The sequence below is a fragment of the Streptococcus sp. SO4 genome, from assembly GCF_030440055.1.
Classification (GTDB): domain Bacteria; phylum Bacillota; class Bacilli; order Lactobacillales; family Streptococcaceae; genus Streptococcus; species Streptococcus nidrosiense.
The window spans coordinates 55,787-106,436 of the sequence record NZ_JAQFJI010000009.1; the positions used below are offsets into that span (position 1 = coordinate 55,787).

General features: G+C 37.0%; 40 protein-coding genes and 1 pseudogene (1 of these 41 only partly in view). 33 read left to right on the plus strand and 8 right to left on the minus strand.

The window, feature by feature from the left end; all coding sequences use genetic code 11:
• Positions 1-1,179, plus strand: the 3' portion of a protein-coding gene (locus tag PCY08_RS06745) for a hypothetical protein (RefSeq protein WP_301559866.1). Its footprint begins 141 nt before the window's first position; 1,179 of the gene's 1,320 nt are visible here — the last part of the coding sequence; its start codon lies beyond the left edge, outside the window; the stop codon is at positions 1,177-1,179.
• Positions 1,180-1,315: 136 nt separating this feature from the next.
• On the opposite strand, the gene PCY08_RS06750 is transcribed toward PCY08_RS06745, so the two are convergent.
• The gene (locus tag PCY08_RS06750; protein WP_025169343.1) at positions 1,316-1,654 is read right to left on the minus strand and encodes a helix-turn-helix domain-containing protein; all 339 of its coding nucleotides are present in this window, start codon (positions 1,652-1,654) and stop codon (positions 1,316-1,318) included.
• 132 nt (positions 1,655-1,786) lie between these two features.
• On the opposite strand from PCY08_RS06750, the gene PCY08_RS06755 reads away from it, so the two are divergent.
• The 4 genes from PCY08_RS06755 (at position 1,787) to PCY08_RS06770 (ending at position 11,663) form a co-directional block, all read left to right on the plus strand.
• Positions 1,787-4,399, plus strand: coding sequence for an SEC10/PgrA surface exclusion domain-containing protein (locus tag PCY08_RS06755; protein WP_301559867.1), 2,613 nt, complete (start codon positions 1,787-1,789; stop codon positions 4,397-4,399).
• A gap of 299 nt (positions 4,400-4,698) precedes the next feature.
• Positions 4,699-7,263, plus strand: coding sequence for a type I restriction-modification system subunit M (locus PCY08_RS06760; RefSeq protein ID WP_301559868.1), 2,565 nt, complete (start codon positions 4,699-4,701; stop codon positions 7,261-7,263).
• On the plus strand, positions 7,263-8,504 hold the full coding sequence (locus PCY08_RS06765; RefSeq protein ID WP_301559869.1) for a restriction endonuclease subunit S: 1,242 nt from the start codon (positions 7,263-7,265) through the stop codon (positions 8,502-8,504). The genes PCY08_RS06760 and PCY08_RS06765 overlap by 1 nt, the downstream gene beginning before the upstream one ends.
• Positions 8,505-8,537: 33 nt before the next feature.
• The gene (locus tag PCY08_RS06770) at positions 8,538-11,663 is read left to right on the plus strand and encodes a type I restriction endonuclease subunit R (RefSeq protein WP_301559870.1); all 3,126 of its coding nucleotides are present in this window, start codon (positions 8,538-8,540) and stop codon (positions 11,661-11,663) included.
• A gap of 83 nt (positions 11,664-11,746) precedes the next feature.
• Here the strand turns inward: PCY08_RS06770 and PCY08_RS06775 are convergent, their stop codons facing one another.
• Complete coding sequence (locus PCY08_RS06775; RefSeq protein ID WP_301559871.1) at positions 11,747-12,838, minus strand: FRG domain-containing protein; 1,092 nt, start codon at positions 12,836-12,838, stop codon at positions 11,747-11,749.
• A gap of 275 nt (positions 12,839-13,113) precedes the next feature.
• On the opposite strand from PCY08_RS06775, the gene PCY08_RS06780 reads away from it, so the two are divergent.
• Genes PCY08_RS06780 through PCY08_RS06790 form a run of 3 tightly spaced genes read left to right on the plus strand, consistent with a single transcriptional unit; the run spans position 13,114 to position 16,319 of the window.
• Positions 13,114-13,791 (plus strand): hypothetical protein, encoded by a 678-nt coding sequence (locus tag PCY08_RS06780; protein WP_301559872.1) that lies wholly within the window; start codon positions 13,114-13,116, stop codon positions 13,789-13,791.
• Position 13,792: 1 nt separating this feature from the next.
• Positions 13,793-15,400 (plus strand): AAA family ATPase, encoded by a 1,608-nt coding sequence (locus tag PCY08_RS06785; RefSeq protein ID WP_301559873.1) that lies wholly within the window; start codon positions 13,793-13,795, stop codon positions 15,398-15,400.
• Positions 15,384-16,319, plus strand: a complete 936-nt coding sequence (locus PCY08_RS06790) for a hypothetical protein (protein WP_301559874.1) — start codon at positions 15,384-15,386, stop codon at positions 16,317-16,319. Before PCY08_RS06785 ends, PCY08_RS06790 begins: the two co-directional genes overlap by 17 nt.
• Positions 16,320-16,454: 135 nt before the next feature.
• Here PCY08_RS06790 and PCY08_RS06795 read toward each other — a convergent pair whose 3' ends face one another.
• Positions 16,455-16,886 carry a sigma-70 family RNA polymerase sigma factor gene (locus tag PCY08_RS06795; RefSeq protein WP_301559875.1) on the minus strand — a complete coding sequence of 144 codons (432 nt, stop codon included), beginning with the start codon at positions 16,884-16,886 and terminating at the stop codon, positions 16,455-16,457.
• A gap of 890 nt (positions 16,887-17,776) precedes the next feature.
• Between PCY08_RS06795 and PCY08_RS06800 the strand changes: the two genes are divergently transcribed.
• The 6 genes from PCY08_RS06800 to PCY08_RS06825 all read left to right on the plus strand — a co-directional run bounded on the left by PCY08_RS06800 (position 17,777) and on the right by PCY08_RS06825 (position 22,142).
• A complete protein-coding gene (locus tag PCY08_RS06800; RefSeq protein ID WP_153225144.1) occupies positions 17,777-18,091 on the plus strand; it encodes a hypothetical protein in 315 nt (104 codons plus the stop codon).
• Positions 18,091-19,167, plus strand: a complete 1,077-nt coding sequence (locus PCY08_RS06805; RefSeq protein ID WP_301559876.1) for a cell division protein FtsK — start codon at positions 18,091-18,093, stop codon at positions 19,165-19,167. The genes PCY08_RS06800 and PCY08_RS06805 overlap by 1 nt, the downstream gene beginning before the upstream one ends.
• A 110-nt stretch (positions 19,168-19,277) precedes the next feature.
• Complete coding sequence (locus PCY08_RS06810; protein ID WP_367316846.1) at positions 19,278-19,787, plus strand: hypothetical protein; 510 nt, start codon at positions 19,278-19,280, stop codon at positions 19,785-19,787.
• Between the two features lie 161 nt (positions 19,788-19,948).
• Positions 19,949-20,530: a replication protein gene (locus PCY08_RS06815; RefSeq protein ID WP_301559878.1), complete on the plus strand. Its 582-nt coding sequence runs from the start codon at positions 19,949-19,951 to the stop codon at positions 20,528-20,530.
• Positions 20,527-20,787 (plus strand): MerR family transcriptional regulator, encoded by a 261-nt coding sequence (locus PCY08_RS06820; protein ID WP_301559879.1) that lies wholly within the window; start codon positions 20,527-20,529, stop codon positions 20,785-20,787. Before PCY08_RS06815 ends, PCY08_RS06820 begins: the two co-directional genes overlap by 4 nt.
• An 89-nt stretch (positions 20,788-20,876) precedes the next feature.
• On the plus strand, positions 20,877-22,142 hold the full coding sequence (locus PCY08_RS06825; RefSeq protein ID WP_301559880.1) for a site-specific integrase: 1,266 nt from the start codon (positions 20,877-20,879) through the stop codon (positions 22,140-22,142).
• 190 nt (positions 22,143-22,332) lie between these two features.
• Here the strand turns inward: PCY08_RS06825 and PCY08_RS06830 are convergent, their stop codons facing one another.
• Positions 22,333-22,506: a FanG protein gene (locus tag PCY08_RS06830; RefSeq protein WP_083936654.1), complete on the minus strand. Its 174-nt coding sequence runs from the start codon at positions 22,504-22,506 to the stop codon at positions 22,333-22,335.
• Between the two features lie 28 nt (positions 22,507-22,534).
• On the opposite strand from PCY08_RS06830, the gene PCY08_RS06835 reads away from it, so the two are divergent.
• From PCY08_RS06835 to nrdI, 7 genes are all read left to right on the plus strand, one after another.
• Positions 22,535-23,149, plus strand: coding sequence for a CadD family cadmium resistance transporter (locus PCY08_RS06835; RefSeq protein WP_275896208.1), 615 nt, complete (start codon positions 22,535-22,537; stop codon positions 23,147-23,149).
• Positions 23,150-23,160: 11 nt separating this feature from the next.
• Complete coding sequence (gene cadX / locus PCY08_RS06840) at positions 23,161-23,499, plus strand: Cd(II)/Zn(II)-sensing metalloregulatory transcriptional regulator CadX (RefSeq protein WP_301559881.1); 339 nt, start codon at positions 23,161-23,163, stop codon at positions 23,497-23,499.
• An 880-nt stretch (positions 23,500-24,379) separates the two neighbouring features.
• Positions 24,380-24,994 (plus strand): YesL family protein, encoded by a 615-nt coding sequence (locus tag PCY08_RS06845; RefSeq protein WP_049510098.1) that lies wholly within the window; start codon positions 24,380-24,382, stop codon positions 24,992-24,994.
• Positions 24,972-26,645 (plus strand): sensor histidine kinase, encoded by a 1,674-nt coding sequence (locus PCY08_RS06850; protein ID WP_301559882.1) that lies wholly within the window; start codon positions 24,972-24,974, stop codon positions 26,643-26,645. The genes PCY08_RS06845 and PCY08_RS06850 overlap by 23 nt, the downstream gene beginning before the upstream one ends.
• Positions 26,646-26,647: 2 nt before the next feature.
• The gene (locus PCY08_RS06855; RefSeq protein ID WP_301559883.1) at positions 26,648-27,934 is read left to right on the plus strand and encodes a response regulator transcription factor; all 1,287 of its coding nucleotides are present in this window, start codon (positions 26,648-26,650) and stop codon (positions 27,932-27,934) included.
• A gap of 61 nt (positions 27,935-27,995) precedes the next feature.
• Entirely contained in the window at positions 27,996-28,529 is a 534-nt protein-coding gene (locus PCY08_RS06860; RefSeq protein ID WP_301559884.1) for an ABC transporter permease, read from the plus strand.
• 75 nt (positions 28,530-28,604) lie between these two features.
• Positions 28,605-29,072, plus strand: coding sequence for a class Ib ribonucleoside-diphosphate reductase assembly flavoprotein NrdI (gene nrdI / locus PCY08_RS06865; protein ID WP_301559885.1), 468 nt, complete (start codon positions 28,605-28,607; stop codon positions 29,070-29,072).
• Between the two features lie 316 nt (positions 29,073-29,388).
• Here nrdI and PCY08_RS06870 read toward each other — a convergent pair whose 3' ends face one another.
• Complete coding sequence (locus PCY08_RS06870; RefSeq protein WP_000084856.1) at positions 29,389-29,637, minus strand: hypothetical protein; 249 nt, start codon at positions 29,635-29,637, stop codon at positions 29,389-29,391.
• A 412-nt stretch (positions 29,638-30,049) separates the two neighbouring features.
• Complete coding sequence (gene argS / locus PCY08_RS06875) at positions 30,050-31,741, minus strand: arginine--tRNA ligase (RefSeq protein ID WP_301559886.1); 1,692 nt, start codon at positions 31,739-31,741, stop codon at positions 30,050-30,052.
• 141 nt (positions 31,742-31,882) lie between these two features.
• Here argS and argR point away from each other — a divergent pair, with 141 nt between their 5' ends.
• Both argR and mutS read left to right on the plus strand, forming a co-directional pair.
• Complete coding sequence (gene argR, locus PCY08_RS06880) at positions 31,883-32,329, plus strand: arginine repressor (protein WP_001231485.1); 447 nt, start codon at positions 31,883-31,885, stop codon at positions 32,327-32,329.
• 47 nt (positions 32,330-32,376) lie between these two features.
• Positions 32,377-34,911 (plus strand): DNA mismatch repair protein MutS, encoded by a 2,535-nt coding sequence (gene mutS, locus PCY08_RS06885; protein WP_301559887.1) that lies wholly within the window; start codon positions 32,377-32,379, stop codon positions 34,909-34,911.
• A gap of 40 nt (positions 34,912-34,951) precedes the next feature.
• Here mutS and PCY08_RS06890 read toward each other — a convergent pair whose 3' ends face one another.
• Both PCY08_RS06890 and PCY08_RS06895 read right to left on the minus strand, forming a co-directional pair.
• Positions 34,952-35,410: a DUF3021 domain-containing protein gene (locus PCY08_RS06890; protein ID WP_301559888.1), complete on the minus strand. Its 459-nt coding sequence runs from the start codon at positions 35,408-35,410 to the stop codon at positions 34,952-34,954.
• Positions 35,407-35,847: a LytTR family DNA-binding domain-containing protein gene (locus PCY08_RS06895; protein ID WP_060955207.1), complete on the minus strand. Its 441-nt coding sequence runs from the start codon at positions 35,845-35,847 to the stop codon at positions 35,407-35,409. Before PCY08_RS06895 ends, PCY08_RS06890 begins: the two co-directional genes overlap by 4 nt.
• A 343-nt stretch (positions 35,848-36,190) precedes the next feature.
• Here PCY08_RS06895 and rpsL point away from each other — a divergent pair, with 343 nt between their 5' ends.
• From rpsL to PCY08_RS06945, 10 genes and pseudogenes are all read left to right on the plus strand, one after another.
• Entirely contained in the window at positions 36,191-36,607 is a 417-nt protein-coding gene (gene rpsL / locus PCY08_RS06900; RefSeq protein ID WP_001142333.1) for a 30S ribosomal protein S12, read from the plus strand.
• 19 nt (positions 36,608-36,626) lie between these two features.
• Positions 36,627-37,097: a 30S ribosomal protein S7 gene (gene rpsG, locus PCY08_RS06905; RefSeq protein ID WP_000087876.1), complete on the plus strand. Its 471-nt coding sequence runs from the start codon at positions 36,627-36,629 to the stop codon at positions 37,095-37,097.
• A gap of 305 nt (positions 37,098-37,402) precedes the next feature.
• A complete protein-coding gene (fusA, locus tag PCY08_RS06910; RefSeq protein WP_045763095.1) occupies positions 37,403-39,484 on the plus strand; it encodes an elongation factor G in 2,082 nt (693 codons plus the stop codon).
• A 113-nt stretch (positions 39,485-39,597) separates the two neighbouring features.
• Positions 39,598-43,992: a PolC-type DNA polymerase III gene (locus PCY08_RS06915; protein ID WP_301559889.1), complete on the plus strand. Its 4,395-nt coding sequence runs from the start codon at positions 39,598-39,600 to the stop codon at positions 43,990-43,992.
• Positions 43,993-44,069: 77 nt separating this feature from the next.
• Positions 44,070-44,543: pseudogene (locus tag PCY08_RS06920) on the plus strand (DnaA/Hda family protein); the annotation flags it as partial.
• Positions 44,544-44,582: 39 nt separating this feature from the next.
• Complete coding sequence (locus tag PCY08_RS06925; protein ID WP_301559895.1) at positions 44,583-45,533, plus strand: YafY family protein; 951 nt, start codon at positions 44,583-44,585, stop codon at positions 45,531-45,533.
• Positions 45,534-45,540: 7 nt separating this feature from the next.
• Positions 45,541-46,863: a DUF262 domain-containing protein gene (locus PCY08_RS06930; protein ID WP_301559890.1), complete on the plus strand. Its 1,323-nt coding sequence runs from the start codon at positions 45,541-45,543 to the stop codon at positions 46,861-46,863.
• Positions 46,857-48,716 (plus strand): DUF262 domain-containing HNH endonuclease family protein, encoded by a 1,860-nt coding sequence (locus PCY08_RS06935; protein WP_301559891.1) that lies wholly within the window; start codon positions 46,857-46,859, stop codon positions 48,714-48,716. Before PCY08_RS06930 ends, PCY08_RS06935 begins: the two co-directional genes overlap by 7 nt.
• Before the next feature lie 127 nt (positions 48,717-48,843).
• A complete protein-coding gene (locus PCY08_RS06940) occupies positions 48,844-50,085 on the plus strand; it encodes an aminopeptidase (RefSeq protein ID WP_301559892.1) in 1,242 nt (413 codons plus the stop codon).
• Between the two features lie 9 nt (positions 50,086-50,094).
• Entirely contained in the window at positions 50,095-50,325 is a 231-nt protein-coding gene (locus PCY08_RS06945; RefSeq protein WP_045763100.1) for a GlsB/YeaQ/YmgE family stress response membrane protein, read from the plus strand.
• The last annotated feature ends 325 nt before the right edge of the window (positions 50,326-50,650 follow it).

Genomic DNA, 50,650 nt, shown 5'->3' on the forward strand with positions numbered 1-50,650 from the left:
CTCTGGCATCAAGCAAAAGGACAGGAGTTAATTAATACATTTGTAAATAAAGTCAAAAAATCTAATACTACTGCTGATTTTTCTTGGTTGGATATTTTAAATGAAGATATGAAGTGGAATCAATTTATAAGAGAAAATCCTAAGTGGAAACTCGTAGATAAAACCAAGTATTTAAATATGCGTTATCAAATTCCTACTCATTTTCATGGAGATATTGATAATGCTATAATTTTTCACTGTCTGGAAAATCCTAGAGGTTATTTAGGTGATTATAAAGATAGTGATATTGATAAAGGCTTTGGCAATACAAATCTAAGGGAATATTATAAAAAAAGTAAAATACTCCTCGAAAACAAGTATAAAAATGAAGATAAATCTAATTTAACTGGATATATTAAAAATACCATAAGAGAAAAAAGCCCTACACATCATATAAATCTTGCATCAGTTATCCAGGAAAGATATCAATTAAATGATATAGAGAATGTCAGTTCCATTATTCATAGTAAGAAGAGCAGCTTAATGAGTGAAATGGAGCAGCTTTATAGTGCTGGATCAGTTTTTAAAGATCAAAGTGGAAAAAGAAAAAAAACATTATTGAAAGATTATTATTATTTTAAAGAATATTACTCTCAATTGATTCAAACAGATACAAAGTTAGATTTTGAAAAATTACAGAATAAAGAGACTGATGTAAAAATTATCGCTAGCAAACTATGTAATTTAGAAATTTATCCTTTCGCATGTGCCCAACCAGCTTTAGGTAAAAATGGTATCGGCAAAAATATTTTGAAAAATTCGGAGTTATCTCGTTTAAGTGCATATATTGTATTAAGAAGAATCTACAAATATTTAAATAGTGAATATGAGAAAGAAAAACCTATTTTTGTTTTTCGTAAATATGATAGAGCTTGGAACAAACTATTTAAACAAATTTTTTTGGAAGTTAAAGAAAAAAATACAACATTTGAAGTTGATGAGGTGATGGAAAAACTAGAGGAGAATTTCTTTTATTGTCAGCTAGCAAATACAGGTGGAGGAATAACAGATGGGAATGTGATTTCAGTTCCAAATTATAAGTTGTTTTTAAAAATGAAAAAAGAAGCTTTTACAGAAATATCTGAATTATTACCTCGTATTGATATTAAAAATGTTAGTTCACAGAAAGCAGGCGATTGATGATTAAAATTGGATATTAGAATGAAAGTAAAATTTTTAATTCATAATAGACTCGTAAATGATATAATTTATGATTTATTAAGTTATATAAAGGAGTACAACCATAAAACCCAACCAAAATTTATTTTGGCTGGGTTTATTTGATATTCTTTACAATCTCATTAAATGAAGATATAATTTTTCCTTGCTTATCTTTGGGTAATTTTGTTAAGTTTTCAAAAAGTACTTCTGAAGAATCTTCTCGATCTGATTCAAATGATTGTAGGTTGAAGAACTCCTCGACCGTTAGATTTAGGGCTTTGATTACGGATTCAAGAGTTTTTATCTTAAAATCATACTTCATGTTCTCTATATTTTGAATCGCTTTAACACCTAGGCCAGCGATTTCAGATAATTTTTCTTGACTTAATCCCTGTGCTTTTCTACACTCACGTATGCGAAATGCGATATGCTTTTGTAATTTATTATATTCCATGTTATCTACCATTTTACTATCTGTTTTCTCTAAAAATAAGTATAATAAACTATCCAAAAACGATAAAAGTATGGTAAAATAGTACTATAGTTTAATAAAATGCATAGGGCATTGTACAAAAGGAGTTTATAAATGTCAAAAGCTACGGAAAATAGTTATAGTACTGCTAAAAAATTGTATACGGGTACGGTTATTTCTGCCATCGCAGCAACTGCAAGTCTTGTCGGCACAATCGGAACTGCTCACGCAGACACAGTAGAGGTTCCATTGCCTACAACTGCTCAAACCGAACCAGCCTTGGTAGAGAAAGAAGCGCCTAAGAAAACTGAAGTGGAAGTTCCTACTAAGGAAGTCACTAAAGGACAAGTTGACGTGGCCAAGGATAAACTTGATAAATCTACCCAAGCAGTAGAAGATGCCCAAGCTAAGAAAAGCCAAGCGCAGACTGCAAAAGACCAAGCGCAGACTGAAGTAGATAATGCTCAATCTGAAGTAGGTAATGCTCAACAAGCCAAGGATAAAGCGACTCCAGAAAACATTGAAAAGCAAAAGCAATCAGTTGCTAGTGCTGAAAAAGGTAAAAATGACGCAGAAAAACAAAAGAATAATGCTGAAAATGACCTTACCAAAGCAAAAGAAGTTGTCGCAGACCAAGAAATTGTAGTTCATAAGTCTGAGAAAAAAGTAGCGGATGCTTTAAATGAGGTTAAAGATGCTCGGAACGATGTAGATAATGCCCAAGCTATTTTGGACGGTACAGGTCAAGCGAAAGTTGTCGAAGAAAAGGAAAACGCTGAGACTGCTCAAAAACAAGCACAGAAACAGGTGACGAATGCAGAGGAGGTATTGGAACAAGCTAAGTCAGACGACAAGAATCTTGAAGATGCGATTTCAAGCGTCCAAAACGAGTTGACAGAAGCTAGTAAGGTAGTAGAAAGCACAGAGTCTACACTGACTGATGCTACTAAAAAAGCTGACCAGACACAAACTGCTCTTGAAAAAGCACAGGATACCTTTACTGTGGCTGAAGCTAGCTATAAGTCTATTAACACTTTCCAAGTTACTGATGAATATGTTAACGCCTTGAAATCCTATGTAAATAATCCTTATGACATTTTGGATGAACGTGATAAGTGGAAAGAACATAGAGAGAAAGTAGAGTCTATCTTAAAATCGGTCAACCAAGAAAATTTGAATTTGAATAAATTCAAAGGAAATGTCAATGATAAAGCTATCAGTGTTGATGCCAATAACTTGACAACAGAGCAAATGACAGAGCTTTCTCTATTTGCGAGTGATCTACTTAACCAAATCCGTGAGCGCTTTGGAACACCTAGGACTGTTGTAACAAAAGGTATGCTTCAAGTTGCTGACGAAGTGACTGACGGTTACGTAGCTGATAATTGGGGATTCGGAAAAGGTCACGATAGTAAAGCAGTAAATAACGTTGCTCGTAAGTATGGATTGCCTACTTATGAGGATGATACTCAACAATACCTTGAAAACTTAAACAGTGTCAATAGTGGTGATGAAATTCATACCATGTATGATGCTAAAAAATGGGTTTATGAAAGTATTTCTGACTTGCTATTTAATGGTTGGGAGTGGATGCACGCTCAAAACCTAACAGGTGTATCTTCTGTTCGAGGTTCTACTAAAGAATATTTTGCTTTAGATATTTCTAAGAGTCTAGGACGTACAAGCGCACACTTCATATCAGTTTTTGATAATCAAGTTACTGGAAACAAGTTGGATAAGACTGAAGTACCTAACAATAATACAGCAGAAAGCATTGTAAAAGCCTATAATAATGCAAATTCTGCCTTATTAAATGCTCAGACTGTAAACTCTCAGGCACAACGTGAAAAAACAAGTGCTTCGCTTGCGAATATCAAGGCTAAAGGGGAGCAGGAAACAATTCAAAAACGATTGGATGCTCTTAAAGCTACACCTTTGAAAACGCCGACTGCTCAAAGCAAACTTGAACAAGCGCAAGATATCCTTGCTAATGCTAATACGCGCCTAAAAAATGCTAATAAGGCACTAGATGCTCTAACTGCTGATGTGAAGCTGAAACAAGAGAATCTTGATAAAGCTAAAGAAGTCCTTGCTCAAAAAGAACGTAACCTTACTAATGCTAAGAACAACCTAGCAACTGAACAAGATAAATTGGTTGAACTCAAAGCACTAGTACAGATTGCTGAAAACAATCTTGAACTTGCTAAAGAAAAAGTAGCACAAGCTAATAAGACGCTTGAACAAGCCAAGGCTGACCTTGAAAACTTGCTCAATGCAGAGCCTAACTTAGCTAAAGCTAAGGAAGTCCTTGCTCAAAAAGAAACTACTCTCAAAGAGAAAGTGACTGCCTTGAAAGAGGCACAAGCGAACCTTGACAAGTTGTTGAAAGAACAGAAAATCGACCAAGAGGCTTATGATAAATTCTTCGCCTTATATAGCGAGCAGGTAGAAGCTGAGCGTTTAGCTGACCTTGAAGCGCAAAAGAAAGCGATCCTTGAAGCAGGTAACACACCTATTGAAGTCTATGATGAAACTGGTAAACTTGTATCTTATCAAGTTAAACCTAAGACTGTTTCTCAATCACCTGCGTCCTATAATGGTGCATTGAATAAGAAACAGGAAAAATCATTGCCAAATACAGGTGAAAACTCAAGTGTTCTTGGATTGATTGGAGTTTCAATTATTAGTGCACTAGGTTTATCAGTAAATAAGCGAAAAAATAAATAAAAATAGTAAAGTAGTTCTAACCGTAAAATCGGTAAAACTCAGATATGTCATTTTAGCATTTCGTAAAAAAAGTGGACGCCTGTCCACTTTTTTTGTGAAACAAAATCAATCACAAAAATTGAGTTTGTTTTAAGCTTTTATCTTATCCAGTACAACAGACATAATTTTTAATTTTATGATATAATTCTATAGATAATATATAGTGAGTTTGGCCTATTATAAAGCCGATGGGTGCGATTTCAAATAATGAATGTCCTTACAGTTTTATTATTAGAAAGAAGTTTAAAAAGGGGAGTTACATGATTACATCAGAAGAAATTAAAGCACGTTTATGGAATGGTGCAAATGAATTACGTGGGTCCATGGATGCTAGTCGATATAAAGACTACATGTTGGGCCTTATGTTTTATAAATTTTTGAGTGACCAGACTCTGAAAACATTTGCGACAACCGCAGGAATTTCTAAGGAAGAAGATTGGTTTGAAGAATATAAAAATGCCCATCAAGAATATGGTACTGAACTAGAAAAAATGATTCAGGACATCTTGGGCTATTTTGTACGTCCTGAACATCTATATCAAACATGGGTCCAAGACATGAATGCTGGGAATTTTGAAGTTCAGAAAGTAACTGACAGTCTCAACCAATTCGAACGCAGCATTGCTGTTACCAATGGTTCTGATGATTTCAAAGGCCTTTTTTCAAGTTCAACGCTGGATTTAACAGATACAGCTCTTGGTAGCAACTTAAATGATCGTAATAAAAACATCCAAGCATTAATCCGTCTGTTTGAAGATTTGGATATGGTGACTCTTCAAAATGGAGATGTACTTGGGGATGCCTATGAGTACTTGATTGGCCAATTTGCCATGGAATCTGGTAAGAAGGCTGGAGAATTCTACACGCCACACCAAGTCAGTGAAGTTATGGCGCAGATTGTCGCGACAAATCAAAATATTACTTCTATCTATGACCCGACAGTCGGTTCAGGTTCTCTCTTGTTAACTGTAAAAAAACATTTATCAGAAGAACTACAGAAGAGTCTCAATTACTACGGACAAGAAAAGAATACCGCAACTTATAACTTGACTAGAATGAATCTCTTGCTTCATGGAGTTCGTCCAGAGAAAATGAGCATCAAAAATGGGGATACTCTTGGGCAAGACTGGCCGGAAGATCCGGAACGTCCAAATGAAGGAGTCCAGTTTGATGCAGTCGTTATGAATCCTCCATACTCTATTAAAAATTGGAACCGTGCTGGACTGAAACCAAGTGACCCACGTTTTGAAATTGCAGGTGTCCTACCTCCAGATTCAAAAGGAGATTTCGCCTTCCTCCTTCATGGGCTATATCATTTGTCTACCACAGGAACTATGGCCATTGTTTTACCACACGGTGTTCTTTTCCGTGGTTCTGCAGAAGGTGAAATTCGAAAACGTCTATTAGAGAAAAATCAGATTGATGCAGTTATTGGTTTACCAAGTAATCTCTTTACAAACACAGGGATTCCGGTTTGTATTATCATCTTGAAGAAAAACCGTGAATTAAACGAACCAGTTCTTTTCATCGATGCATCTCGTAACTTTATCAAAGTTGGGAAACAAAATGCCCTCCAAGAGAAAGACATTGCGAAAATTGTAGATGTTTACAAGAATCGTATCGAAGAAAAAGGCTATAGCCATTTAGCAAGTCGTCAGGAGTTGATTCAAAACGAGTTCAATATGAATATTCCTCGTTATGTGACAGCAATAGACGAAGAAATTCCTCATGATGTGGAGGCCCATCTACACGGTGGCATTCCAGAAAACAATATCAAGAGTTTAGTAGCCCTTCATCAGGTGGCTCCAGAACTACTGGGTCAGGCACTCACTGAGAAGCGCTCTGGTTACTTTGAATTGAATCAATCTATTGAAGAATTTTCTGAAGCAGTACTTTCTAGTCCAGTAGTGACAGAAGAAACAATGCAAGTAATCGCTTCTATCCAAGAATACTTAGAAGAATACTGGGCAAAATTACACCAATTGAATTCTGATATCACTCCTCGACAACTGAGAGAAGAGATGTTGGCTGCTATCAAAGACCGCTTATCAGAATTTAAACAATTGAGTATCTATGATGGCTACCAAATTGTGGCAGAGATTTGGACTAAGTACTTGTCTCATGATGTAGAGTTGATTGAGCAATTAGGTTTTTATGAGGCTGGTCGAACTCGTGAACCAAACATGGTTACCAAAGGAAAGAACAAGGAAAAAGTTCAAGACGGGTGGAATGGTGTTATCACTCCGAATGAACTAATCGCTAGTGAGTTTTATGGGGATGAGCTAGCTGATATCGAATGTCTCAAATCCCGTATTTCTGAAATTGATAGCGAGTTGAGTGAGCTGGTAGAAAATGCCAAGGTAGAAGACAGTGATGAATATAATGCTCTCTTTGACACTCTTAAAAAGAATGATGAAGGAGAAGCACAAGACAGTTTTGAAAGTAAACTAGTGAAAGCTGGCATGAAGGAAGCTGAGAAAGGCACAGTCGACTATGAACTTCTCAAGAAAGTAGATGACTTAACCAAAGAAAAATCAACTGTTAATAAAGCCATTAAAACAAAAGAACTTGAAATGAAAGAGTTAGTTGCAGAACGTATCACACAATTGACAGATGAAGAAGTAGATCAAGTTCTTTATAAAAAATGGTTTGGTTCAGTTCTTGACAAAGTTGAAGAATTAGTCCAATCCCCTCTCAAAGCTGAGATTGCGGTCCTAGAAGAACTCAATAAGCGTTACTCAGAAACTTTGAACAGTCTAGATGATGAAATTTCAAAACTTGAGAAAGAACTAGAAGCGATGATGAGTGAATTGGTGGTGCTTTAATGACAAACAGTAAAAATATACCAAAACGTCGTTTCCCTTACTTTGAAGGCGAGTGGGAACAGAAAGAATTTGGAAAAATGTGTCAAAGAATACAAACGGGAACAACTTTATTAGGATGTGAACAGGGTAAAGGAATTCCGTTACTAAAGATGGGAAATATTCAACGTGGTTATTGGGATTTTACAAAACTTGAAAGATTAAACCAAGAAATCGAATGTGAAAATATAATTAAATATGGTGATTTTCTTTTTAACACTCGAAACACTCTTGAACTTGTGGGTAAAGGAGCAACTTGGTTTATTAAGGAAGGATTGTATGGTTTTAATAGCAACCTAGCTAGAGTTACTCTTGATGATGTGGATACAATTTTTTTCAATTACTTATACAATATCCCAGAGAGTATTCAGCAAGTTAAATCTAGAGCTGTTGGAACGACCAGTGTTGCAGCAATCTATCCAAAAGATATGTCAACAATCAAATTTCAACTTCCAACAATTAATGAGCAGAAGAAACTTGGAAATTTCTTCCAAACTATCGACTCTCTTATCAGCCTCCATCAGCATAAACTTGATAAACTGAAAAATCTCAAGAAAGCTTATCTTGCTGAACTCTTTCCGGCTGAGGGAGAACGAGTACCAAAACGTCGCTTCCCTGGTTTTGAAGGGGAATGGGAAGAGAAGAAGTTAGGAGATGTAGGAAAAACATTTACAGGTTTATCAGGAAAATCAAAAGTGGACTTTGGTCATGGTAATGGGATGTATGTGACCTATCTAAATATCTATTCAAATGAAATTGCAGATTTGAGAGGTCTTGATAAAATTGAAATTGATGACAGACAGACGGAAGTTAAATATGGAGATGTATTTTTTACTACTTCTTCAGAAACACCTGAAGAAGTAGGATTATCGTCTGTATGGAAGTATGATCTATCAAATGTATATTTGAATAGTTTCTGCTTTGGATTCCGTCCTAACGTTAAATTTGATATTGATTTCTTAGCTTATTTACTAAGGTCTCCGGCATTTCGTGCTGGCATGAAATTACTTGCACAAGGTATTTCAAGATACAATATTTCTAAAAATAGAGTACTAGAATTAAATGTTTTATTTCCAACATTGAAAGAACAAGAAAAAATAGGAAAGCAACTAAGTTTATTAGATAATTCTATCTCTCTCCAACAACAAAAACTCGATAAATTAAAAGATTTGAAAAAAGCATACTTGAATGAACTCTTTGTCTAAGGGAATTAGAGATTATTCTAGAAAGGAAACCCTATGGGTCGTACAAATAAAGACGCCTCTGAGAGACATTTTCAGGATGAATTTGTCAAAGAATTAACCAAATTCAGATGGCAAGCTCCAGATAAACTGAATGGTAATCTTCACAAAGTGACTGTTCAAGATTTGATTGATAACTGGAGAAGTGAACTCAATCGTATTAATGCCGATGTCCTAGAAGGTGTCGCACTGACTGATAGCGAATTTGAACAAGTCTTATCAAAAGTCAATCAGATTTCAAACAGTTATGAAGCTGCAAAAATCCTATCCATCGAAGGTTCAACCGGGAAGATTGATGGTATTTATCGAGATTCTCATCCAGATGTTACTCGTAAACAAATCACACTGACCATCTTGAAAAAAGCACAGGTCAGTGGTGGAGATTCGAACTACCAGATTGCTCGCGAAGTATCAACCCCTAACAGCAATCGTTTTGACTTGGTGCTTCTCATTAACGGTTTGCCTCTGATTAATATTGAACAAAAAAGAAGTGACAAGAGCTTAGACGAAGCTTTCGGTCAGTTCAAACGTTATTACGCAGATGGAGAATATACCAATAACTTCATGGCCTTCTCTCAGATGATGGTCGTGACAACAGACATTGAAACTCGTTATTTTGCGACGCCTAAATCCATCAATGATTTCAATCCTGCTTTCGTTTTTCATTGGTCAGTAACCCAAAAAGGTCAAGAAAATGGGAAGCACTTGGGGCAACGTGTATTAACGGATTATAGAGAAGTTATCGAACATTTCTTGATGGTTCCAATGGCCCATCAGATGGTGGGAGATTATCTTATCATCGATGAAGATCCAGATAATGAAGAAAATCGTCGCCATATGTTGATGCGTCCCTATCAGGTCTATGCTTTGCAGGCAGTTGAGAAAGCAGCATTTGGTTGGGATAATCCAGATAAGATTCCGCATGGTGGTTTTGTCTGGCATACAACAGGTTCAGGAAAGACCATTACCAGCTTTAAAACGGCTCAGTTTCTCGCAACCCGTACAGAGTTTGATAAAGTGGTATTCTTGCTAGATAGACGGGATCTAGACGAACAAACTTCAAAGGCCTTCAAAGCTTATTCCGTTTATGAATCTGTAGATGTTGATGGGACAAAGAGTACATACCAATTGAGAAAACAACTCACTTCTCCTAAGAGTGGGATTGTAGTAACGACTACCTTCAAACTGAACATTTTGGTAAATGAGTTGATTGAAGCACAGGACCATCAACTTTCAGATAAAAAAATTGTCTTTATTATCGATGAAGCCCATCGGACTACCATGGGAGATATGATGGGGACCATTAAAGATTATTTCTTTAAAAACAGCTTATTCTTTGGTTTTACAGGAACTCCTTTGTTTGATGAAAACAAGGTGAAGGGTAAAATCAATGAGCGTAGTGAAGTTATCAATACAACCGAGAAGCTGTTCGGTCCACTTTTACACCAATATACAATTGATGAAGCTATTGCAGATGGAAATGTTCTAGGTTTCCATGTTGACTACATCAATACAGGTGAGTTTAGAAGCTATGAAGATCTCCGTGAGCAACTGATTGAAATTTTAGTTGAAGAATATCCAAGTAAAGGACAAAGAGAGATTGAACGACAAGTTCATCAATGGACTGAACTGGAAGTAGAAAAGAACGCAGTTAAAGAAGGTCTATTATTTTACCAAGATAAGTATCATGTTCCAAAAGTGGTAGAAGAAATCCTTGCCGGCTGGGAATCGCAATCTCAACAGGGAGAATTCAATGCGATCTTAACGGTTGCTTATAAAGAACGTGTAATTCATTATTACCACGAATTTAAAAAACAAATCGCAGAAAGATTCCAGGAAGGTGATGCGAAACCTAATATTGCAATGACTTTTAGTTTTGGGAACGAAAATGACCCCGACAATGTTGCTAGCGAAATTGTGGAGGAAATGTTTGAGGATTATGCAGGAATTACTGGTATTAAGTTCCTAGTTGGTGATAGAGTTCGTGGTGAGAATGCCTATTTTGAAGATATTACTGCTCGTGCGAAACGAGGAGGAAGTGGTAGAAATCCTAAAAATATCGATATTTTAATTGTCGCAGACCAACTACTGACGGGATACGATGCCAAACGCTTAAATACCCTTTATGTGGATAGAACACTAGAGCTTCAAGGTTTGATTCAAGCATACTCTCGTACAAATCGTGTATTTGGTTCCACTAAAGAGTTTGGAACGATTATCAATTTCCAATTTCCTAGAATCACAGAATCTCTTGTAAATGATGCTCTTCGCTTGTATGGAAGTGGTGGGAAAAATAGTAGGGTTCTGGTTAAGAAATATTCTGATGCAGTTATTGAATTGGCTGATAAATTCGCCTATTTAAAAGCAGAGTTAGAAGATCCAACAAATTGGGTTTCTATTAGAGATGATGAGGGGAAAAAGGCACTCTTTAAAAAAGCATTCATCGAAGCAGCAACCCAGTTAGGCAAAGTAAAACAATATTATGAGTTTTCTTGGGATGATGATACCTTTGGGATGACAGAGCATACATGGTTACAGTATGTAGGTGCTTATAAAAATCTATTTCCTAAAGAACCTAAACCACCTGGAATATTAATCAATAATATAGTTGGAAAAACAAAAATTCAAGGAACACAGGTTATTGATGCTCAAAGTATTTTTACGCTAATTGATAAGCAGACATCAAGTAAGGATGGAGTGCTAGTTATCAATGATAATAACCTAATCTTGATATTGGAACAAATACAAGAACTTAGTAATTTAGGTGAAAACAACCTTGCCGAATCTCTTAAAACCTTTATTGATGAAGAATTACGTCCAGGGCATTTATCTGCAGACACAGACTTTGACACAGCCTTTAATGCATGGCAGGAAAATAGACAAATGAATATTGTCAAAGAATTTGCGAAAGAATGGGGACTAGATAGTCTACTACTTGCCAAATCGCTAAAAGCTTATGACTTGAAGAAACAAGATGAAATTCCATTCCGTGAAGACATCGTAAAAACACTCGATGCAACTAAAGCAACAAATCAATTTGCAGGAAACAAACTTAAACTTAACATGGAACTAAACAAAGTTCTTCCAAGTTGGATGCAAGACGTGAAGATGAAGTATGAGTAAAAAGAAAAGAGATCAAAATTTATCTTGATCTCTTTTAAATTATAATATGGTGTAAAGTAAGAAGTAAATATAATTGTTTTTACTTAATTATCATTATTTAAAATATTTAATAAGGCTTTTGACTGATGTTCAATATCTGGATAGACAAAACCTTCAGTAATTCCAAGAAGTTCTAACTCTCTCCGAATCTCTTCTTTGTTGGCAGGATCAATTTTAATGACAGAAAATGAAGTATAGTCCTCCAAGGATACTTCTTTTTTTAATTTTTTTGGTGTAAATAGAGTTACAGATAGTTTATCTATTGATTCAGAGATTTCCTGTTTTATGTTATCGTGGTCTTTTTTAAATGTGTTTACAAATCGTGGGTAAATAAATGCTCCCTGTTGTTGTCGGATTCTATCAGTCGTCTTTGATGGAATAACTATATGAGCCCTTTGTAAGTCGTTATATATTTTAACAGGGAAGTTCAATCTTTCTCTAACTCTAGCTCTTTGATTTAATAGCTCCATAAATTCTCTTATTTGTTCAGGGTAATTTTGTGTAACAAAACTAGAATTTCTATAATAATATGAAAACTCAATATCTTTAATGTTATCTACGGTTATCAATTCAATATCCTTATGATGATAATTATTTTTATTATTTCTTATAAGATTTTCAATTGCCGTAAAAAAATTATTAATAATATTTTGAGGCATAAAATTTAGTGCAGATTTAATAGCTATAGTATGACCTGTATCAAACTTTTCATTAAGTTTATCAGAATAAATATAGACATAACCAGGTTTATCATTGTCTTTTTCAACAGCGAAGTACAGAGCAATTAATGGATTTTTTGTGATATCAAGCATTCTTGTTTTAGCACCATAGTGTTGTAATTCGGAAATCAATCTTACTAATGAAGTGTTCTCTTGATAATCATCTCTTCCCAGCTCGTTGAGAAGTACTCTGTAGTAGTATTCACTTCCATTGGTTGTTAAATTTTTTTGAAGATAAAGAGAAGGAGTACGGAATTCATAGTAGGAACTTTCGCCTCTGAAATACAAATTGTGTTTTTTATTTAAGTTATTTTGATAGTTATTAAATTCAATATGCTCATAATTAAATAGATCTTTCAAGATAGTATTCACGCTTTTACGGGTAATAGTATTTTTTGTTTCTTTTGGATTATTCATATTTAAAAACCTTTCGAATAATATTCGTCCTATTATATAGCGTATCTATATTAACATTATACCACAGTTGGATATTTCTTTTCAAGAGGTAACGAATATATACTACTTTTGGAAAATAATATTATACTTATTTTTCAGGGAAAACAGAAATTGTTTAAAACCAATAGTGTATATTATGATATAATTCATATAAAGGCTTTATTTAATTTAAAAAGCAAATATGTAACTTTTAAGTAACAATAGTTCCTATTATTATATAATGAACGAGGTATATGATGTTAAAAGGAAATGTTTTTGTGATGGCTGGTGGAGATGGTGTAACAACACCTTATCTTAATACAATCGAAAAGAAGGTTCATAAATCTACTATTGTTTCCATTCTAGAAACTGAAAATGAATGCAATGACATAAAAGAAATTCAAGAATCTGAAGAAGAATCATTCTCTATTTGGGGGTATAGTGATAGAGATAAACATTTAAAAGGAAATCCACCTAAATCGGGAGATATTATATTTATAACGAAAAATAATGCTGCAATTTATCTAGCTACTGTTTTTAAGGTAATCGAAGCTAAAGGGTTAGACTTTATATGGGCAGGTCGACAAAGTTGGAAGTATAAACTAATACTTAAGAACGTAATTCGAATTTTCATCCCATATCCGGTAGGAGTGGATATTGAGAAATGGTGTGAAATGCATTCTTTTGCACCCAGTTTGTCAAAAATTCAAAATATTAATAAAATTTATAAAGATAGTAAAATAGGATTTAGACATATTATTGGAAAGCAATTGAAAACAGGGCCCATTCAAGGTGCCTTAAAAATAGAAATTCCAGAATATGATAAAACGGAAGAGGAAAAGGAAATGAAAATGAGAGATATCGAAATAGTTCTCAGCAGATTAGATGCTTATTGTGGATTAACGCACTTTGAATGTATAGTAAAGGAAGTTTGAAATGGTAAATAATACTGGAAATTTTAATTACAGACTAAATTATTCTAATGAAATTGAATCTGTACACTGTGTAGTTGGTGAAAACGGTTCGGGAAAAACAAGGTTGATAAATTCTTTATTAGAAAAAAATAAGAATTCACTGGCAAAATTCTATAAGGATTACAAGGATGTATTAGGGTATTCTTTCGTTAAGTATTCTGCTTCTATAGAGTTGAATAAATTACAAGCTACTTCTAGTGACTCTATTGATATTTCTACTTCCGCATATTTAAATACAATGGACCTCGTAAACTTGAATCGTGAAGATTCGATCAAACAAGTCAAAGTAGTTATTGATTATTATAAAGAGGGAAATAAAAATACGAAATGGCAAAATCTAATTGAGCTATCGGATAAAAAAGTGTTTCTTAGGTTAAATCAAATAGGTGAAGGGATAAATTCATATGATAAACATTACTTAACAGGTAATCCATTAAATGAAGAATGGGAAAGTAAACTAAAAGAAATAATAAAATGTGTAAATAAAGAAAAGAAAATAATAAAAGTATTATTAAGAAAATTTTTTTCAGTAATTAGTGAATATATTTTCTCAGAATTGAATCATGAACAAATCATCTATTTGATGAGCGAAATAGATACTAAAACTATACAACCGACTGATCGTTTCTATGATAGTTTAGATGATTTTTTAAACAATAATGCGAAAAAAAAGATCTCTAAGATAAAAGATTTTTTTAAAGATTTAAGTAATATTAGTAGTAATGTTGGGAAAGGTTTTGTATTTATTGAGGAGAATGATAGAAAGTTTTTAGAAGAAATCTTAAAAATTTTAAATAAAAAAGCGTCAAATAATTGGATTTCGAAAGAAGTATTTTCTGTACTGGAATTTGAATGGTCTGGACTCAGTTCTGGTGAGTTAGCTTTACTTAATTTACTTGGACGCTTAAATAGTATAAAAAGTGATCTAAATAGTAATAAAGTGTTAGTACTACTTGATGAAGTTGATCTAGGGCTACATCCTGAGTGGCAAAGAAACTGGGTAAACAGTGTTCTACCTATTATTGGTAAAATTATGAAAAAAAGGAATGGTGTAGTTCGAATAATATTATCAACACATTCACCAATAATTCTTTCAGACTTTCTGGCAGAGGATGTAATATATTTACCAGAAAACAATAATAAACATGATAATTCTACTAATGAATTTAAGACTTTCGGCCATAATATTTATAGTTTATTTAAGAATTCATTTTTCTTAGAGGCTCCTAAAGGTGCTTTTTCACAACAAGTTATTGAAGACTTATTGAAAATATTTAGGAGTTGCTCAAATGAAGAAATGATTCGACGAAATAAAACATATAAAGCATTTATTAAGAGGTATAGAATAGATTTTAATAAAGATACACCGGCTCAAGATATTCGCGAGTTTTTTGAAAAATTAGTAGATATGATTGGTGAAGATATTATTCGTAATCATTTGAAAATTCAGCTTGAAAGTATAAATTGGGATAAAGAAGAACAACAAATTTTAGAGTACGAAAGAAAGATCAAGATGTATCAAGAAAAAATAAAAGAACTTCAAGAAGGAAAAAATGATAAAAATAAATAGTTTTTATAATCAACAAGAATTAGATAGATATTATGATTTTGTTTTAAAAAAGAAGCCGTCGATTGTTAAAACTAATGGTAAGGGTACGGCTATGGTAACTTTATTAAATAAACTTCCGAAGAAAAATTCTCAAAAAATAAAAATTAAGGACGTTTATGAACTACTTACTATGGATTTTACAAAATTAAAAAGTTTTTGCGATTCTTTAGCCACAGACAATAAGAGATATAAAAAACTTATAAAGCAAAGTGAAAAAGATTTGAGAATTTATAAAAGTTATTATTCTGGAATTTTTCATTTAATAGATGAAACTATTGGGATTAGAAATAATATGATTTTAGTCAAAAATCTTGATGTAACCGTATGTCCCTATTGTAATAGAAATTATATTAATTCTAGAAAGAATTATCTAGGTGCTAATTTCGACCATTACTATGATAAAGATAAATATCCATTCTTTGCTTTAACTCTTAGCAATCTAATTCCTTGTTGTGACACATGTAATAGAATAAAAGGTACTCAAACTTATAAATTTTGCCCATTTGATCTTAAAAGTAAAGAAGAAATTTTATTCAAAGTTTCTCCAATTGGAAACTCATCAAGAATAAAATTATATTTTGACTCAGTGCAACAAAACAATAATATTTTAGAGTTGGAAGAAGCTTACCAAATACATCAAGTTGATGTTGATAATATGTTTAGCAGGGAGCAAGAGTATTGTAAAGAATATCGTAAAAGTCTAGAGGAACTGTTAGAAACTGAAAATTCAAAGATTGATATCACAGATAGTTTTTTTGATGCTATGATATACGGAGAAATTGCTAGTCCTAGTTTTAATAATTATTTGAAGATTTCACTTGCAAAGCTAAAAAAAGATACCTATAACTATATTGTCGAATTACGAAGAAATGAACGATAGTCTGATATAAGTTCCATCACTATTCATCTTGATAAAATAATAAGGAAAAACACTGTGATGCAAAAATATCACAGTGTTTTTTGTTTAAATTGTTAAAATTATATATGAAGCAGAATATTGTTTAAGAAAAATATTCTAAAATCTCCAGTCATTTAATTCTTCTTGAAGTTTAAACCTAATCTTCTCAAATCTAGCTTTAGCTGTTTTATCACTGACACCAAGTTCAGTAGCCAATTGTCTAAATGACTTATTCTCCTCAACTCGATCTATAAAAAGCTTATATTCGCAAGGGTTTAAGTTGTTTAATACGTTATATAATATTGATTTTCTCTCTCTTTCAATTAAATTATCCAATGGATTAGGAATGCTATTTGGAATTATGTCTATTAATTCAGTGTATTTTCCATCATATGAAACGATTTTATTCAGACTAGTTAAGTGATAACGTGAATCCTGTCTAAGCGAGTTTTCGAATTCTTGATCCAGAAGTTTTAGTACTGTACTCCAGTCGTTTTGCTTTTTTGCTTTAAGTATTTTTTCTTCTCTTTTATTAATAATTTTTGACATTTTCTTGTCCTTCTCATAGGTGACTTGGAACGACGAAAAGAAACAAGAAAACATTGGCCTTATACACCGACGGAGGAACAATGAATTTTACATGTTTCAATCCGTCTTCAATAAGGGGTTAAAATTAAAATAATAGTGCATGAATATCTTAATCTTCTTTCATAGCTATAAATCTCCTTTCTTCAAACGGTATTGATCATTAAAATTAGACGCAAAAAAAGGCCAACAATAATATTTGTTAGCCTTTTTTTCCAATTTCATTGAAGATTTGAGAGCGCACTAAAAACACATCCAATAGCGATTTTTAACAATTGGTTGTTGTTTTATATATGCATATTATAATTGTAATAACTCTTAAAATCTTCTCTGATTTTCCTCCAGCTCTATTCGATAGAGCTATATCTTTTGAAATTCCTACTACTCTATTGCTAGAGCTTTCACTGTAAGCATATAATCTAAAAATTATATACAAAAAGACCGATAATCTGTTCTTATCGGTCTTTTTTCCTTACTTATAGAAACATAAAAGAGGGTACACAAAAAACACATCTAACAGTCATTTTTTTGGCTGAGATTTAGTAATTTTGGGGCACAATACAACAATTAACTAGCTGTAATAGCTCTCTATATATTTCTATATTTCCTCCTGCCCTAGGTGGAAGAAGCCTAGGGTTTCTTATAGATTCATTATATCAAAACTAATAAGAATTGCAATATAAAACAGTTGCAAGTTTGATGAAGTCAAAAAAAATTAAAAAAATTTTTTCTAAAAATCTCCGTATTTTGTTAGAAATTGTCCCTATAGATAAGGAGGTGGTTGCTATGATTGTTTAATAAAATAAATCGAAGAATATAACTGGAGTACGATAAATAAGAAAGAGGTAAATCACATGAAAACAAAAAATCGTAAAAATGGCTATTCAGCTAATACTGCAAAACAATATGTTGATCAAAAACAAGCAATCCACTGCTTGAGTACTGAATTTGAAGCGCAAATTAAGTTTGAAGATGGGCAGCCTACTGGCGAAATCATCGGGCACAAGGCATGGTTCTCTCAGAAAGGGTTACCACCGTTCCAGGTGAAGTTTGAATCTGAAGTAACTCTTCCATCGTATCTAGCGATGGTAGACTTTGATGGATTAGAAGCCTGTGAAGTCGGCTACAATGTCTATTTCCGTGCGAATAACATCAAAGAGGTCAAATAATGACTACTAAAGAGCTTGCTCAATACTTGCTCCAAGCCCTGAATATGGGGCTTGGGAGCATCATGCAAGGAGAAACTAGTTATACTAATAGTTTTGATATCAAAATCATGAAAGATGGTTTTCTATTTATTCCACGATTGCCAGCTGGGTACATCATTGATGATGATCTTTATCAGAAGATTTTTCTAATCGCCAATGCAGCTCTCTTTCCAAGGTATACGGTATTAAAACAGAACTCTGCTTACTTTCTTGCCCTTGAAACAGATGATATTCATGTTCAAAGAGGTCTGTTTTTCCCTTGGAAAATCGGAATTTCAGAAAGAATTGTAATTTCAGATTTAGAACAGTTTGTTTTGAAGCAAGAAAATAACACAATACCAATAATGAAAAATCTAATTCTAGATTTTAACAAAGTAACTTCTATAGCAATCGCAGGAAATAGTGGTTCAGGAAAATCTTACGCTCTGACTTACTTTCTGAGTTTATTGAAAAACTTCTCGGATTTAATCATTGTCGATCCCAAATTTGATACACCATCAAGGTGGGCTCGTGAAAATGGTATTGCAGTCATACATCCTCAGCGCAATCGTTCAAAGTCAGATTTTGTATCGGAGATAAATGAAAATCTTAGCTCGTGTTTAAATCTCATCCAAGTACGTCAGGAAATTCTCTATGAAAATTCTGAAGAAGAATTTAAGCATTTAACCATTGTTATAGATGAGGTTTTGGCTCTTTCAGAAGGTGTTAACAAAACGATTAAGGATTCTTTCTTTTCGCTCTTATCTCAAGTTGCGCTTCTTGGACGTGCGACTCGAGTTCATCTTCTATTAGTTAGTCAACGTTTTGATCACAACACAATCCCGGTTTCCGTTCGAGAACAACTAAATGTATTGATTCAAATCGGAAATATTAATAAGAAGACAACACAATTTCTATTCCCAGATTTGGATCCAGAGGGGATAGTCATACCAGTTGGAAAAGGTACAGGCTTGATTCAAATCATTGATAATGAGCAACCTTATCAAGTTTTACCATTATTATGTCCAACTTACTACACTAAGAAAGGTATTTTATGAATGTCAAAAAGAATTTCTTTCAGAGAACGTTTAATATTACAGTGACGCTACTTATGTATGGCTTGTTTTTCCTTTGCTTGACAATTGGTCTTAGATTGCTACAGGATTTGATGGCAAATGTACAAAGCACATACTTATCTCATCTGTTTGAGATGATGAAGCAATGGGCTAGTAAAGGTGAGTACTATACAAAAACTCTAGCAATTGTATTGCCATTAATTGCAGCATTTCTCATCATAATTGAGTTAATTCTACGATTGCTTTATGACACACCTATCAACTATTTTAAGTCCGCACATCAAACGATTCGACTAGCACAGTTTTTACGACAAGACGAGAATTCTCAACTAGCCTTTTCAATTGAAAACTCTTCTACTGTGATAAGGTTCAATCCCATTTTAAGAAAATTCAATAGAGCAACATCTAAGTGTGTTGTTGACGTAAGAAAAGATTCTGTAACGATTGTGATTAAGTATCCGAAAACTCAACAGGCTCAGAAACTTCTGAGAAACATGGAATCCTATATCAAAGAAGAAATTTCTAGTCGCAATCCAGACTATTATTTTTCTGCACCAGACAGGCAAGGAAATAAGCTCTGGTTTAAATCTACAAAAAGATAATAAATTGGCAGTGCTTGGTTCACGTAGTGAAGACCAGAAGTACTGCCTTGTCATGAAATCTAATTGGCAGATACACTGGGACTACTACGACTCCCAGTGTATCAGTAATCAATAATAACATGAATTGCAAAAAAATTAATGCTAATTGAAAGGTGGTATTCGTGGCTAAAGATAAACGTTCCAATAAATGGGCATTTCTGATTTATCAAGAAAGTGCACCGGAAAATTATTTAGATATTCTTGAAGAGATGCATATTCCATTCGTATTGAGTCCATGGCACGACAAAGACATTAACAAAGAAACTGGAGAATTTAAAAAAGCGCATAAGCACGGGGTCCTATTTTTCGAATCACTTAAAAGTTATACTCAGGTATCAGCATTACTAACTGAAAAGCTTAACACACCTTCGCATGTAGAGATAGTCATGTCTCCAAAAGGTATGTACGATTATTTTATACACGCTGAAAATCCTGATAAAACACTCTACAATATCGACGAAATAGAGTCAGGTTGTGGTTTTGAATTAGATCAATTTCTAATTATTAATAATAACGATCAATTTCTTTCAACTGTGATTGATATCATCGAAGAACACAACTTTATTGAGTTTAACAATCTTGTTAGATATGCACGAGTTGAGAATCCTTTGCTTTTAAATATAATCATTAATAAAACATATTTCTTCGCAAAATATCTCGATTCACGTAGACACTCAAGTCATAAAAAGGAGAGTGAAGAATGACGAATAATGAACTCATAAAATTGAATCAGATCGAACAGATTTTGAATTGTTTGCTTGCTTTGATGCAGAAACAAGAAAATACTCAAAAGAATGCAAGTATACTTACTCAGAAAGAACTACTCTCGATACTTAAGATTTCACCAAACACATTGAAATCGTGGGAGAAGACAGGACTTAAGCGTCTAGAACCACCGATTGAGGGTACTCGAACTGTCTACTATAGAATGGAGGATGTGCTGATCTATTTAACTCCTTAATTCTAAAAAATGTGCTAAAATAGTAATATCACATAGAATAATGTGAGGTTGTTATTTTAGCCTTTTATATCCGAACGTGAAAGGCTACTATGCAGAAAGAGACTATCATTCACAACAATCGAAAAGTCATTAAAACTACCAAGAGTAACGGAACTATTAGCTATACGCAACGTGGTGTGTATATTGGAGTAGACGTTAAAACTGGGAAAAAAGTTACATCATCTATAACTGCTAAAACTCTAAAAAGTCTTGATAGGAAAATCATTCAAGCTAGGATTGATTTTGAAGCGAAGGGGTCAACTTTGAAAGAGGCCTTGTTGATTAATAACTTCGAGGAGTTAGCAGAAGCCTGGTTTATCAGTTTTGTAACTTGGGTAACTTCTCAGAATACGATTAATCGAGTTCGAAGCTATCTTGATACCTATATCATCCCTAAGTTTGGAGAATATAGGCCTGAAGAGATAAAATCTGCAGACATTCAGATTTGGGTTAATAAATTAGCTCAACAATCTAAAAAGTCTGTTGAATCAGGTGTTAAAAAATCCAAAAAGGGACATGCAAAAGATTTCGGTGCAATTATCTATAAGCTTAGTGATATTTTCGATTACGGGATCACGAATTTCGAACTTTCTCATAATCCAGCTCGGACAGTAAAAATCCCTCCAAAACCAAAGGTGGTAAAGGAGAGAATTATGGTATTGCATGGAGAGGACTTGGCTACTTGGCTAAACTATCTTGATACTCTTCCTGATACTCGAGCAAATCGAAGATTCAAAGTTATCTGTGATACACTATTAGCTTCTGCGCTTCGAATCAATGAACTTCTTGCTTTATCAATCAATGATCTCGATTTTGATTCCAATGAAATCATCGTTAACAAGACGCTGATGTGGAAAGTTGGAAATAAGAAACTTGGGATTAAGGGTGAGATTGTTTGTAAGAACAGTGCCAAAACTGATTCTGGTAACAGAAGAGTTGCAGTCCCGAGACAAGTCTTAGATGACTTGAAAACTTTTCATGCTGAGATGAGTGATTACTTTATGAGTCATGATTTACCAACTGTGGATATAATTTTCCCGACAATTTACGGAAACTATATGTGTGACAGAAATGAACGTGCAACGCTTAAAAAGCGTTTGACTGAATTAGGGTTACCAAACTATGGATTCCACCTTTTCCGTCATACACATGCTTCTTTGATGCTGAATGCTGGTGCAAACTGGAAAGAACTCCAGATAAGAATGGGGCATAAGTCGATCAAAACGACAATGGACACTTATGCTGAATTGGCACCGAAAAAGAAGGCAGAAGCAGTTGAAATCTACCTCAAAGAAATTGCAAAATTGACGGCATAGCAAAATGACTACATTTATGACTACATTTTCTACAGAACAAACTAAAAACGTTGATATAACGGCGTTTAAAGAGTCCTAAAATAACATTCACAACCTTTACAGAGGTTAAATAAGCATTCAATACGAATCAATACATAAGAAAATCGCTGATTTCAAGCGTTTTTTCTTTTTTCAATTTCAATACATTTCACTATATTTCAGTCCAAACTCTACCTTTTTTAGATAAATATATCATCTGGATATTGAAGTTAAGCCCTGCTATCATTTCGATGGCAGGGCTTTTTAATGTTTGGTACACTACCTTCTTATCTATATTTTGATGGAGCTGAAGTTGACATCTACAAAGTTTAATGTTAAAATACATTCAAAAATATATTTGAATGAGGTGTTTTATGGTTCGAAATGTTGTTACTTCAATAATCCTGTATTCTGGGACAGCCGTAGACTTACTTATTATCCTAATGTTATTTTTTGCCAAAAGAAAAAGCAGAAAAGACATTATTAACATCTATTTAGGACAATTTCTAGGCTCTGTTAGTCTAATATTGCTAAGTTTACTTTTTGCATTTGTCTTAAATTATATTCCTAGTAAAGAGATTTTAGGTTTGCTCGGTTTGATTCCAATTTTCCTAGGACTCAAAGTTTTGCTTTTAGGAGATTCTGATGGAGAAGCTATTGCAAAAGATGGTTTGCGCAAAGATGATAAAAACCTGATTTTTCTAGTCGCTATGATTACTTTTGCAAGTTGTGGTGCTGACAATATTGGTGTTTTTGTCCCATATTTTATTACCTTAAATTTAGCGAATTTGATAGTGGCTTTACTTACTTTTCTAGTCATGATTTATCTCTTGGTTTTTTCTGCCCAAAAATTGGCACAAGTCCCTTCTGTTGGAGAAACTTTGGAAAAATATAGCAGATGGTTTATTGCCGTTGTTTATTTAGGATTGGGGATGTATATCCTGATTGAAAACAACAGCTTTGACATGCTAAGGACTGTGTTCGGCTAGGAGAAAAAATTATGAAAAAAGATAGTATCTGCCAAGTGAATATTATAAATCAACAAAATGTTACAACCGCAACGAACTACCTTGAAAAGGAAAAAGTCCAAAAATCACTTCGTATTTTATCAAAGTTTACCGATAATAAACAGATAAATATCATCTTTTATCTCCTTGCTGTTGAAGAACTCTGTGTCTGCGATATAGCCTGTTTACTAAATCTCAGTATGGCATCTGCCTCCCACCATCTTCGTAAACTAGCCAATCAAAACATCTTGGACAATAGAAGAGAGGGGAAAATTATATATTATTTTATAAAAGATGAGGAAATCAAAGACTTTTTTAATCAACTAGGATAACAACTATTTTTACTACTTTACCATGATTATATATAGGACTTATCTATGAAATTATTTGATGAAAATTACTCACAAGAAAGACCTACTCGTAGCAAATGTTTAAGAAAAAAGTATAATTTAAAGCAAACCGACTTGGACTATAAAGAAATTATTTTCTAAGATATTGCCAAGCTTGTTGAAAATATGTTTTACCACTGCTTCGGCTCTATTATATTTAGAGATTTAGAAACTGTAAATAGAAGTGAAGTATGCATTCAATACGAATCAAAACAACACAAAAAAGCTCTAGTCATACTGTCTAGAGCTTTTTTGTGTTGTTTTGAAATTAAGTATAAATTTTATCAATGTACATTTGGTAGAAAAAAAGAATACAGGATAAACAAATTCCTGTATTCTTAAAATAACTTAGAACAGATATGATAATGAAGCGACTAATAAGATTATAGCGCAAATTATTTTTCCGATTTTTACATATTGTTGTTTGAACAATTTATCAGAGAAAAGAGTCAATACAAGCGCAACACAAAACAAAGTAGTTCTTAAAGTCATGATTCATACTCCTTTCGTTATTTTGTTAATCCAGTAAATAAGTTGAATAGTAAGTATTTAATCTGCAAATATGTTTATCTTTTCCGAAAACTCCTTTGGTCATTAATCGGTATCTCTATCTATATTTGTTATAGCACAAATAACATTATTAAACAATTATATTTATCCTTTATAAACTAACATTTGGCCATTTGACAAGGATGGATACCTGCTCCGAACTTGCTTCTAAAAGGTAGCAAGTTCAACTCTCACTGCCTTTTCTCTCCTCCTATTTTTGAGAGCGCTTGAAATATGTTATAATAGTTCTAGATTATTTTTTTGGAGGCAAACCGTGGGAAATTTTATTGAGCTAGTCTTTCATCGTTTCTTTTTGGGGATGATTGCAACGGCTTATTTTTGGTTATTGACACTAGCAGGAGGTGTGGTTTTTGGTATAGCACCAGCTAGTGCGACTATCATGAGTTTATTTGCAGAACATGGCTATTCTTACCGTGCCTATGGTTTTAAAGAGGCTTGGGCTCTTTACAAGAGTAATTTTATTAAAAGCAATCTCAGTTTCTACACCTTTATGGGACTTGACTTGATCTTGATTTATGGTTTGTATCTCATGATCCAATTGCCGCATCAGACCATTATCCATTTGGCAGCAACCTTTCTAAATATCTTTTTGGTAGCCTTGGTATTTTTGGCGTATACAGTTTCTCTAAAATTACAAGTTTATTTTGACTTATCCTATCAAAATACCTTAAAGCTTGCCTTTATCGGAATTTTTATGAGCTTGTCAGCAGTGGCTAAAGTTCTTCTTGGTAGCGTCTTGTTAGCCATTATTGGGTTTTATATGCCAGCCCTCATTATTTTTGTAGGGATTGGTATGTGGCATTTCTTTATTAGTGATTTATTGGAGCCTGTTTATGAAAGCATTCATGAAAAATTGGCGTCCAAATAGAATGAAACAATTTTGGCTTCATTCACTCCTTCGAACCTATACTTGGGTGATGATTGTCATCATTGCTAGTTTTGCTCTGTTGATTTCCTATGTGAACTGGGATAGTCGAGAAAAAGAAGCAAGACAGGTTTCCCAGCGGGTTTTGACTCGGACAGTGAGTGAGGTTGAGTATTATTATCGAGAATCAGCGCGTTCAGCCCAAAGTTTAGTAGATAATCAAGCGCGAATCGAGGGAATTTATAAGTATTTTAGCCTCAGTACACCGGATTATTTCTATTGGCAACTGGAGCGTAAAGCATCGCCCTATATTTCTGTATCCATTTATGAAAATATCGATGACCTTTATGTGCGCAATGATTTTGTAACGGGTGTAGCCATTGTCTTGCAAGATTCGACAGAAGTTTATGTTTCGAAGAGGGACAATCGTAGTGGTTACAAGGTTTCTGCAGATGCCTTCAAGCCAGATGCCAATAGTTTCGCCATTCCCGTATCCGATCCAGTATCGGATCAAGCTCTTGGTGTTATTTATGTCTCTGTATCTTCCGATGTTTTTTATAAGGCTATTGACAATACCAGAGGAAATATCCCAATTGCTGTGAGCATCACCTCTCCTTTTGAAACGGATATGTTTCACCAAGGTGAAAAAAGTAATCGAGAGGAATGGTTGCAAGATGAGACAGCTCATGGATATCAGGTTCAGGTTGCGGTTCCTAGGGATTATGTCCTTAGTGGGAGTATCTTTAGTTCGATTTTTATTCTTGCTTTGAGTCTCCTCTTTATCGTTATTTTATATGTAACCTTGAAAAAAACATTTTCGAAGTATCAAACCCAAGTTGTTGATCTAGTGGAAACAATCCATGATATTGCGCAAGGGGAGCAAGGTAAAAGAATTGATCTCACGAAAAAAGACCAGGAATTACTTTTAATCGCTGAGACGACAAATGATATGTTGGATCGATTGGAGAGAAATATCCATGATATTTATCAACTTGAACTGAGTCAAAAAGATGCCCATATGCGCGCTCTACAAGCTCAGATAAATCCACATTTCATGTACAATACTCTGGAGTTTCTACGGATGTACGCGGTCATGGAGAACCAAAATGAACTAGCGGATATTATCTACGAATTCAGTAGTCTCTTGCGTAACAACATCTCTGATGAGCGAGAAACAACATTAAAGCAAGAAGTGGAATTTTGTCGGAAGTACAGTTATCTCTGTATGGTGCGTTATCCAAAATCTATTGCTTACGGATTTAAAATTGACCCTGGCTTGGAAGAAATGCGTATTCCAAAATTCACCCTCCAACCCTTGGTGGAGAATTATTTTGCTCATGGAGTTGATCATCGACGTACAGATAATGTGATTAGTATCAAGGCCTTGAAAAAAGAAGGCTATGTTGAGATCTTGGTAACCGATAATGGGCGTGGAATGCCTGCTGATAAGCTAGCAGAGATCCAGGATAAATTAGCTCAAAGAACTTTTGAACATACGGTGGATTATAGTGGGAAACGCCAGTCCATTGGGATTGTCAATGTGCACGAGCGCTTTGTACTCTACTTTGGCGACCGCTATGACATCAGTGTAGAATCAGTTGAAAAAGAAGGTGTTCGCTATCGAATCACCATTCAAAATGAAGAGAAAGGATAAAGATGTATAAAGTACTTTTAGTTGACGATGAGTACATGATTACAGAAGGACTCAAACGTTTGATTCCTTTTGACAAATGGGATATGGAAGTAGTTGCAACAGCCAATCATGCTGACGACGCTCTGGACTACGTTCGAGAACATCCCGTAGATATTGTCATTTCTGATGTCAATATGCCTGACAAGACAGGGCTTGAGATGATTGGGGAGATGAAGGAGTTGTTGCCAAATGCTTACTATATCCTCCTTTCAGGCTATCAAGAATTTGACTATGTAAAAAAAGCCATGAATCTCAATGTCGTTGATTATCTGGTCAAACCAGTCGATAAGGTTGAGCTTGAACGCTTGCTTGAAAAGATTTCCAGTCAGCTTGGTGAACAATCTCATGAGCCAGAAATATTGAGTCAGCAACTAGATGAAGAAGCATTCAAGGCTCATCTCAGCCAAAAAGAAAATTGGTGGATCGGACTTTCCAAGGAAAAACAAGGGAATTTTGTCATTCCTTACTACGTTCTGGGGCAAGATTGGCAAATTATCCTTGCAGATCAGGAATTTGAGGGCTTGTTGCTCATGCCTTTTGAAGCTCCTTATCAAGCCAACTTTGAAAAATGGAAGCGTGATGTTGAAAAGACACTCTTTTATGGTTCGGTCAATTTAGATCAGTCTGAAAGTCTCTTTTCTTACTACGAACCCATTTATCGAGTGATCATACAGGGAAATCTTCAGCAGATTATTGATGAATTGACCTTGCTTGAGAAGATTGTCCTTGAAAATACACCAAGGGTATCCATTACCAAGCAGCTCTTTACCCAGTTTGTCATGGATGTTTTCCATCTTTTTGAACATCTGAAAGCAGACGACATGACAGATATTGTCAAGAACATTCATGCTATTACAACTTTTGAGGATTTAGTCGCTTATACCAAGGAGACCTTGACATCCTTCTTTGGTCAATACCGCATGAATGAAAATGTAGTTAGTGTGCTTGAAGTCATTGGTAGAGACTACAAAAAAGAACTTTCCCTCAAGGATATCAGTAAGGATCTCTTTATCAATCCCGTTTATTTGGGACAGCTAATCAAGAAGGAAACCAATTCCACCTTTGCTGAGCTTCTCAATAAGCAACGCATTAAGGCTGCCCAGCAGCTCTTGCTATCTACTAATGATAGTATCGAGGATATTTGCTATACGGTTGGTTACAGTAATGTTGGTTATTTCTATAAGGTCTTTCGAAAGCTGTGTGGGAAGTCTCCTAAAGCCTACCGTAAACAGGTGGAAGCAAACTTGTAGGATTTGTTTTGCTTGTTAAAATATGCTATAATAAACTAAAAAACATAAGGGGGTTGCTTTGATGAAAAAGAAACCAATCTATCTATGGGTATTACTGATTTTTTCAGCCTTACTCTCAGCAATGTCACTATTTGGAATCATATCTCCAGTACCTACTGCGGAGGGTATGAGCAATCTAGAAACATCAGCATCAGGTGTTAATGCTACTTATGCTAAGGAGCTCGTTGATTATACGATTAAGGTATCGGAGCATGGTCATTCTATCTTCAGCATTCTCTTGGTTGTCTTATCTGTTATTCTAGTTGTTGTAGCTTTGATTTTCCTTGTTCGTAAAAACCTTCAATTGGCTAACTACACTTATCTTGCTTATGTCTTCGTTGCCATCGTTGGTTCTATCTACAACTTTATCGGCGTTCAGGATGCGGTTTCACTTTTTACAGATCCTAACATCCGTATGGGAGCGGAGCTTGGTGCCAAAGGTTCAGCCATTTTTGGGATCGTACTCAATGTTATCTTCCTAGCAATCGTCTTCTATAAAATGTGGCGTCAGCAAAAAGAATTAACAGAAGCTCAAGAAGAGGAAGAACTGGCCTAAGAGTTGACAAAGGATAGCTATCAAGATACAATCTTGGTAGTTATTTTTTTGAATTCAAAAAAGAAGGAGGAGAGCATGAAAAAAATTTCCTTAGTCTATATCAGTCTGAGTGGAAATACCGAAAGTTTCGTCACACGTCTGAAGGCATACCTTTTAGAACAGTATGGGAACATTGAAGTGGAAAAGATCCATATTAAAGATTTGGTCAAGGAGGGAGAGAATTTCTTTGAGATGACCAATCCATATGTGGCTTTTCTACCGACTTATCTAGAAGGTGGCAATGGAGTTGACAATGGTGATGTGGAGATTTTGACCACTCCAGTAGGGGACTTTATCGCTTACGGTGACAATGCCAGCAAGTGTTTTGGTGTCGTAGGATCAGGCAATCGTAACTTTAACAACCAATACTGTTTGACAGCCAAGCAATACAGTCAACGTTTTGGTTTCCCTGTTTTAGCTGACTTTGAGATGCGTGGCATGTTGGGAGATATCAAGAAGGTTGCAGGGATTATTGCAGAACTTTACGAATTAGAAGCTTTGTAAGAGGCCAGTTTTTCTAAGGAAGAGATTTATTCTATGGATAAAGGATTTACTCCAAAAGGGAACAATCGAAATGTGTAAACTACAGAGATCATTTTTAAAGTATATAAAACGCAAACCAAGCTTCAAGGATATTATGCTATGCAGTGCTTTGCTAGTCTTAGCGATCGCCCTGTTGCAGTTCTGCGAGAAATTTCTTGATGAAAGTTTGTCAGCATACGGAACCATGGCATCATTAGGGATTGTTATATTGGTGGGAATCATAGTTCTCAGGAAAAAATAGAAAAGGACTCGAGAAATACTATCTCGAATCCTTTTTTTATTTTCTGATGTCTTCAACAATTTCTTTTGAAATCATAATTCCCAAACGATATCCTTTATTGATGTAGTCGATGACATCGTTAATATTTTCTGTTGTTTGAATCTTTTCCTTGATAGTAGCGCGAAAAGATTCATCCTTTAACAGCTGTTCTTGTAGGAGTCTTTGTAGTTTTTCCTTTTCGTATTTGTTGATGAGAAAAAGAGCGACAAGACTGATGACAACTAAAATATAAGCATATTGGCTCATAAAATCTCTCCCTAAGTGATAAAGAAATTAATAGCAAGAGAAAAGCGAAAAAGATTTTTCGCTTTTCAAGTAATGACAATATAGAAATTAGGCAAGTGATCGCTAATCTAAAATAGTAGATGTAATGCACTCCGCCCCTAGTACCAAATAAAAGTCCGTAGAGGTTTAGGATTGGTTGCTTAGAACGCTCTGCAATCCAGTAACTTTAAGATTGCGACATGAACCTAACCAAATCGATGTTATTGTTTAGATAAATTAGTAAAGCGTTTAGGCAAATCGCCTCATTTACGACGTCGTGGTCCCTAAATCGATTATATTTAGGAACCACGACTAGTGAAGCAGTTAGCTAGTCCGCATAAAAGTGGCTAGCGTCCAACAATTAGGAACTTTAGTTCCAATTGTTAGTACTGAATCACATCTTCTCTGGTGCTTCTACGCCCAGCAGACGAAGTGCTTCTTTGAGGACAACTGCAGTTGCATAGCTGAGGGCTAAACGACTGTCGCGTTCTGGACTTTCATCCAAGATACGAGTGTGAGCGTAATATTTGTTGAAGGCTTGCGCTAGGCTAATTGCAAATTTAGCAATGATAGAAGGTTCAAAGTTATCCGCCGCACGGTTGATAATACGTGGGAAATCTTGGATGAGTTTAATGATTTCCCAGCTTTCAGGATCATTCAAGCTATAGTTGGCAGCTGTTTCTGGTTTGAAATCCGCTTTGCGTAAGATAGATTGGATACGAGCATAGGCGTATTGAACATAAGGACCAGTCTCGCCTTCAAAGGATACCATGGCTTCAAGGTCGAAGTCGTATCCATTTGTACGGTCAGTTTTAAGGTCATAGAATTTAATGGCTCCAACTCCAACAGCATGAGCAACCTGATCTTTATTTTCAAGTTCAGGATTTTTGGCTTCAATTTGCGCTTTGGCACGGCTGATGGCTTCTGCGACAGTAGGCTCTAGTAAGATAACATTCCCTTTACGAGTAGAGAGTTTCTTGCCTTCTTTTGTTACCAATCCAAAAGGAACATGGACAATATCTTGACTCCAATCGTAACCCATCTCTTGCAAGACAGCCTTGAGTTGTTTAAAGTGAGCAGATTGTTCTTGACCAACGACATAGATAGATTTGGCAAATTGATATTCGTTTTTACGGTAAAGGGCAGCGGCCAAGTCACGTGTGATGTAGAGAGTCGCACCGTCAGATTTCTTGATAAGAGCTGGATGTTCAATTCCATATTTCTCAAGATTCACAACTTGGGCACCTTCTGACTCAACTAGAAGTCCTTTTTCAGAAAGGATGTCTACAACTGCATCCATCTTGTCATTGTAGAAGGCTTCCCCGTTGTAGCTGTCGAATTCAACCTTCAATTCATTATAAAGGCGGTTAAATTCCACCAAACTTTCATCACGGAACCATTGCCAAAGTGCGAGAGCTTCCTCGTCTCCATTTTCAAGTTTACGGAACCATTCGCGTGCTTCTTCATCCAAGCTAGGGTCATTTTCAGCTTCAGCATTGATGCGAACGTAGAGTTTAAGAAGTTCATCAATCGGATGAGCTTTTACAGCTTCTTCGTCGCCCCATTTTTTGTAGGCAACGATCAGCATCCCAAACTGTTTACCCCAGTCTCCCAAATGGTTGACCTTGACCGTTTGATAACCGATTTTTTGGAAAATATGTGACAAGCTATCTCCGATAACAGTTGAGCGCAGGTGACCAATAGAGAATGGTTTAGCAATATTGGGACTAGACATGTCGATAACAACATTTTCTTGTTTACCAATATTTTGGTCAGCATAGTGTTCTTTTTCAGTGATAACAGCTTGTAATACTTGAGCAGAAATGGCATTTTTATCAAGGAAGAAGTTAACATAAGGTCCAGTAGCGACGACTTTTTCAAAGGCTTGGCTATTGATTTTTTCAGCGATATCTGCTGCAATCATTTGTGGAGCTTTTCTCTCAACTTTTGCTAGAGTAAAGGCAGGGAAGGCGATGTCTCCCATATCAGAGTTTTTGGGTTGTTCTAGTAAATTTAAAATAGCCTCTTGATCCAGGCTCTCAATGACGCTAGCCAATTCGCTAGCGATCAATTGTTTTGTATTCATTATAAACTCCTTTGGACTTTTCTTCTATTTTATCACAATTTTGAGGAATGATAAGAATTTTTTTGAAATATTCGGTTTTTTTGGTATAATGTTCTTATTAAGTAGATGAAAATGTTATAAATATTCACTCGAGAGGATGTTATGAGAAAAAGAGAACGCCATCAGTTAATCAAACAAATGATCACTGAGGAAAAATTAGGAACTCAAAAGGAGATCCAGGATCGGTTGGAAGCACGCAATGTTTTTGTGACGCAAACGACATTGTCGCGTGACCTTCGCGAACTGGGCTTGACCAAGGTTAAGAAAAATGATAAGGTCTACTACGTACTAGCAAATGAGACGGAGAAGATTGACCTGGTTGAGTTTTTGTCCCATCATTTGGAAGGTGTAGCAAGAGCTGAGTTTACCTTAGTTTTGCACACTAAATTGGGTGAAGCCGCAGTTTTAGCCAATGTTGTCGATGCCAACAAGGATGAATGGATTTTAGGAACAGTTGCGGGTGCCAATACTCTCTTGGTAATCTGCCGAGATCAGCATGTTGCTAAACTCATGGAAGATCGTTTGTTAGATTTGATGAAGGATAGATAAGGTCTTGGGAGTCTCTCTCAAGACTATTTTTAACAAGGAGAGAATGGATGACGACAGAAAAATTATCACCAGGCATGCAACAGTATGTGGATATCAAAAAACAATATCCAGATGCTTTTTTGCTCTTTCGTATGGGTGATTTTTATGAGTTATTTTACGAAGATGCAGTCAATGCTGCCCAGATACTAGAAATTTCACTAACCAGTCGCAATAAGAATGCTGACAATCCTATTCCCATGGCTGGTGTGCCTTATCACTCTGCCCAACAGTATATTGATGTCCTAGTGGAGCGTGGCTACAAGGTTGCCATTGCTGAGCAGATGGAGGATCCTAAGCAGGCTGTTGGCGTTGTAAAACGCGAGGTTGTGCAGGTGATTACCCCTGGTACAGTCGTCGATAGTAGTAAACCAGATAGTCAAAACAACTTTTTGGTGGCTATCGACCGTGACGGTCAGCAATTTGGTTTGGCCTATATGGATCTAGTGACGGGTGATTTCTATGTGACAGGTTTATTGGATTTTACCCTGGTCTGTGGTGAAATCCGAAATCTTAAGGCAAGAGAAGTTGTCATCGGCTATTCCTTAACTGAAGAGGAAGAACAGATTCTCAGCCGTCAAATGAATTTGGTACTTTCCTATGAGCAAGAATCATTTGAAGACATCCATCTACTGGATCCACGCTTGGTACCTGTTGAACAGGCTGCCAGCAGTAAGCTTCTTCAGTATGTCCATCGGACTCAGATGAGAGAGCTCAACCACTTGAAGCCAGTTGTTCGCTATGAAATCAAGGATTTCTTGCAGATGGATTATGCGACCAAGGCTAGTTTAGATCTAGTAGAAAATGCTCGTTCTGGCAAGAAACAAGGGAGTCTTTTCTGGTTGTTGGATGAAACTAAGACTGCCATGGGGATGCGGCTTTTGCGCTCTTGGATCCACCGTCCCTTGATTGACAAGGAGCGTATCCTTGAACGTCAGGAGGTTGTACAGGTCTTTCTGGATTATTTCTTTGAGCGTAGTGATTTGACAGAAAGCCTCAAGGGAGTCTACGATATCGAACGTCTGGCAAGTCGAGTCTCTTTTGGGAAAAGCAATCCTAAAGACCTCTTGCAGCTAGCGACTACTTTGGGGAGCGTTCCTCGGATTCGAGCAATCTTGGAGGGAATGGAGCAACCAGCTCTAGCTTATCTGATTGAACAACTGGATGCTATCCCTGAGTTGGAAAGTCTTATTAGCGCAGCCATTGCTCCTGAGGCTCCTCACGTGATTACCGAAGGTGGTATTATTCGGACGGGCTTTGATGAGACCTTGGACAAGTATCGTCGGGTACTGAGAGAAGGAACCAGCTGGATTGCTGAAATTGAGGCTAAGGAAAGAGAAAAATCTGGCATCAGTACGCTCAAGATTGATTACAATAAAAAGGATGGCTACTATTTCCATGTAACCAACTCGCAGCTAGGAAATGTACCAGCCCACTTTTTCCGTAAGGCTACGCTTAAAAACTCAGAGCGTTTTGGGACAGAGGAGTTGGCGCGTATCGAGGGAGAAATGCTGGAGGCGCGTGAGAAGTCAGCCAGCCTTGAATATGAAATCTTTATGCGTATCCGTGAAGAAGTTGGTAAGTATATCCAACGTCTACAAGCCCTGGCCCAAGGAATCGCTACTGTCGATGTCTTGCAAGGACTAGCGGTAGTAGCAGAAAATCAGCACTTGATCCGTCCAGAGTTTGGTCAGGATTCGCGAATTGACATTCAAAAAGGTCGTCACGCTGTCGTTGAGAAGGTCATGGGAGCCCAAACCTATATTCCCAATAGTATCCAAATGGGTGAAGAGACTAGCATCCAGCTGATTACAGGGCCTAATATGAGCGGGAAGTCAACCTATATGCGTCAGCTAGCTATGACAGCAGTCATGGCTCAGATAGGGTCTTATGTGCCGGCAGAAAGTGCTCACTTGCCAATCTTTGATGCAATTTTTACCCGTATCGGGGCAGCAGATGACTTGGTTTCCGGTCAGTCAACCTTTATGGTCGAGATGATGGAAGCTAATAATGCCATTGCGCATGCGACTGAGAATTCTCTCATTCTCTTTGATGAACTTGGACGTGGAACGGCAACTTATGATGGCATGGCCTTGGCCCAGGCAATTATCGAGTATATTCATGAACATATCGGAGCCAAGACTCTCTTTGCGACTCATTACCATGAATTGACTAGTTTGGAGACTAGTCTGGGACATCTGGTTAACGTTCACGTGGCTACACTTGAGCAAAATGGACAAGTTACCTTCCTTCACAAGATCGAAGCAGGACCAGCTGATAAATCATACGGTATTCACGTAGCTAAGATTGCAGGTTTACCGGTAGACTTGCTGAAAAGAGCAGATGCAATTTTAACGCAATTAGAGAGTCAAGGTCAGGAAAGTCCTGCTCCAATGAAACAAACACATGCAGTCTCTGAACAAATTTCCCTATTTGACGCGGCGGAAGAAAATCCTATCCTAGCAGAATTGGCTAAAGTAGATGTGTACAACATGACACCGATGCAAGCCATGAACCTCTTGTTAGAATGGAAGCAAAAATTATAAGCAAAAACCCACTCAGTCCTATGAGTGGGTTTCTGTTGCATTATTTCTTCTGAGCCAATAATTGGTTGATGTGGGCAACCTTCTTTGATTCTCTTTTATAGAGAATCGCCCAGATGATGAGATAGACGATGGCAAACTCTGGGATGAGTTGAAGGATGAAAGTCCAGCGAAGTGGAAACCAACCTGCCAGAATTGCTAGAGGAACAAAACCTAATAGCATGAGGAAGAAGTGAGTGACAGTAGCACGAAGAAGGCTCCAGTCTTTGGCAAAGAGACGGCTACCAAAACTAAAGAGGACTCCGATAGCTGCCCAGATGATAGAACAGTAGAGCAAAACTAGAGCGCCATGTACCTGTTGTTGGATCATGAATTGGCCAATCAAAGAGTTGGGGCTAAGTGGTGCGTAGTTGCTTGGTGAAAAGATAAAAGAAAAGATAATAGATAGGATGAGGCCGATGAGGATACCAGTTGTGGCATCGTGGAAAATTTGTTTTTTCATAGTTCTAATTTCTCCTTAATAGCTTTGAGGTAACGGCGAGATGAGTAGGTGAAACTGTCATTTTTTAGATAGATTTCAATCAAGCCGTTAGAGGTTAGTTTTAGATGACTGATCGCATCAATGTTGACAATTTCGGATTGGGAAATTTGGATAAAGGAAGCAGGTAGAATTTCACTTGCTTGGTAAAGACGAATGTCGAGCGCATAGGTTTGGCTATCCGTTTCAGCTAAGACTTTGCGATTTTCAATATATATACGTTGAATCTTACTAATCTGAATCAAGTAGACCTGGTCTTGGAATTTTCCTTTAAGAGTTTCGTTTTGATCCAGTGATTGAACAAAGTCTTGAACTTTTTGAACTCTAGGGGACAAAGATGGTGCTTCTATGATGATTTGTTCTTCGGCGTATTGTTGATCAATGTCAAGTCTAACTTTCATAATTTCTCCTTTGTAAAAGTTGTAATAGAGATCTCTTACTTACAAATCTATTAAACACCATTTTGTCGACAAATACAAGAAGGTTTGTCTATGTGGTCGGTTGAAGAGTCTATCTGGCAGGTGACCGTTTTCATAGAATTTTTAGAGTAAAGAAGTCAAAAAATAAGAAGAAATATATTGACAAAAATAGAAAAAACGTGGTACAATAATAGACGGTACTTTTTACTTTTGGTCTCTCAAGAGTGTACAGGGACGTGCTGACAAATGTTGCAAAAGTACACACAGATGATAGCTGTCACCAAGTGTATCATCACCAAAAATAAAAAAACACAGGAGAATGTAGATGCCTACAATTAACCAATTGGTTCGCAAACCGCGTAAATCAAAAGTAGAAAAATCTAAATCACCAGCTTTGAACGTTGGTTACAACAGTCATAAAAAAGTTCAAACAAACGTTTCTTCACCACAAAAACGTGGTGTTGCAACTCGTGTTGGAACAATGACACCTAAAAAACCTAACTCTGCCCTTCGTAAATTTGCTCGTGTACGTTTGAGCAACCTTATCGAAGTTACTGCCTACATCCCAGGTATCGGACACAACTTGCAAGAGCACAGTGTGGTGCTTCTTCGCGGTGGACGTGTAAAAGACCTTCCAGGGGTACGTTACCATATCGTCCGTGGTGCACTTGATACTGCAGGTGTTAACGATCGTAAACAAGGCCGTTCTAAATACGGTACTAAACGTCCGAAAAAAGCATAAGGAAAGGGGATAAAGAGAAATGAGTCGTAAAAATAGAGCTCCAAAACGTGACGTATTGCCAGATCCGCTTTACAATTCACAATTAGTTACTCGTCTTATCAACCGCGTTATGCTTGACGGTAAACGTGGTACAGCTGCTTCAATCGTTTACGGTGCTTTTGAACAAATCAAAGAAGTTACTGGTAACGATGCACTTGAAGTATTTGAAACAGCTATGGAAAACATCATGCCTGTACTTGAAGTACGTGCACGTCGTGTTGGTGGTTCTAACTACCAAGTCCCAGTTGAAGTTCGTCCAGAACGTCGTACAACACTTGGACTTCGTTGGTTGGTAACAATCGCTCGCCTTCGTGGTGAACACACAATGCAAGACCGTCTTGCAAAAGAAATCTTGGATGCTGCTAACAACACTGGTGCAGCAGTTAAGAAACGTGAAGACACTCACCGTATGGCTGAAGCTAACCGTGCCTTCGCACACTTCCGTTGGTAAAATCATGATGCTAGGAACGGCAAGGATGCAAAGTGAAAATAGGAAACTAACGCAGTATTCGATGAATACAAGGAAGTTTATCTTTTTCACACAGCATCCCGTTCCGGCTCAAATCGGCTAATTAACTTTAGCCCGGGTTCAATTTAGCTCGGTCAGCTCTTAGCTATAACTCAACTTACCATTTCGTAAGTTGAAACCAACAATAACAAGATAAACATTGAGAACGGGTAGGTCCTGCCTATCCGTTTTTATTAAATCGTGTTATAATAGAATAGAAATAAAAAAATATAGGAGAAACAAACCTCATGGCACGCGAATTTTCACTTGAAAAAACTCGTAATATCGGTATCATGGCTCACGTCGATGCTGGTAAAACAACTACTACTGAGCGTATCCTTTACTACACTGGTAAAATCCACAAAATCGGTGAAACTCACGAAGGTGCGTCACAAATGGACTGGATGGAGCAAGAGCAAGAACGTGGTATCACTATCACATCTGCTGCGACAACAGCTCAATGGAACAACCACCGCGTAAATATCATCGACACACCAGGACACGTGGACTTCACAATCGAAGTACAACGTTCTCTTCGTGTATTGGACGGTGCGGTTACAGTTCTTGACTCACAATCAGGTGTTGAGCCTCAAACTGAAACAGTTTGGCGTCAAGCAACTGAGTACGGAGTTCCACGTATCGTATTTGCCAACAAAATGGACAAAATCGGTGCTGACTTCCTTTACTCAGTAAGCACACTTCACGATCGTCTTCAAGCTAACGCACACCCAATTCAATTGCCAATCGGTTCTGAAGATGACTTCCGTGGAATCATCGACTTGATCAAGATGAAGGCTGAAATCTATACTAACGACCTTGGTACAGATATCCTTGAAGAAGACATTCCAGCTGAATACCTTGACCAAGCTCAAGAATACCGTGAAAAATTGATCGAAGCAGTTGCTGAAACTGACGAAGAATTGATGATGAAATACCTCGAAGGTGAAGAAATCACTAACGAAGAATTGAAAGCTGGTATCCGTAAAGCAACTATCAACGTTGAATTCTTCCCAGTATTGTGTGGTTCTGCCTTCAAGAACAAAGGTGTTCAATTGATGCTTGATGCGGTTATCGACTACCTTCCAAGCCCGCTTGACATCCCAGCGATCAAAGGTATCAACCCAGATACAGATGAAGAAGAAACTCGTCCTGCATCTGACGAAGAGCCATTTGCAGCTCTTGCCTTCAAGATCATGACTGACCCATTCGTAGGTCGTTTGACATTCTTCCGTGTTTACTCAGGTGTTCTTCAATCAGGTTCTTACGTATTGAACACTTCTAAAGGTAAACGTGAACGTATCGGACGTATCCTTCAAATGCACGCTAACAGCCGTCAAGAAATCGACACTGTTTACTCAGGTGATATCGCTGCTGCCGTTGGTTTGAAAGATACTACAACTGGTGACTCATTGACAGATGAAAAAGCTAAAATCATCCTTGAGTCAATCAACGTTCCAGAACCAGTTATCCAATTGATGGTTGAGCCTAAATCTAAAGCAGACCAAGATAAGATGGGTATCGCCCTTCAAAAATTGGCTGAAGAAGATCCAACATTCCGCGTTGAAACTAACGTTGAAACTGGTGAAACAGTTATCTCTGGTATGGGTGAGCTTCACCTTGACGTCCTTGTTGACCGTATGCGTCGTGAGTTCAAAGTTGAAGCGAACGTAGGTGCTCCTCAAGTATCTTACCGTGAAACATTCCGTGCTCCTACTCAAGCACGTGGATTCTTCAAACGTCAGTCTGGTGGTAAAGGTCAGTTCGGTGATGTATGGATTGAATTTACTCCAAACGAAGAAGGAAAAGGATTCGAATTCGAAAACGCAATCGTCGGTGGTGTGGTTCCTCGTGAATTTATCCCAGCGGTTGAAAAAGGTTTGGTAGAATCTATGGCTAACGGTGTTCTTGCTGGTTACCCAATGGTTGACGTTAAAGCTAAGCTTTACGATGGTTCATACCACGATGTCGACTCATCTGAAACTGCCTTCAAGATCGCTGCATCTCTTGCACTTAAAGAAGCTGCTAAGACTGCACAACCAGCTATCCTTGAACCAATGATGCTTGTAACAATCACTGTTCCAGAAGAAAACCTTGGTGATGTTATGGGTCACGTAACTGCTCGTCGTGGACGTGTAGATGGTATGGAAGCACATGGTAACAGCCAAATCGTTCGTGCTTACGTTCCACTTGCTGAAATGTTCGGTTACGCAACAGTTCTTCGTTCTGCATCACAAGGACGTGGTACATTCATGATGGTATTCGACCACTACGAAGATGTACCTAAGTCAGTACAAGAAGAAATCATTAAGAAAAACAAAGGTGAAGAATAATTCACCGTCACTTTAAAAGAAGTCACTTTGTGGCTTCTTTTTCTGTTTGGTAGAAATAGGTAAAAGTGCCTCAAATATGGTAAAATAGAAGGAGTATATTGTGAGGAAAATGGATGTCAACCACTTTTGAAATTTTAATGAATCAGTTGGGAATACCCGCTGAAATGAGAAATCATGAGGCCTTCTCTCAGGCTGAAATAGAACAAGTTATTGTTCATAAACGAAGCAAAGTTTGGGAGTTTCATTTTGTTTTTGAAAATATCTTGCCTTTTGAACTTTTCCTAGAGTTGAAAAGAGGCTTGAAAGAAGAATTCTCAAAAACAGGAAATCAGGCTAGTTTTGAGATAAAAACGCGAAATCAGGAATTTTCTAGAGAACTTTTACAAGCCTACTATCGAGAGGCTTTTTCGGATGGTCCTTGCGCTAGTCAAGGTTTTCGTTCTATATATCAGAATTTTCAGGTTCGCTTTGAAAATGACCAGTTAATCATTGAAGCTTCTGAAGCGGCAGATACAGAGCATTTTAGAAAAAATCATCTGCCAAATCTTAGCAAACAGTTGGAACTTTTTGGCTTTCCTAAATTATCCTGCATTTTAGAAAAAAATGAAGAGCTCACGAGGGAAGAGCGAGAGGCCTTTCAGACGGAAAATCAAATGATTATCCAAGCTGCCAATGAAGAAACACTTCGTGCTATGGAACAGTTAGAACAGATGGCGCCACCACCTCCAGTAGAGGATAAGCCTGTCTTTGACTTCCAAGCCAAGAAAGCAGCTGCCAAGCCAAAACTAGACAAGGCAGAGATTACTCCTATGATTGAGGTTAATACTGAGGAAAATCGTCTGGTTTTTGAAGGAGTTGTCTTTGATGTCGAGCAGAAGGTGACTAGAACAGGTCGTGTTTTGATTAACTTCAAGATGACAGACTACACTTCTAGCTTCTCTATGCAAAAATGGGTCAAGAACGAAGAAGAAGCTCTGAAGTTTGACATGATCAAGAAAAATTCTTGGCTCCGTGTTCGTGGGAATGTTGAGGTCAATAATTTCACGCGAGACTTGACCATGAATGTACAGGATGTTCAGGAAGTTGTCCACTATGAGCGTAAAGACTTGATGCCAGAGGGAGAGCGTCGTGTTGAGTTTCATGCCCATACCAATATGTCGACCATGGATGCTCTACCTGAAGTTGAAGAACTCGTTGCGAAAGCAGCTAAATGGGGTCATAAAGCGGTAGCAATCACGGACCACGGAAATGTTCAATCCTTCCCTCATGGCTATAAGGCTGCTAAGAAAGCAGGCATCCAGCTGATCTATGGGATGGAAGCTAATATCGTTGAAGACCGTGTACCTATCGTCTATAATGAAGTTGAGATGGATTTGTCTGAAGCAACCTATGTAGTCTTTGACGTGGAAACGACTGGACTTTCAGCTATCTATAATGACTTGATTCAGGTCGCAGCTTCCAAGATGTATAAGGGCAATATCGTAGCTGAATTTGATGAATTTATCAATCCTGGGCACCCCTTATCAGCCTTTACTACTGAATTGACAGGAATTACGGATGAGCATGTGAAAAATGCCAAACCCTTGGTTCAAGTTCTGAAAGAATTCCAAGAGTTTTGTAAGGATACCGTTCTTGTAGCCCACAATGCAACCTTTGACGTTGGCTTTATGAATGCCAACTATGAACGTCATGGCTTGCCAAAAATCACTCAGCCCGTCATCGATACGCTAGAATTCGCAAGAAATCTCTATCCTGAGTATAAACGTCATGGTCTAGGACCTTTGACTAAACGTTTTGGTGTTGCCCTAGAACACCACCACATGGCCAACTACGATGCGGAAGCAACTGGCCGTTTGCTCTTTATCTTTATTAAGGAAGTAGCAGAAAAACACGGTGTGACAGATTTGGCACGATTAAACCTTGATTTAATCAGTCCAGATTCTTATAAAAAAGCTCGCGTCAAGCATGCGACTATCTATGTAAAAAATCAAGTAGGCTTGAAAAACATCTTTAAGCTGGTTTCTCTCTCAAATACCCAGTATTTTGAAGGAGTTCCAAGGATTCCACGTACAGTACTGGATGCTCATCGAGAAGGTTTGATCTTAGGTTCAGCCTGTACGGAAGGGGAAGTCTTTGATGCAGTCGTATCACAGGGTGTAGATGCAGCGGTCGAAGTTGCGAAATACTATGACTTTATCGAAGTGATGCCTCCAGCTATCTATGCACCTCTGATTGCCAAAGAGCAGGTCAAGGACATGGAGGAACTCCACACCATTATCAAGAGTTTGATAGAGGTTGGAGATCGTCTCGGCAAGCCCGTTCTTGCGACAGGAAATGTCCACTATCTCGAACCCGAGGATGAGATTTATCGAGAAATCATCGTGCGAAGTCTAGGTCAGGGAGCCATGATTAACCGAACGATCGGCCATGGAGAAGCTGCCCAACCAGCTCCGCTACCAAAGGCACATTTTAGAACAACCAATGAAATGTTGGATGAGTTTGCCTTTCTAGGGGAAGACTTGGCTCGCAAGATTGTTATTGAAAATACCAATGCCTTGGCAGAAATCTTTGAACCTGTGGAAGTTGTAAAGGGTGATTTGTACACACCTTTCATTGACAAAGCCGAAGAAACAGTTGCTGAATTAACCTATAAAAAAGCCTTTGAAATCTATGGAAATCCACTCCCTGATATCGTTGACCTACGAATTGAAAAGGAATTGACCTCTATCTTGGGGAATGGTTTCGCTGTGATTTATCTGGCTTCACAGATGCTAGTGCACCGTTCCAATGAACGAGGTTACTTGGTTGGTTCCCGTGGGTCTGTTGGTTCTAGTTTCGTTGCGACCATGATTGGGATTACCGAGGTCAATCCTCTCTCTCCTCACTATGTCTGTGGTCAGTGTCAGTACAGTGAGTTTATCACAGATGGTTCCTACGGTTCAGGCTTTGATATGCCAGATAAAGACTGTCCAAACTGTGGGCACAAGCTCAGTAAGAATGGACAGGACATTCCTTTCGAGACCTTCCTTGGTTTTGATGGGGATAAGGTACCTGATATCGATTTGAATTTCTCAGGTGAAGACCAGCCGAGCGCCCACTTGGATGTTCGTGATATCTTTGGGGAAGAATATGCCTTCCGTGCAGGAACGGTAGGTGCGGTGAAAGCTAAGATAGCCTATGGCTTTGTTAAGGGTTACGAGCGGGATTATGGGAAGATTTATCGTGCTGCAGAGGTGGAACGTCTAGCTCTGGGAGCTACTGGTGTCAAACGGACGACTGGTCAGCACCCAGGAGGAATCGTTGTTATCCCTAACTATATGGATGTCTATGACTTTACTCCGGTACAGTATCCTGCAGATGATGTCACTGCTGAATGGCAGACCACTCACTTTAACTTCCACGATATTGATGAGAACGTCCTCAAGCTCGATGTCCTAGGACATGATGATCCGACTATGATTCGGAAATTGCAGGACTTGTCTGGGATTGACCCTAATGAAATCCCTATGGATGATGAAGGCGTGATGGCCCTCTTCTCAGGCACTGATATTCTGGGAGTCACGCCAGAGCAAATCGGCACTTCGACCGGTATGCTTGGTATTCCAGAGTTTGGAACCAACTTTGTTCGCGGAATGGTGGATGAAACCCATCCGACAACTTTTGCGGAGTTACTACAGCTTTCTGGTCTGTCTCACGGTACCGACGTATGGTTGGGAAATGCCCAAGACTTGATTAAGGCTGGAATTGCGGACCTATCAACCGTTATCGGATGTCGGGATGACATCATGGTATACCTCATGCACGCTGGCCTAGATCCAAAGATGGCCTTTACCATCATGGAGCGAGTACGTAAGGGAATGTGGCTCAAAATCTCTGAAGAAGAGCGCAATGGTTATATCGAAGCCATGAAGGCCAATAATGTGCCTGAGTGGTATATCGAATCTTGTGGAAAAATCAAGTACATGTTCCCTAAAGCCCATGCGGCAGCCTACGTTATGATGGCCCTTCGTGTGGCCTACTTCAAGGTTCACCACCCGATTTATTATTATTGTGCTTACTTCTCCATCCGTGCTAAGGCCTTTGATATTAAGACCATGGGTGCAGGCTTGGATGCCATTAAACGTAAGATGCAAGAAATAGCTGAAAAACGCAAGAACAATGAAGCTTCCAACGTAGAAATTGACCTCTACACAACACTTGAAATCGTCAATGAGATGTGGGAACGTGGCTTTAAGTTTGGTAAATTGGACCTATATCGCAGTGATGCGACTGAATTCATCATCGATGGAGATACTCTCATCCCACCGTTTGTCGCTATGGATGGACTAGGAGAGAACGTTGCCAAGCAACTGGTTCGTGCCCGTCAAGAGGGAGAATTTCTCTCTAAAACTGAATTGCGCAAGCGTGGAGGACTCTCATCAACCTTGGTTGAAAAGATGGATGAAATGGGAATTCTCGGCAATATGCCAGAGGATAACCAGTTGAGTTTGTTTGATGATTTGTTTTAAATAGAAATTAACAGACGGACAAATATTGTCCATCTGTTTTGTTATACTTAAACCATAAAAAGAAAGAGGTTTAAATGATGATCAATACAGGCTTAAATAATAAATATCAATTTGAAAATTTTTTTGAAAATGATGGTAATGATTCAGCAAAGAAAGTAGCCAGAGCAGTAGTAGAGGACTTAGGATTTTATAATCCCCTTTATATTTATGGACCATCAGGTTCAGGTAAAACACATCTCCTGCAAGCAATTGGAAATAAGGTTCTTGAGAACAATCCAGAAAAGCGAGTAAAATATATTTCTGCCGAAGACTTATTAGAAAATGAGCTAGAAATACAAAAAGTTAGAAGTGAGGAGTTTGATCTCTTAATAGTAGATGATATTCAGATATTGGGAGAAAAGGATATTCTTATTCAAGAAAAATTTTTAAATCTTTTTAATTCTCAACAGTACAAGAATAAGCAAATGGTTTTTTCTAGTGACTCTGAACCAGATCAATTGAAAAGTGTTCATTCTCATTTGATTGTGCGTTTTAAGTGGGGAATAACGGCGAGTTTAACATTACTTGAAAAATTACAAGAAGGACTGCAAATGAATGATCAAGAGAGACTGCTAACGATTTTTTTACGCTTACAGTTTGGGACTCCGTTAGGAAAAAAACAACTGGCTCAGGAATTTGAGGTTAGTGAAAAGACGATACAGAGAGATTTTTCGCTACTCCGTGATATTTTATCCAGTTATCCCGATTTTAGTGGAGAATTGTTTTATAGTCGTAAAACGAATAAGTATAGCCTATCAAGTAAGTCAGTTTTTAATAAAAGGGATATTCTCGTTATTTCAAAGATTTTATTGGAAAATCGAGCACTGAATAAACCAGAAATTGATAGCTTACTAAAAAATTTACTTGCCTTAGTTCCTCGTGATGACCAGAAAGAAATTGAGCAGATCATTGGCAGTGAAAAACTTAACTATACTCCCTTAACGGATCAGCAAGATAGAGTAGAGAAAATTTGGGATTTATCGGAAGCTATTTTGCATGAACAGGTTCTAGATATTATCTATCAAAACCCGTATTCTGAGTCTTCTAAGAGGCAGACTGTTTTGCCAGTCTCTCTTTATTATGATAGTCATTATTTCTATCTGGTTGTATACCAGTTGAAATATGAGACTTATATTACTTTAAGAGTAGACCGTATCCAGTCCTGGTCTCATAGTGATATAGAGAAACCCTCTATTTCTTATCGAGATAAATTTAGAGATGGAGACATTCGTAACGAGAGAGTAGACGCTTTTATCGGGAAGAAAATCAGTATTGAAATTGAGTTCTTGTACGATCCTACTATTGTGATGGATCAATTTCCAAATGCAAAAATAGTTGGGAAAAATGGTAGCTGGACTCATTTTAAGTTTGAAAGTCAGCATACACCGGGTCTTAAACGCTGGTTGCTGGGACAAGGGGAAGCAGTTACTGTTTTGTCTCCTCGGATTTTAGTAGAGGATATGAAGCGGACCGTTCAAGAAATGATAGATAAATATAGATGAGGATAAAATGAGTATTCAATTTACTTCTAAAAAGGTTGGCGAACTATTGAAAGAAGGAAATTTGCGGATTCCTTCTTATCAAAGACCTTATAAATGGAACAGAAAACATATTCGTAATCTTTTTTATGATTTACGAGATGCTATGGGGAAAAAGGAATATCAGATAGGATCCGTTATCCTGCATGAAAATGAACATGAAAATGAAGGACGCTTAGATATTGTAGATGGGCAACAACGGCTAATTTCTATTTCTTTATTTCTTCATTTATTAGAGAAATTAAAGGACTATAAAGGTGCTAATCAACTGCTAAGTGTTGAATTTGGAGAGATATCTTGCTATCATGCGAGTGAAAATTATAATGAGTGGGAAAATTTGACTCAATTGGTTGGCGAAAAGGAGGCCAAAGATATTTGCAATTTTTTATTGGAAAATTGTTCTGTCTCTGTGATTACTATGCCACAGGAACGATTATCAGAGGCCTTTCAGTTATTTGATTCTCAGAATAATCGTGGTAAATCTTTAGAACCTCATGATTTGCTCAAAGCCTATCATCTTCGCAAGCAAGATTCAGAAGATGAAAAGATTGTTGAAAAGTGGGAGCAATTTGTAGAAGATAAGGATTTAAGCCTCAAAGAGTTATTTGATAAACATCTTTTCCGTATGAGACGGTGGTCTAGGGGAGAAACAGGATTAACAAACAAGCGTTATGGCTCTTATCTACGATTTACAGAGGATTATATTGACGACTTTAAAGGCGTTGATTTGAATCAGAATTTTCCATACCTAGAATTATATCGTCATATTGAAAACTTCCCTATGTCCATTACTATGCCAATCATTGACGGAAGTAAATTTTTTGAGTATATTGAATCTGCTCATGAAACTATTAAAGATCATATAGATTTCTTAAATGAAAGGTTAGGATTTTCTGATGAGCCTGAAGAGGGAGAAAAAAATGTAGCTTACCCAGAAGGCATGTTGAACATTTACAATAGCTCAAAGGGACGCTATCTCAAATGCTACAATCTGTTTCTAAATATTTGCTCTCTTTTTGCAGAGAGATTTGGAAAAGATGAGCTATCAAAGGAGATAATAGAGACCTTGTTTATTTGGTCTTATTACCCTCGAGTTAAGTCTAAAGCTATATATGATGCAACGGTAGGGAAATACGCCGCTGGTGGAAGTTTTAGACAAAAAGAGTCTCAAAAGCTATTTCAACTTTTATCCCATGCTGTCACTCCGAATGATTTCATGATCAAGATAGATAGAGAGCTATTTGAAAATTATACTGTGGACAAGATTATAGAAGAGGAAAAAGATAAATGGTAGAAACACATATAAGTTTATCAGTGAATCGTTTGTTAAATGAAGATACCTATGCTATTCCTCTTTATCAGAGAAATTTTGCTTGGACTTATGATGAAATTGAGCAGTTATTGAATGATGTAGCAGATGCTTTTCAAGAAAATAGAGACAATTACTATATTGGAACATTAGTCGTTAATAAAGAGAATGACCTTTTCAAAATTATAGATGGGCAGCAGCGAACAACGGCCCTTAATTTGATTGCCTTAGCTTTGAAGCATGAGTTTGGTTTTGATAGATTGAAATCTGTCAATCTTACCTTCCCAGCTCGGAAGAAATCAAATGAGAATATTCAAAAACTATTTACTAAGCAAAAAATCTCTGAGGACGATGAAAATGAGCTGACTAGAGGTTACGGATATGCTAAAGACGCATTGAAAGAAGTGCTAGAGAAGCGCCAGCTTAATCCTCAGTCTTTCGTTGATTATCTTTTTGAGAATGTCATCATTTTTCGGAGTATCCTTCCTGAAGATTTAGATTTGAATCTTTATTTCGAACGTTTCAACTCTCGAGGAGAACAACTAGAGGCTCATGAGATTCTTAAGGCACAAATGATGTCTAAATTTGGTGAAGATCAAGAAATGGCACAAAAATTTGCGAGAATCTGGGATGCCTGTGCAGAGTTTGATAAACCGGTATTAAAAGCTTTTCAAATCCGAAGCAGACCAAATAATACTGCTGAAGAGGGAGAGAAAATTTTTGGAGAAAAATTTAATACCTTCAAATTGGAAAGTGTATTTGAGAAAATAAGTGTAAAAAAAATTGAGCAACGGAGTTTACTAGATGCAATTGCTCAGACAAAATATGAAAGCAGTAGCTTAGTAAATTATGTAGCAGATATTTCAAATTATACGACTGTAATTGATTTTCCAACGTTTTTGCTTCAAGTGTTTTTTATCATGGAAGGAAGTAATGAAACTACATTTGATGATAAAAAATTATTGAAAATTTTTGAAATTGAACGACGAGATAGAGAATGGGTCCAACAATTTGGGCAACTACTTCTGACTATGAAGCATATATTTGATACGCTTATCGTAAAAAATGTCCAATTAGAAAATGAAACAGAATGGCAAATAAAACGAGGTCAGTATGAGACATATCAACGAAATGAAAATGGAGGATGGAAATATGTTCGAATTAATTTTCAAAAAAATACTTTTGACAATTTACATAAAAATATTATCCACCTCCAATCCATGTTTGCTGTGACCTTTACTGCTAATCGTGATAGTCGTTGGTTATATGAGATTTTACAATTTCTCTACAAGCATATTGAAGAGTTAAATCAAGCAGAATTTGCTAGTCAGTTTAAGGATTTTCTTGAAAAAATGGCAGTGAGATATGCTGAGGAAAGATTGTTTACCGAAGATAAAAGTATCAAAAAATATGGGGCAATTCCTGTTTATGCTTTTAACTTTGTAGATTATGTTTTATGGAAAAATCGTGCCGAATTAGAGAAAGAGTACAAGGATATTAATTTTGATCATTTCAAATTTGCATATCGTCGCTCCATAGAGCATTGGTATCCTCAGAATCCAAATGGACATGATGGAGAGAGCCAATTACCTGCTGAGTTTTTACATTCCTTTGGCAATCTTTGTATCATTACAGATAGTCAGAATTCTAAGTTTGGTAATTCTTATCCAGAGTCTAAACTAGCACAATGGAAGAGAGAGGATATCTTCAAACGTCAGAGTTTAAAATTACAAATGATGGCAGAGATAACTTCTAAAAAAAATAAATGGAATATTAGTGAGATTCAATTTATGGAAAAAGAAGTGGAAAGATATGTACACGACTTTTGTTTTAGTTAATTAAAAACAAGCTTTAATGAGCTTGTTTTTTAAAATGCTAATATATGTGATATACTAGTAAGGGAAGAATTTTGAGTAAGAAAAATATGCTCAAAGATTTGAAATAAAAATAGAAAAGAGAAACAAGATGGTTTTACCAAATTTTAAAGAAAATCTAGAAAAATACGCTAAGCTCTTGGTTGCAAACGGAGTGAACGTGCAACCTGGTCATACATTGGCTCTCTCTATCGATGTGGAGCAACGTGAGTTGGCTCACTTAATCGTCAAAGAAGCCTATGCACTTGGAGCGCACGAAGTTATCGTTCAATGGGCAGATGACTTTGTAAACCGTGAGAAATTCCTTCACGCGCCGATGGAGCGTTTGGACAATGTTCCCGAATACAAGATTGCTGAGATGAACTACCTCCTTGAAAACAAAGCAAGTCGTCTTGGTGTCCGTTCTTCAGACCCAGGTGCCTTGAACGGAGTGGACGCTGAAAAGCTCTCTGCTTCTGCTAAAGCTATGGGAATTGCTATGAAGCCAATGCGTATCGCAACTCAATCCAACAAGGTTAGCTGGACTGTAGCTGCCGCAGCTGGACTTGAGTGGGCTAAGAAGGTCTTTCCAAATGCAGCGAGCGATGAAGAGGCAGTGGACCTCCTTTGGGACCAAATCTTCAAGACTTGCCGTATCTACGAGGAAGATCCAGTTAAGGCTTGGGAAGAACATGCAGCTATCTTGAAGAGCAAGGCGGAAATGCTGAACAAAGAACAATTCTCAGCCCTTCACTATACAGCGCCTGGAACAGATTTGACACTTGGCTTGCCTAAGAACCACGTCTGGGAATCAGCTGGAGCGATCAATGCCCAAGGTGAAGGATTTTTGCCAAATATGCCAACAGAAGAAGTCTTTACAGCTCCTGATTTCCGTCGCGCAGATGGTTATGTAACGTCTACAAAACCACTCAGCTACAATGGAAACATCATCGAAGGCATCAAAGTAACCTTTGAAAATGGTCAAATCGTTGATATTACTGCTGAAAAGGGTGACCAGGTTATGAAGGACCTTGTCTTTAAGAATGCTGGTGCGCGTGCCTTGGGTGAATGTGCCTTGGTACCAGATCCAAGTCCAATTTCCCAGTCAGGGATTACCTTCTTTAACACTCTTTTCGACGAAAATGCTTCGAACCACTTGGCTATCGGTGCCGCTTACGCAACTAGCGTTGTTGGTGGAGCAGAGATGAGCGAAGAAGAGCTTGAAGCTGCAGGACTTAACCGTTCAGATGTTCACGTTGACTTTATGATTGGTTCTAATCAAATGGATATCGATGGTATCCGTGAGGATGGAACGCGCGTACCACTTTTCCGCAATGGAGATTGGGCAATTTAAGGAGAATCTATGCTTGGAAGTATGTTTGTCGGACTTTTAATCGGACTACTAGCAGGAGCTATCACCAATCGTGGCGAACGTATGGGATGCTTCGGGAAAATGTTCCTCGGCTGGATTGGTGCCTTTCTAGGACAATTACTCTTTGGTTCTTGGGGACCAAGCCTAAGCGGTACAGCCATTATCCCATCAGTTCTTGGGGCCATGATTTTACTAGCCATCTTCTGGGAAAGAGGAAGCTAAGTTTCGCTTTAGAAGGCAGATTAACTCTAAAGAATAAGAGAGAGGCTGGGACAAAAGTCCTAGCCTCTCAATTGTCTTTGGATTGTCGATCAAGACGCAGTGGTTGAGTGGCCTCTACTACGCTGATTTCATCAGCTTTTACAGCCCTACTCAACTGTGCGGAGGTGGGACGACGAAATCGAATTCTAACGAATTACCGATTTCTTATACGAAAACTCAAAAGAGCGCAAAAAGACTCCCCTTGTGATATAATGAAGGTGAAAAAATTGTATTAGGCTACTGGCTCGTCTCTAGTAGCCTTTTTTGTAGCACAAACTCCTGATAA

Bases quoted from the DNA above. Each gene is read 5' to 3' on its own strand.
- PCY08_RS06835 (WP_275896208.1), top strand. From the start codon at position 22,535: ATGGTTCGAAATGTTGTTACTTCAATAATCCTGTATTCTGGGACAGCC.
- PCY08_RS06760 (WP_301559868.1), top strand. From the start codon at position 4,699: ATGATTACATCAGAAGAAATTAAAGCACGTTTATGGAATGGTGCAAAT.
- PCY08_RS06915 (WP_301559889.1), top strand. From the start codon at position 39,598: ATGTCAACCACTTTTGAAATTTTAATGAATCAGTTGGGAATACCCGCT.
- PCY08_RS06830 (WP_083936654.1), bottom strand. From the start codon at position 22,506: ATGTATTTTAACATTAAACTTTGTAGATGTCAACTTCAGCTCCATCAA.
- rpsG (WP_000087876.1), top strand. From the start codon at position 36,627: ATGAGTCGTAAAAATAGAGCTCCAAAACGTGACGTATTGCCAGATCCG.
- PCY08_RS06855 (WP_301559883.1), top strand. From the start codon at position 26,648: ATGTATAAAGTACTTTTAGTTGACGATGAGTACATGATTACAGAAGGA.
- PCY08_RS06850 (WP_301559882.1), top strand. From the start codon at position 24,972: ATGAAAAATTGGCGTCCAAATAGAATGAAACAATTTTGGCTTCATTCA.
- PCY08_RS06890 (WP_301559888.1), bottom strand. From the start codon at position 35,410: ATGAAAAAACAAATTTTCCACGATGCCACAACTGGTATCCTCATCGGC.
- PCY08_RS06795 (WP_301559875.1), bottom strand. From the start codon at position 16,886: ATGTCAAAAATTATTAATAAAAGAGAAGAAAAAATACTTAAAGCAAAA.
- PCY08_RS06925 (WP_301559895.1), top strand. From the start codon at position 44,583: ATGAATGATCAAGAGAGACTGCTAACGATTTTTTTACGCTTACAGTTT.
- PCY08_RS06825 (WP_301559880.1), top strand. From the start codon at position 20,877: ATGCAGAAAGAGACTATCATTCACAACAATCGAAAAGTCATTAAAACT.
- PCY08_RS06790 (WP_301559874.1), top strand. From the start codon at position 15,384: ATGATAAAAATAAATAGTTTTTATAATCAACAAGAATTAGATAGATAT.
- cadX (WP_301559881.1), top strand. From the start codon at position 23,161: ATGAAAAAAGATAGTATCTGCCAAGTGAATATTATAAATCAACAAAAT.
- mutS (WP_301559887.1), top strand. From the start codon at position 32,377: ATGACGACAGAAAAATTATCACCAGGCATGCAACAGTATGTGGATATC.
- PCY08_RS06770 (WP_301559870.1), top strand. From the start codon at position 8,538: ATGGGTCGTACAAATAAAGACGCCTCTGAGAGACATTTTCAGGATGAA.
- PCY08_RS06755 (WP_301559867.1), top strand. From the start codon at position 1,787: ATGTCAAAAGCTACGGAAAATAGTTATAGTACTGCTAAAAAATTGTAT.
- PCY08_RS06785 (WP_301559873.1), top strand. From the start codon at position 13,793: ATGGTAAATAATACTGGAAATTTTAATTACAGACTAAATTATTCTAAT.
- PCY08_RS06820 (WP_301559879.1), top strand. From the start codon at position 20,527: ATGACGAATAATGAACTCATAAAATTGAATCAGATCGAACAGATTTTG.
- PCY08_RS06895 (WP_060955207.1), bottom strand. From the start codon at position 35,847: ATGAAAGTTAGACTTGACATTGATCAACAATACGCCGAAGAACAAATC.
- PCY08_RS06870 (WP_000084856.1), bottom strand. From the start codon at position 29,637: ATGAGCCAATATGCTTATATTTTAGTTGTCATCAGTCTTGTCGCTCTT.
- argR (WP_001231485.1), top strand. From the start codon at position 31,883: ATGAGAAAAAGAGAACGCCATCAGTTAATCAAACAAATGATCACTGAG.
- PCY08_RS06810 (WP_367316846.1), top strand. From the start codon at position 19,278: ATGGCAAATGTACAAAGCACATACTTATCTCATCTGTTTGAGATGATG.
- argS (WP_301559886.1), bottom strand. From the start codon at position 31,741: ATGAATACAAAACAATTGATCGCTAGCGAATTGGCTAGCGTCATTGAG.
- PCY08_RS06860 (WP_301559884.1), top strand. From the start codon at position 27,996: ATGAAAAAGAAACCAATCTATCTATGGGTATTACTGATTTTTTCAGCC.
- PCY08_RS06775 (WP_301559871.1), bottom strand. From the start codon at position 12,838: ATGAATAATCCAAAAGAAACAAAAAATACTATTACCCGTAAAAGCGTG.
- PCY08_RS06805 (WP_301559876.1), top strand. From the start codon at position 18,091: ATGACTACTAAAGAGCTTGCTCAATACTTGCTCCAAGCCCTGAATATG.
- PCY08_RS06945 (WP_045763100.1), top strand. From the start codon at position 50,095: ATGCTTGGAAGTATGTTTGTCGGACTTTTAATCGGACTACTAGCAGGA.
- PCY08_RS06940 (WP_301559892.1), top strand. From the start codon at position 48,844: ATGGTTTTACCAAATTTTAAAGAAAATCTAGAAAAATACGCTAAGCTC.
- nrdI (WP_301559885.1), top strand. From the start codon at position 28,605: ATGAAAAAAATTTCCTTAGTCTATATCAGTCTGAGTGGAAATACCGAA.
- fusA (WP_045763095.1), top strand. From the start codon at position 37,403: ATGGCACGCGAATTTTCACTTGAAAAAACTCGTAATATCGGTATCATG.
- PCY08_RS06935 (WP_301559891.1), top strand. From the start codon at position 46,857: ATGGTAGAAACACATATAAGTTTATCAGTGAATCGTTTGTTAAATGAA.
- PCY08_RS06930 (WP_301559890.1), top strand. From the start codon at position 45,541: ATGAGTATTCAATTTACTTCTAAAAAGGTTGGCGAACTATTGAAAGAA.
- PCY08_RS06765 (WP_301559869.1), top strand. From the start codon at position 7,263: ATGACAAACAGTAAAAATATACCAAAACGTCGTTTCCCTTACTTTGAA.
- PCY08_RS06780 (WP_301559872.1), top strand. From the start codon at position 13,114: ATGTTAAAAGGAAATGTTTTTGTGATGGCTGGTGGAGATGGTGTAACA.
- PCY08_RS06800 (WP_153225144.1), top strand. From the start codon at position 17,777: ATGAAAACAAAAAATCGTAAAAATGGCTATTCAGCTAATACTGCAAAA.
- PCY08_RS06750 (WP_025169343.1), bottom strand. From the start codon at position 1,654: ATGGAATATAATAAATTACAAAAGCATATCGCATTTCGCATACGTGAG.
- rpsL (WP_001142333.1), top strand. From the start codon at position 36,191: ATGCCTACAATTAACCAATTGGTTCGCAAACCGCGTAAATCAAAAGTA.